The 56,488-nt window shown below is 60.6% G+C and carries 51 protein-coding genes and 4 tRNA genes (1 of these 55 only partly in view); 30 read left to right on the top strand and 25 right to left on the bottom strand.

From position 1 onward, the window contains the following. From pyrG to tpiA, 4 genes are all read right to left on the bottom strand, one after another. Positions 1-922, bottom strand: partial view of a CTP synthase gene (pyrG, locus tag ACODTY_RS03330; RefSeq protein WP_488992857.1) — the 5' portion only. It extends 707 nt beyond the left edge of the window; 922 of the gene's 1,629 nt are visible here — the first part of the coding sequence; it begins with the start codon at positions 920-922; its stop codon lies off the left edge, out of view. 137 nt (positions 923-1,059) lie between these two features. Beyond that, positions 1,060-2,172 (bottom strand): L,D-transpeptidase, encoded by a 1,113-nt coding sequence (locus ACODTY_RS03325; protein WP_488992856.1) that lies wholly within the window; start codon positions 2,170-2,172, stop codon positions 1,060-1,062. Between the two features lie 217 nt (positions 2,173-2,389). Then, positions 2,390-2,860, bottom strand: a complete 471-nt coding sequence (gene secG, locus ACODTY_RS03320) for a preprotein translocase subunit SecG (protein ID WP_488992855.1) — start codon at positions 2,858-2,860, stop codon at positions 2,390-2,392. Between the two features lie 184 nt (positions 2,861-3,044). Further along, entirely contained in the window at positions 3,045-3,809 is a 765-nt protein-coding gene (tpiA, locus tag ACODTY_RS03315) for a triose-phosphate isomerase (protein WP_488992854.1), read from the bottom strand. Positions 3,810-3,931: 122 nt separating this feature from the next. Between tpiA and ACODTY_RS03310 the strand changes: the two genes are divergently transcribed. The 6 genes from ACODTY_RS03310 (at position 3,932) to lexA (ending at position 10,182) form a co-directional block, all read left to right on the top strand. Further along, positions 3,932-5,824, top strand: a complete 1,893-nt coding sequence (locus ACODTY_RS03310; RefSeq protein WP_488992853.1) for a SurA N-terminal domain-containing protein — start codon at positions 3,932-3,934, stop codon at positions 5,822-5,824. Next, a complete protein-coding gene (trpD, locus tag ACODTY_RS03305) occupies positions 5,821-6,831 on the top strand; it encodes an anthranilate phosphoribosyltransferase (protein WP_488992852.1) in 1,011 nt (336 codons plus the stop codon). Before ACODTY_RS03310 ends, trpD begins: the two co-directional genes overlap by 4 nt. A 4-nt stretch (positions 6,832-6,835) precedes the next feature. Further along, the gene (gene trpC, locus ACODTY_RS03300; RefSeq protein ID WP_488992851.1) at positions 6,836-7,654 is read left to right on the top strand and encodes an indole-3-glycerol phosphate synthase TrpC; all 819 of its coding nucleotides are present in this window, start codon (positions 6,836-6,838) and stop codon (positions 7,652-7,654) included. Then, entirely contained in the window at positions 7,651-8,139 is a 489-nt protein-coding gene (gene moaC / locus ACODTY_RS03295; protein WP_488992850.1) for a cyclic pyranopterin monophosphate synthase MoaC, read from the top strand. Before trpC ends, moaC begins: the two co-directional genes overlap by 4 nt. Position 8,140: 1 nt before the next feature. Further along, entirely contained in the window at positions 8,141-9,346 is a 1,206-nt protein-coding gene (locus ACODTY_RS03290; RefSeq protein WP_488992849.1) for a molybdopterin molybdotransferase MoeA, read from the top strand. Between the two features lie 116 nt (positions 9,347-9,462). After that, complete coding sequence (gene lexA / locus ACODTY_RS03285; RefSeq protein WP_488992848.1) at positions 9,463-10,182, top strand: transcriptional repressor LexA; 720 nt, start codon at positions 9,463-9,465, stop codon at positions 10,180-10,182. 548 nt (positions 10,183-10,730) lie between these two features. Here the strand turns inward: lexA and ACODTY_RS03280 are convergent. Further along, a complete protein-coding gene (locus tag ACODTY_RS03280) occupies positions 10,731-13,196 on the bottom strand; it encodes a ComEC/Rec2 family competence protein (RefSeq protein WP_488992847.1) in 2,466 nt (821 codons plus the stop codon). A 96-nt stretch (positions 13,197-13,292) separates the two neighbouring features. Here ACODTY_RS03280 and gltX point away from each other — a divergent pair, with 96 nt between their 5' ends. The 3 genes from gltX to ACODTY_RS03265 all read left to right on the top strand — a co-directional run bounded on the left by gltX (position 13,293) and on the right by ACODTY_RS03265 (position 16,679). Then, on the top strand, positions 13,293-14,714 hold the full coding sequence (gene gltX / locus ACODTY_RS03275) for a glutamate--tRNA ligase (protein WP_488992846.1): 1,422 nt from the start codon (positions 13,293-13,295) through the stop codon (positions 14,712-14,714). A 179-nt stretch (positions 14,715-14,893) separates the two neighbouring features. After that, on the top strand, positions 14,894-16,183 hold the full coding sequence (gene gltA, locus ACODTY_RS03270; RefSeq protein WP_056242388.1) for a citrate synthase: 1,290 nt from the start codon (positions 14,894-14,896) through the stop codon (positions 16,181-16,183). Between the two features lie 307 nt (positions 16,184-16,490). Then, positions 16,491-16,679 (top strand): CsbD family protein, encoded by a 189-nt coding sequence (locus tag ACODTY_RS03265; RefSeq protein ID WP_488992927.1) that lies wholly within the window; start codon positions 16,491-16,493, stop codon positions 16,677-16,679. A 32-nt stretch (positions 16,680-16,711) separates the two neighbouring features. On the opposite strand, the gene ACODTY_RS03260 is transcribed toward ACODTY_RS03265, so the two are convergent. After that, the gene (locus ACODTY_RS03260) at positions 16,712-17,845 is read right to left on the bottom strand and encodes a metallophosphoesterase (RefSeq protein WP_488992845.1); all 1,134 of its coding nucleotides are present in this window, start codon (positions 17,843-17,845) and stop codon (positions 16,712-16,714) included. Positions 17,846-18,578: 733 nt separating this feature from the next. Between ACODTY_RS03260 and fumC the strand changes: the two genes are divergently transcribed. The 3 genes from fumC (at position 18,579) to ACODTY_RS03245 (ending at position 21,058) form a co-directional block, all read left to right on the top strand. After that, positions 18,579-19,976 (top strand): class II fumarate hydratase, encoded by a 1,398-nt coding sequence (gene fumC, locus ACODTY_RS03255; RefSeq protein WP_488992844.1) that lies wholly within the window; start codon positions 18,579-18,581, stop codon positions 19,974-19,976. 102 nt (positions 19,977-20,078) lie between these two features. Further along, entirely contained in the window at positions 20,079-20,501 is a 423-nt protein-coding gene (locus ACODTY_RS03250) for a DoxX family protein (protein ID WP_488992843.1), read from the top strand. Positions 20,502-20,644: 143 nt separating this feature from the next. Then, entirely contained in the window at positions 20,645-21,058 is a 414-nt protein-coding gene (locus tag ACODTY_RS03245) for a DoxX family protein (protein ID WP_488992842.1), read from the top strand. Here ACODTY_RS03245 and ppx read toward each other — a convergent pair. Both ppx and ACODTY_RS03235 read right to left on the bottom strand, forming a co-directional pair. Continuing rightward, the gene (gene ppx, locus ACODTY_RS03240) at positions 21,051-22,583 is read right to left on the bottom strand and encodes an exopolyphosphatase (RefSeq protein WP_488992841.1); all 1,533 of its coding nucleotides are present in this window, start codon (positions 22,581-22,583) and stop codon (positions 21,051-21,053) included. The genes ACODTY_RS03245 and ppx overlap by 8 nt on opposite strands. Next, the gene (locus ACODTY_RS03235) at positions 22,580-24,784 is read right to left on the bottom strand and encodes an RNA degradosome polyphosphate kinase (RefSeq protein ID WP_488992840.1); all 2,205 of its coding nucleotides are present in this window, start codon (positions 24,782-24,784) and stop codon (positions 22,580-22,582) included. Before ACODTY_RS03235 ends, ppx begins: the two co-directional genes overlap by 4 nt. A 145-nt stretch (positions 24,785-24,929) precedes the next feature. Between ACODTY_RS03235 and ACODTY_RS03230 the strand changes: the two genes are divergently transcribed. Together ACODTY_RS03230 and ACODTY_RS03225 are read left to right on the top strand one after the other, a co-directional pair. Continuing rightward, positions 24,930-25,175, top strand: a complete 246-nt coding sequence (locus tag ACODTY_RS03230) for a zinc-finger domain-containing protein (RefSeq protein ID WP_488992839.1) — start codon at positions 24,930-24,932, stop codon at positions 25,173-25,175. A gap of 11 nt (positions 25,176-25,186) precedes the next feature. Continuing rightward, positions 25,187-26,419 carry an FAD-dependent monooxygenase gene (locus tag ACODTY_RS03225; protein ID WP_488992838.1) on the top strand — a complete coding sequence of 411 codons (1,233 nt, stop codon included), beginning with the start codon at positions 25,187-25,189 and terminating at the stop codon, positions 26,417-26,419. A 72-nt stretch (positions 26,420-26,491) separates the two neighbouring features. Here ACODTY_RS03225 and ACODTY_RS03220 read toward each other — a convergent pair whose 3' ends face one another. The 4 genes from ACODTY_RS03220 to ACODTY_RS03205 form a co-directional block, all read right to left on the bottom strand. Further along, entirely contained in the window at positions 26,492-27,295 is an 804-nt protein-coding gene (locus tag ACODTY_RS03220; protein ID WP_488992837.1) for an amino acid ABC transporter ATP-binding protein, read from the bottom strand. Positions 27,296-27,312: 17 nt separating this feature from the next. Further along, entirely contained in the window at positions 27,313-28,473 is a 1,161-nt protein-coding gene (locus ACODTY_RS03215) for an amino acid ABC transporter permease (protein WP_488992836.1), read from the bottom strand. Between the two features lie 3 nt (positions 28,474-28,476). Continuing rightward, positions 28,477-29,661 (bottom strand): amino acid ABC transporter permease, encoded by a 1,185-nt coding sequence (locus tag ACODTY_RS03210; RefSeq protein WP_488992835.1) that lies wholly within the window; start codon positions 29,659-29,661, stop codon positions 28,477-28,479. 99 nt (positions 29,662-29,760) lie between these two features. After that, positions 29,761-30,789: an amino acid ABC transporter substrate-binding protein gene (locus ACODTY_RS03205; RefSeq protein WP_488992834.1), complete on the bottom strand. Its 1,029-nt coding sequence runs from the start codon at positions 30,787-30,789 to the stop codon at positions 29,761-29,763. A gap of 445 nt (positions 30,790-31,234) precedes the next feature. On the opposite strand from ACODTY_RS03205, the gene ACODTY_RS03200 reads away from it, so the two are divergent. Both ACODTY_RS03200 and ACODTY_RS03195 read left to right on the top strand, forming a co-directional pair. Continuing rightward, positions 31,235-32,404, top strand: coding sequence for a cystathionine beta-lyase (locus ACODTY_RS03200; RefSeq protein ID WP_488992833.1), 1,170 nt, complete (start codon positions 31,235-31,237; stop codon positions 32,402-32,404). Between the two features lie 118 nt (positions 32,405-32,522). Then, the gene (locus tag ACODTY_RS03195) at positions 32,523-32,672 is read left to right on the top strand and encodes a hypothetical protein (protein ID WP_164480444.1); all 150 of its coding nucleotides are present in this window, start codon (positions 32,523-32,525) and stop codon (positions 32,670-32,672) included. Positions 32,673-32,748: 76 nt separating this feature from the next. Here ACODTY_RS03195 and ACODTY_RS03190 read toward each other — a convergent pair. Next, positions 32,749-32,825, bottom strand: a tRNA-Pro gene (locus ACODTY_RS03190). Between the two features lie 129 nt (positions 32,826-32,954). Between ACODTY_RS03190 and ACODTY_RS03185 the strand changes: the two genes are divergently transcribed. From ACODTY_RS03185 to yghX, 5 genes are all read left to right on the top strand, one after another. After that, a complete protein-coding gene (locus tag ACODTY_RS03185; protein WP_488992832.1) occupies positions 32,955-33,260 on the top strand; it encodes an ETC complex I subunit in 306 nt (101 codons plus the stop codon). A 44-nt stretch (positions 33,261-33,304) separates the two neighbouring features. Then, positions 33,305-33,381 (top strand) — tRNA-Arg (locus ACODTY_RS03180). A gap of 1,540 nt (positions 33,382-34,921) precedes the next feature. Continuing rightward, positions 34,922-35,128 carry a hypothetical protein gene (locus ACODTY_RS03175; RefSeq protein ID WP_488992831.1) on the top strand — a complete coding sequence of 69 codons (207 nt, stop codon included), beginning with the start codon at positions 34,922-34,924 and terminating at the stop codon, positions 35,126-35,128. A 131-nt stretch (positions 35,129-35,259) separates the two neighbouring features. Beyond that, positions 35,260-35,351, top strand: a tRNA-Leu gene (locus ACODTY_RS03170). Positions 35,352-35,788: 437 nt separating this feature from the next. Next, a complete protein-coding gene (gene yghX / locus ACODTY_RS03165; protein WP_488992830.1) occupies positions 35,789-36,676 on the top strand; it encodes a YghX family hydrolase in 888 nt (295 codons plus the stop codon). 61 nt (positions 36,677-36,737) lie between these two features. Here the strand turns inward: yghX and hdaA are convergent, their stop codons facing one another. Genes hdaA through ACODTY_RS03150 form a run of 3 tightly spaced genes read right to left on the bottom strand, consistent with a single transcriptional unit; the run spans position 36,738 to position 39,150 of the window. Then, complete coding sequence (gene hdaA / locus ACODTY_RS03160; protein ID WP_488992829.1) at positions 36,738-37,439, bottom strand: DnaA regulatory inactivator HdaA; 702 nt, start codon at positions 37,437-37,439, stop codon at positions 36,738-36,740. Between the two features lie 6 nt (positions 37,440-37,445). Continuing rightward, entirely contained in the window at positions 37,446-38,621 is a 1,176-nt protein-coding gene (locus ACODTY_RS03155; RefSeq protein ID WP_488992828.1) for an AI-2E family transporter, read from the bottom strand. After that, positions 38,593-39,150, bottom strand: a complete 558-nt coding sequence (locus ACODTY_RS03150; protein WP_488992827.1) for a CDP-alcohol phosphatidyltransferase family protein — start codon at positions 39,148-39,150, stop codon at positions 38,593-38,595. Before ACODTY_RS03150 ends, ACODTY_RS03155 begins: the two co-directional genes overlap by 29 nt. Positions 39,151-39,328: 178 nt before the next feature. Here ACODTY_RS03150 and purM point away from each other — a divergent pair, with 178 nt between their 5' ends. The 3 genes from purM to ACODTY_RS03135 are packed head-to-tail and all read left to right on the top strand — an operon-like array spanning position 39,329 to position 41,633. After that, positions 39,329-40,393, top strand: a complete 1,065-nt coding sequence (gene purM, locus ACODTY_RS03145; RefSeq protein ID WP_488992826.1) for a phosphoribosylformylglycinamidine cyclo-ligase — start codon at positions 39,329-39,331, stop codon at positions 40,391-40,393. After that, on the top strand, positions 40,390-41,103 hold the full coding sequence (purN, locus tag ACODTY_RS03140) for a phosphoribosylglycinamide formyltransferase (RefSeq protein WP_488992825.1): 714 nt from the start codon (positions 40,390-40,392) through the stop codon (positions 41,101-41,103). The genes purM and purN overlap by 4 nt, the downstream gene beginning before the upstream one ends. An 11-nt stretch (positions 41,104-41,114) precedes the next feature. Then, positions 41,115-41,633, top strand: a complete 519-nt coding sequence (locus tag ACODTY_RS03135) for a SixA phosphatase family protein (RefSeq protein WP_488992824.1) — start codon at positions 41,115-41,117, stop codon at positions 41,631-41,633. 13 nt (positions 41,634-41,646) lie between these two features. Here ACODTY_RS03135 and ACODTY_RS03130 read toward each other — a convergent pair whose 3' ends face one another. From ACODTY_RS03130 to ACODTY_RS03115, 4 genes are all read right to left on the bottom strand, one after another. Beyond that, entirely contained in the window at positions 41,647-43,755 is a 2,109-nt protein-coding gene (locus tag ACODTY_RS03130; protein WP_488992823.1) for a molybdopterin-containing oxidoreductase family protein, read from the bottom strand. Positions 43,756-43,817: 62 nt separating this feature from the next. Beyond that, complete coding sequence (locus tag ACODTY_RS03125) at positions 43,818-44,102, bottom strand: hypothetical protein (RefSeq protein WP_488992822.1); 285 nt, start codon at positions 44,100-44,102, stop codon at positions 43,818-43,820. Positions 44,103-44,859: 757 nt separating this feature from the next. After that, positions 44,860-46,737, bottom strand: coding sequence for an ABC-F family ATP-binding cassette domain-containing protein (locus ACODTY_RS03120; RefSeq protein WP_488992821.1), 1,878 nt, complete (start codon positions 46,735-46,737; stop codon positions 44,860-44,862). Between the two features lie 71 nt (positions 46,738-46,808). Next, entirely contained in the window at positions 46,809-47,321 is a 513-nt protein-coding gene (locus ACODTY_RS03115; RefSeq protein ID WP_488992820.1) for a DinB family protein, read from the bottom strand. A 135-nt stretch (positions 47,322-47,456) separates the two neighbouring features. Between ACODTY_RS03115 and ndk the strand changes: the two genes are divergently transcribed. Next, complete coding sequence (gene ndk / locus ACODTY_RS03110; RefSeq protein ID WP_056242473.1) at positions 47,457-47,879, top strand: nucleoside-diphosphate kinase; 423 nt, start codon at positions 47,457-47,459, stop codon at positions 47,877-47,879. Positions 47,880-47,959: 80 nt separating this feature from the next. Here the strand turns inward: ndk and wrbA are convergent, their stop codons facing one another. After that, positions 47,960-48,592, bottom strand: a complete 633-nt coding sequence (wrbA, locus tag ACODTY_RS03105; protein ID WP_488992819.1) for an NAD(P)H:quinone oxidoreductase type IV — start codon at positions 48,590-48,592, stop codon at positions 47,960-47,962. 177 nt (positions 48,593-48,769) lie between these two features. On the opposite strand from wrbA, the gene ACODTY_RS03100 reads away from it, so the two are divergent. From ACODTY_RS03100 to ACODTY_RS03085, 4 genes are all read left to right on the top strand, one after another. Beyond that, positions 48,770-49,510, top strand: a complete 741-nt coding sequence (locus ACODTY_RS03100; RefSeq protein ID WP_488992818.1) for a competence/damage-inducible protein A — start codon at positions 48,770-48,772, stop codon at positions 49,508-49,510. Positions 49,511-49,596: 86 nt separating this feature from the next. After that, on the top strand, positions 49,597-50,430 hold the full coding sequence (locus tag ACODTY_RS03095; protein WP_488992817.1) for a universal stress protein: 834 nt from the start codon (positions 49,597-49,599) through the stop codon (positions 50,428-50,430). Between the two features lie 110 nt (positions 50,431-50,540). Next, positions 50,541-51,038 carry a xanthine phosphoribosyltransferase gene (gpt, locus tag ACODTY_RS03090; RefSeq protein WP_488992816.1) on the top strand — a complete coding sequence of 166 codons (498 nt, stop codon included), beginning with the start codon at positions 50,541-50,543 and terminating at the stop codon, positions 51,036-51,038. 207 nt (positions 51,039-51,245) lie between these two features. Continuing rightward, complete coding sequence (locus tag ACODTY_RS03085; protein ID WP_488992815.1) at positions 51,246-51,737, top strand: NUDIX hydrolase; 492 nt, start codon at positions 51,246-51,248, stop codon at positions 51,735-51,737. 16 nt (positions 51,738-51,753) lie between these two features. Here ACODTY_RS03085 and ACODTY_RS03080 read toward each other — a convergent pair whose 3' ends face one another. Continuing rightward, positions 51,754-52,272 (bottom strand): hypothetical protein, encoded by a 519-nt coding sequence (locus ACODTY_RS03080; RefSeq protein ID WP_488992814.1) that lies wholly within the window; start codon positions 52,270-52,272, stop codon positions 51,754-51,756. 129 nt (positions 52,273-52,401) lie between these two features. Continuing rightward, positions 52,402-53,868, bottom strand: a complete 1,467-nt coding sequence (gene tig / locus ACODTY_RS03075) for a trigger factor (protein ID WP_488992926.1) — start codon at positions 53,866-53,868, stop codon at positions 52,402-52,404. A 338-nt stretch (positions 53,869-54,206) separates the two neighbouring features. Between tig and ACODTY_RS03070 the strand changes: the two genes are divergently transcribed. Beyond that, positions 54,207-54,291: transfer RNA gene (locus ACODTY_RS03070), tRNA-Leu, on the top strand. Positions 54,292-54,645: 354 nt separating this feature from the next. Here ACODTY_RS03070 and ACODTY_RS03065 read toward each other — a convergent pair. Continuing rightward, complete coding sequence (locus tag ACODTY_RS03065) at positions 54,646-55,227, bottom strand: GDYXXLXY domain-containing protein (RefSeq protein ID WP_488992813.1); 582 nt, start codon at positions 55,225-55,227, stop codon at positions 54,646-54,648. Then, positions 55,224-56,339 carry a DUF2157 domain-containing protein gene (locus ACODTY_RS03060; protein ID WP_488992812.1) on the bottom strand — a complete coding sequence of 372 codons (1,116 nt, stop codon included), beginning with the start codon at positions 56,337-56,339 and terminating at the stop codon, positions 55,224-55,226. Before ACODTY_RS03060 ends, ACODTY_RS03065 begins: the two co-directional genes overlap by 4 nt. Positions 56,340-56,488 lie beyond the last annotated feature (149 nt).

The raw sequence follows: 56,488 nt of genomic DNA, 5'->3' as shown, positions 1-56,488 counted from the left end.
GCGACTTATAGGCATCCTTGAGGCCGGTATACTTGCCGACGATGGCAATGGTCACTTCGCCTTCCGGATTGTGGATGCGCTCCGAAACGCCCTGCCACGGCTCCATGCGCGGCTTCGGTGCCGGGTCGATGCCGAATGCCGCCAGCACTTCGGAATCGAGACCTTCCTTGTGATAGGCCATCGGCACATCATAGATATGGCCGACATCCAGCGCCTGGATCACCGCCGATTCCCGCACGTTGCAGAACAGCGAAAGCTTGCGGCGCTCTTCCTTCGGGATCGGCCGGTCGGCGCGCACGAGCAGGATATCCGGCGCGATGCCGATGCCGCGCAATTCCTTGACGGAATGCTGCGTCGGCTTGGTCTTCAGTTCACCAGCGGTCGGAATATACGGCATCAAGGTCAGATGCACATAGACCGCGTTGTTGCGCGGCAGGTCATTGCCGAGCTGACGGATCGCTTCGAGGAACGGCATCGCCTCGATGTCGCCGGCCGTGCCGCCGATTTCGCACAGCACGAAGTCGTAGTCCTCATTGCCGTCGGTAATGAAGTTCTTGATCTCGTCCGTCACGTGCGGAATCACCTGAACGGTCGCGCCGAGATAGTCGCCGCGGCGCTCCTTCTCGATGATGTTCTTGTAGATGCGACCCGTCGTGATGTTGTCGTGGCTGTTGGCGGACCGCCCCGTAAAGCGTTCGTAGTGGCCAAGATCGAGATCGGTCTCGGCCCCGTCGTCGGTCACGAACACTTCGCCGTGCTGGTACGGCGACATCGTGCCGGGGTCTACGTTGAGATACGGGTCGAGCTTCTTGAGCCGCACGCGGTAGCCGCGCGCCTGCAACAGCGCGCCGAGAGCTGCTGATGCAATGCCTTTTCCAAGGGAGGAGACCACGCCGCCGGTGATGAATACATATCGCGCCATGGGAACCATCGCTTAGCGCGGCCGGACTGATTCCGCCAGTGGAAAAACCGCCGCGCGTGGTTTTTCCCGGCCAAGACTGTTCTCAAAACAAAAGGGCCGGCTGGCCGCCGGCCCTTGAGCCTTGATCGATCAGGACGTCAGAGAATGACGACCTGGGTACCCATTTTCACGCGACGGTACAGATCCATCACGTGGTCGTTGATCATGCGGAAGCAGCCGTTCGAGGCGCTCGTTCCGATGCTCTGCGGCTGGTTGGTGCCGTGGATGCGCAGATGCGTGTCCTTCCTGCCCTCGTAAAGGTAGATGGCGCGGGCACCCAACGGGTTCTCCGGTCCGCCTGCCATGCCGTCCTTGTACTGGCCGTACTTCTTGGGCTCGCGCTCCTGCATCTCCTTGGTGGGGATCCAGCGTGGCCACTCCTGCTTGTCTCCGACGGTGGTCGAGCCCTTGAACTGCAAGCCCTCGCGGCCAACCGCAATCGCATAGCGACGGGCGGTAAAGGCCGACTCCACGAGGTAGAGACGGCGTTCGTTGGTATCGATGACGATCGTGCCAGCCTTGTAGCCGGTAAAGCTCACTTCCTGCGGCTCGAACTCGGACTTCACCTTGAACTGCTTCTTGGCCTGCTGCTGGCGCAACACCGAGTCCAGTGCGCGTGTCTCCGGCAACATGCTCATCGAGGACGTTGTCCCGCCAAAGAGGCCGGCAAACAGGCCGCCGCTGCTTCTCACCTGCTTTTCGCCCGGCTTCGGCTCGCTGCGCAGCTCACCATTGTTGCCGGTGAGCGCAACATTCATCGCCTCGGCGGGGATAGGCTCTTCAGCCTGCTGGATCGGCTCCACCGGCTCGACAACCTTGGCCGGCTTCGCCGGCTTGGCTTCCGCAACCTTGGCGGCGGGCTTCTGGCCCTTCTTGTCGAGGAAGGCTTGCCGCGAAGCATCTGCCTTGGCCTTGGCCGAGTCGCGCATGGCCTGCTTCTTGGCTTCAAGCATCTTCACCTTGGCGGCCGCCTGGTCTGCCTTGATCTTGGCCTCAAGTTCCTTGATTCGCGCCAGATCCTCGTCGGTCGGCTTCTTTTTCTTCTTCAGCGCGCGCAATTCAGCGGTCGGGCTCTTGGCCGCGACCGTGACGACATCCGTCGTCGCTACGGCAGGTGCTGCCGCGGTGGAAGCCGGCGACGCTGCATAGGCGGGAGCCCCCATGCAAAATGCGGCGCACAGGCCAGCTAAAATGAAGCTGCGAAGCTGCATGGCGAAAATCCGATCAAAGAAAAGCTTGTTGCCCACGGCCCTGCTCGGCACCCCGCAGGCACCGCATCCACCGCAGCCCTGCTATAATCGAATAGACGTGGTTTTCTCAAGCGGCACAAACCAGTCCAGCCCGGCGATCGCCTGCCCCCGAACGCATTTGCGGCAACTGTGTTCAAAGAACAACAGTTGCCGCAAACCTAAATAAGAAAGACGGCTATTAGTTATTCGGAACCTGCGGCGTTGTCGGCTGGGCAGGCTCTGCCGGAGCAGGCGTCGTTGCCGAATCAGTTGCCGGCGCAGCGCCGCTTGCCGGAGCTTCGGCAGGAGCCGGAGCCGCTGCACCGTTCGTCGACGAAGGTGCCGCCGGGGCAGCCGGAGCGGTCGTACCCGGAAGCTGGTCGAGAACGCCATTGCCCTGGGTTGTGCCTTGCGTAGCGGGCGCGCGATCGAGAATGTCGGTCGGCTTGTCGCCATAACGGGCGATGATCGAAAGCAGCAGCGAGGTCGCGAAGAACGCCGCGGCAAGGATCGCCGTCGCGCGCGTCAGAGCGTTGGCCGCACCGCGCGCCGTCATGAAACCCGAACCGCCGCCGATATCGAGGCCGCCACCTTCTGAGCGCTGCACCAGCACGACGCCGACAAGGGCGAGCACGATCATCAGGTGGACGACAATAAGTACGGTTTCCATAATCTACCTTGGCAATGCCTGTCAGCCTTACGATGCGGCTGCTCTTTGGAGGCGGCTCAATACAATGCTTTGATGGCATTTCCAAGCCCGCGCCCGGAATATGGTGCCCCGCCCCCGCTTTGCAAGCATTGGCGAGGGCATGGATATCGGAGCAGAGGTTGGCGTTACCCTGCGTAAATGCCGATCACATCTGGTTGTAGGCTTCGGCGATGCCGAGAAAATCAGCAGCCTTGAGGCTCGCACCGCCGACAAGTGCGCCGTCGACATTCTCCACGCCGAGAAGCTCGACCGCATTGGAAGGCTTGACCGAGCCGCCATAGAGAATGCGTACGCCGCCGGCAATCTCACCCAGCCTGTCGGCCAGCCTTGCGCGAATGTGGGCATGCGCCTTGGCGACATCGTCCACTGTTGGCGTCAGGCCGGTTCCGATCGCCCAGACGGGCTCGTAAGCGACAACGGTGTTAGCCGCGGTGGCACTGGCCGGCACCGATCCCTCGATCTGGCGTGACAGCACGTCGAGCGTGGCTCCGGCCTCGCGCTCGGCCCGCGTCTCGCCGATGCAGATGACGGCGACGAGACCGGCGCGCCAGGCGGCGACTGCCTTTGCCTCAACGGTGGCGTCGTCCTCGCCGTGATCGGTGCGCCGCTCGGAATGACCGACGATCACATGGCTGGCGCCGGCGTCCTTGATCATTTCGGCAGAGATGTCGCCGGTATGCGCGCCGCTCTCCTTGGCGTGGCAATCTTCCGCGCCTGTATGAACCGGCGTCCGCGACAGGATTTCGGCGGCGCGCGTCAACAGCGTTGCCGGCACGCAGATCAGCGCTTCGGTCTGCGCATCCAGTCCGCCCATGAAGCCGTTGCCGATCATCCTCAGCTCATTCAGCGAGGCGCTGGTGCCGTTCATTTTCCAGTTGCCGGCCACAAGCGGGCGAATTCCTGGCGTCATGGCGTTCATTCTCCGACGGATCCGTGATGCGCACACTCAGTACCAAAATCAAACCACAAAGCAATCGACACTGGCGGAGAAGGACGCTATTGCCCTTCCAACAGCTGAAACCGGACGTGATCATGCTCACTAGCTTAAGAAATGCAGCGAACACCTGGGTCTCCAAGGCTCTGCTTCTTGTCTTGGTGCTGAGCTTCGCCGTCTGGGGTATCTCGGGCCAGATTTCGGGCGTCATCGGCGGTCACGAGTCCGTCGTCACGGTCGGCGGCACCACGGTTTCCGTCAACGACTACCGCCTCGCCTACGACCGTCAGGTCAACCTCATGTCGCAGCAGTTCGGCCAGCGGTTGACGCAGGAACAGGCAAACGCCTTCGGTCTCGGCAACCAGGTCCTGTCGCAACTCGTCTCCGGTGCATTGCTTGACGAGCAGGCCCGCAAGATGGGCCTCGGCATCTCCAAGGATCGGCTTGCCCAGTTGACCCGTGAGGACCCGGCATTCCAGGGACCCGGCGGCCAGTTCGACCGCCAGACCTTCGACTACGTGCTGCGCCAGATCGGCATGCGTCCCGACGACTACCTCCTCAATCGCTCGCAGGTCGCCAAGCGCCAGCAGATCGTCGAGGCCGTCTCGGATGGCCTGAAAGCGCCGGATACCTTCCTCAAGGCCGTCGCGCTCTACCAGGGCGAGGATCGCACCGTCGATTATCTGGTGCTGCCGAAGTCGCTCGTCGAACCGATACCGGCACCGTCCGACACCGATCTTTCGACCTATTTCGAGGCAAACAAGAAGACCTACGCCGCGCCGGAATACCGCAAGTTCTCCTATATTCGCCTTGAGCCGGAAGACATCATGGACCTCACCTCCGTGACCGATCAGCAGGTCGAGGAGGACTACACCAAGAACAAGGAGCGTTATACGACGCCCGAGACGCGCAAGATCGAGCAGCTTGTCTTCAAGTCCGAGGATGCGGCCAAGGCGGCGCACGATTCCCTCAACACCGGCGCGACCTTCGACAAGATCGCGGCCTCCGAGGGCAAGACCGAGGCAGACATGCTGCTCGGCACGCTTTCCAAGGACAAGATCGGCGACCAGGCTGTCGCGGACGCCGCCTTTGCACTCGGCCTCAACCAGGTCAGCCAGGTCGTGAAGGGTGCTTTCGGCCCCGTCCTGCTGCGCGTCAGCGAGATCAAGCCTGAAGTGGTAAAGCCGCTGGCCGAGGTCTCCGAGCAGATCCGCAAGGACATCGCCATCGGCGAAGCCAGCCGCGTCCTTCTCGATGCCCACGACGCCTATGAAGACGCCCGCGCCGGCGGCGACAGCATGGAAGAAGCAGCATCGAAGCAGAAGCTCAAGGTCGTGACCGTGGAAGCGATCGACCGCGCCGGTCAGGCGCCGGATGGAACGGTCATCAAGGACCTGCCGGAGTCGGCGCAACTGATCAGGGCTGTCTTCGAAGCCGAAACCGGCGTCGAGAACGAAAGCCTGACCACGGCGGACAACGGCTACCTGTTCTACGAAGTCAACGGCATCACGCCGGCCCGAGACCGCACGCTGGACGAAGTTCGCCAAAAGGCCGTCGCCGACTGGACCGCGGCCGAAACCGCCAAGCGGCTTGGCGCGAAGGCAACCGAGCTGGAGCAGCGCCTCAAGGCCGGCACCGACCTCGATGCCATCGCAACCGAGATGTCGCTTGAAAAGCAGACCAAGCGCGGCCTTAAGCGCGCTGCCGACGACGCCGATTTCGGCAAGGAAGGCGCAGCCGCCATGTTCGGCGTTGCCGAGGGCGGCACCGGTGTCGTTCCCTCGCCCACCGACGACAGCCAGATCCTGTTCAAGGTCGTGCAGGTCTTCGAGCCGGCAGGCGCGGAGGCAAGCTCAATAGAGGAAGACGCCCGCAAGGCCTTTGCCTCGGGCATGAGCGATGACCTGCTCGACCAGCTCGTCGCCCAGCTACAGACGCAGTACAAGGTCGATGTCGACCAGGTCGCGATTTCGCAGGCGCTCGCCAGATGAACGGCCTGAAGCCTCATATCGCCAAGGTAGCAGCCGGCGGCGCGCTCACTTTCGAAGAAGCGCGCGAGGCCTTCGACATCATCATGTCGGGCGATGCAACGCCCGGCCAGATCGGCGGCTTCCTGATGGCGCTGCGCGTGCGCGGCGAGACGGTCAGCGAGATTTCCGGCGCGGTCGCCACCATGCGCGACAAGATGCTGCGCGTTGAGGCCCCGGCAAACGCCATCGACATCGTCGGCACCGGCGGCGACGGCTCGCACAGCGTCAACATCTCCAGCGCCTCCGCCTTCGTCATCGCAGCCTCCGGCGTTCCGGTTGCCAAGCATGGCAATCGCGGCCTGTCCTCACAGACAGGCGCGGCAGACGTTTTGATGGGCCTCGGCATCAAGATCGACGTGACGCCGGAAATCATCGCCCGCTGCATCGAGCAAAGCGGCGTCGGCTTCATGTTCGCGCCCGCCCACCATCCGGCGATGAAGCATGTCGGCCCGACGCGCGTCGAGCTTGGCACGCGCACCATCTTCAACCTGCTCGGGCCGCTGTCCAATCCGGCCGGTGTCAAGCGCCAGATGGTCGGCGTGTTCTCGCCTGAATGGGTCGTGCCCGTTGCCGAGGCGCTCAAGACGCTTGGCGCCGAACACGCATGGGTCGCGCATGGCGACGGCTACGACGAGATCACCACGACCGGCGAAACCGAGGTAGCGGAACTGGTCGGCGGCGAAATCCGCACCTTCACGCTCACGCCCGAAAGCGTCGGCCTGAAGCGGCACACCAAGGAAGCCCTGCGCGGCGGCGACGCCGCCTACAATGCCAAGGCGCTGCGCGACATGCTCTCCAGCGCTCCCGGGGCCTATCGCGACACCGTGCTGATGAACGCCGGGGCCGGACTGGTCGTTGCCGGCAAGGTCACGACGCTTGGCGACGGCGTTGCCAAGGCTGCCGAAGCCATCGACAGCGGCCGCGCGCTGCAGGTCCTGGACAAGCTCATCAAGGTTTCCAACGGATAGGGCGATGGCCGACATCCTGCGCAAGATCGAAGCCTACAAGCGCGACGAGATCGCCGCCGCCAAGGCGCGTATCCCGCTTGCCGAACTAAAGGCGCGCGCCCGCGACGAAGCCGCTCCGCGCGGCTTTCTAGCAACCCTCGAGGCAAAGACCGCCTCGGGCCAATACGCACTGATTGCGGAAATCAAGAAGGCCAGCCCGTCAAAGGGCCTGATCCGCGCGGATTTCGATCCTCCGGCGCTGGCGAAAGCCTATGCCGAAGGCGGCGCGGCCTGCCTGTCAGTGCTGACCGATGCGCCATCCTTCCAGGGCGCGCCTGAATATCTGGTCAACGCCCGCAAGGCGGTAGCCCTGCCAGCGCTGCGCAAGGATTTCCTGTTCGACCCCTATCAGGTCCACGAAGCTCGCGCCTGGGGTGCCGACGCCATCCTCATCATCATGGCAAGCGTTGACGACGCGATGGCGCGCGAACTGGAAGACACGGCATTCTCGCTCGGCATGGACGCGCTGGTCGAAGTTCACGACGAGCCTGAAATGGAGCGCGCGCTGAGGCTCTCCTCACGCCTCATCGGCATCAACAACCGCAATCTGCGCACTTTCGAGACGACGCTCGAAACCTCCGAGCGGCTTGCGCCCATGGTTCCCGCCGACCGGCTGCTGGTTGGCGAAAGCGGCATCTTCACCAATGCCGACTGCAGGCGGCTCGCCAATAGCGGCATCGGCACATTCCTCGTCGGCGAAAGCCTGATGCGGCAGGACGATGTTGCCAGCGCAACGCGCACGCTGCTCGGCCTATCTGTTCCAGCGGAAGCAGCGCGGCTATGAGCACTGGGCCCAAGCTCACCCATATCGGCGCATCCGGCGAAGCGCATATGGTCGATGTTGGTGACAAGGCCGAAACGGTGCGCACGGCGATTGCCGAAGGCTCCGTCGCCATGCAGGCCGACACGCTGGCAATGATCCTCGCAGGCAATGCCAAGAAGGGCGACGTGCTTGGCACCGCGCGCATCGCCGGCATCATGGCCGCGAAAAAGGCGCATGAACTGATTCCGCTCTGCCATCCGCTCCTGCTCACCAAGGTTTCGGTAGACATCGAGCCCGACCACGCTTTGCCCGGTCTGAAGGTCACGGCGCTCGCGCGCGTCACGGGCAAGACGGGCGTCGAGATGGAAGCGCTCACCGCCGCATCCGTCACCTGCCTGACCATCTACGATATGGCCAAGGCGGTGGACCGCGGCATGGTCATCTCCGGCATCCGGTTGGTGGAAAAGACCGGCGGCAAGTCAGGCGATTACAAATCGGAGGCGTGACATGGCCCTGCTGCCCGTCGACCAGGCTCTCAAGCGTTTGCTCGACGACGTCGAGACGCTGCCGTCCGAAAGCGTCGCACTGGCGGATGCCTATGACAGGGTGCTGGCCAAGCCGGTCATCGCCTTGCGCACCCAGCCGCCCTTCGCAGCTTCCGCCATGGACGGATACGCGGTGCGCGGCGTCGACGTGGCAAAAGCACCCGCCCGGCTCAAGGTTATCGGAGAAATAGCCGCCGGTCACAATTTCGCAGGCACGGTCGGAAACGGCGAAGCGGCCCGCATTTTCACCGGCGCGCCATTGCCTGACGGAACAGACACCGTCGTCATCCAGGAAAACGTCAGCGGTCTGGCGGACGGCCGTATCGAAATCGCCGAACCGACCCGCAGCGGTGCAAATGTCAGGCGTGCCGGGCTTGATTTTGTCGCAGGCGACACCTTGCTGGAACAGGGCCACCTGCTTGGCGCAAGAGCACTGTCGCTTGCCGCATCGGCAAATCGATCGCACCTCGATGTCGTGCGCCAACCTGTCGTCGCCATCATTGCCACGGGTGACGAACTGCTTGTCCCCGGCAGCGAACCGGGCCCCGGCCAGATCATTTCCTCGAACGCCTATGGCGTCATGGGGGCCGCCCTGTCGGTCGGCGCACGCGCGCTTGATCTCGGCATCGCGGCCGACCGCAAGGAAGCTATAGCCGCGTTGGTAAAACAGGCTGTTGCGGCCAAAGCCGATGTCATCGTTACGATGGGCGGCGCATCTGTCGGCGACCACGATCTCGTGCACGGCGTTCTCACCGGCGAAGGCATGAAACTCGATTTCTGGAAAATCGCCATGCGCCCCGGCAAGCCGTTGATGTTCGGGCGCTTGGGCAACATCCGTTGCATCGGCCTGCCCGGCAACCCAGTGGCCAGCCTGGTCTGCTCCCAGCTTTTCCTCAAACCTCTGCTCGCTCGCCTCGGCGGTCGCCCGTTCCGCCAGAACGTTCGCGAGGGACTCCTGGGCACACCGATGGCAGCAAACGATCTGCGTCAGGACTACGTCCGCGCCACTCTCAGCCGGCAAGGCAGCGCGCTGATTGCAACGCCGTTCAATGTTCAGGATTCCTCGATGCTGCGCACCATGGCGACAGCCGGTTGCCTCATCGTGCGCGAGCCCTTCGCGCCGGCAGCCGAGGCAGGTACACCCTGTCGCATCCTCTGCCTAAGCTGAACAAATCGTCAACGCATTCATTAAACTTTAAACGGTTGCGGAACACAACTGGAACAGATAGTGTTTGTTCCGGGTTTGTTTTCCGATTCTGGACTCTACCGCGACCGGGGGCCGCAATGCTGACGCGCAAGCAACATGAACTTCTTCTCTTCATCCACGAGAGACTGAAAGAGAGCGGAATCCCGCCGTCTTTTGACGAGATGAAGGAGGCGCTCGACCTTGCCTCCAAGTCCGGCATCCATCGGCTGATAACGGCACTTGAGGAGCGCGGTTTCATCCGCAGGCTTCCGAACAGGGCCCGCGCGCTTGAAGTGTTGCGCCTGCCGGATTCGATTGCGCCTGGCCTCAATGCGGCGAGGAAATTCTCGCCAAGCGTCATCCAGGGTAGTCTCGGACGACCGGTCAAGGAACCTTCCCGGCTGCAATCCGCCAGCAATGACGACGATGCGGCATCGGCGGTTTCCATTCCCGTCATGGGCCGCATCGCGGCCGGTGTTCCCATCGACGCCATCCAGCACAAGACCCATTCGATTTCCGTGCCGCCGGACATGATTTCGGGCGGGGAGCACTACGCGCTCGAGGTCAAGGGCGATTCGATGATCGAGGCCGGCATTTTCGACGGCGATACGGTCATCATCCGCAATGCCAATTCGGCGACGCCGGGCGAAATCATCGTTGCCCTGGTGGACGAAGAAGAGGCCACTTTGAAGCGCTTCCGCCGCAAGGGCGCATCGATTGCGCTCGAAGCAGCCAACCCAGCCTATGAAACCCGAATTTTTGGTCCTGACCGTGTCAAGGTACAGGGCAAGCTGGTCGGATTGATCCGGCGCTACTGAACCAACCATAGTTGCATCATATCGACCGGGCGTTGACGCGCCCGGTCGATTTTTTGATGGGATAAACAACTGATTTCTCCCGGCTTCGCCCCGGTCACCCCATATTTGGCAATGAGGCATTTTGTCTTTTGAGACAAAGGCCTAGCGCCACAATTTCGTGACATTCATTATGAATTTGGCAGATGGCTTCTACGCCATCCAATGTCACTGTTTAACGCACTCTGGGAAATGACCGGGGTGGAAGGAGTTTCCGATGCCTGCCCCTCGGTTCTGTCACTCATGCGCAGGACCCCGCCCACGCGCCGCCGTTCGATGCCCTTGGTGTCAGCGCAGCTACGATACGATGCACGGCCAGCCAGAGCATCTGTTCGGAGTTCTTCGCGGTGAGAGGAAGCCATCCAAAACCCATGTTGAAACGGACTAGTGCATGTCTCCCGAAGGTGGGCCCGGTTTCGGGCAAAGACATGCACAAAATCAAAGAGCCAAAGCGTGTTATGCGAATCTGAAAGATCGCGACGCGCTTTAGGCAGGGCTTTGGTTGAAATCCGCTAGTCTTCTGCAATCGGTTCCGGCTCGGGGTGATCTGGGGTTTTGCGTTCCTTTTTCTCGTAAGGAGCGAGCCCCCGCGCTTCGCGCGAAAACCGGCGCTGGACATGCCACGGCCGATAGTCGGCTTCAACGGCAAAACTGACTTGTGCACGCCCGCCCTCCGCCTGGTCCGGTAGGAAGACGGCGGCGCTGCCAAGCCTCGCGAGCTGCCGCTTGGTGATGATCGCCACCGACGGCAGGTCGCATGGATCGGAGGCGGTCGCATCGTCGATTACGATCACAGCCGCCAACTTGCAGGCAGGCCTTGCCGCGGCTTCGGACTTCGCCAGCGCAACCACTTTTCCTGACATGTGCCTCGCCACACAAAGATCGTTCGCGCAGTGGAACTCGCCAGCCCCCGGCGCATCAGCCACCGAAACAAGCGTCTGATCGCTACCCGTGTGCGGTTTGACAACCGTTTCCGCATCGAGCGCGCGCCGCCAATTGTCGATCGTGAACGCATTCGGACGCGAGCGGTTGACCGCCAGTTGTTCCTCGCCGATTGGCACGGCCACCAGCCGTGCATCCTCCGAGATCAGCAAATCGGGCGTGCGCACCTGCGCCACCATAAACAACCCCGCAATCGCCAGGGGAATTGCGGCAAGCCTCAGCCACGTTGTCGTGATCGTCGCGATCACCAGCGCAATCGTCACCAACACCACCGATGAAGCGGAAACCAGCCCGACGGCATCGAGTGGCGAAAGCGCCGCGATCCATTCCGACATGCCGATCATCGCTGACAGCCCCTTGCCCATCACGTACAGGAACGGGCCATCCAGACCGAACGGCATGAAAAGCGATGCGAATACCGCAAAGGGCATGACGATAACCGACACGATCGGCATCACGGCCAGATTGGCGAACAGGCTAAGCGGCGCAACCCGCTGGAAATGCCACATTGCGAACAGCGTCGTGGCGCTGCCGGCTATGATCGAAGTCGCCGCCAACGCCACCATCATCATGGCAAACCGGTTCATCAACGCACCCGGCAAGGATCGCTTTTGAGCCGAGGGCGCAACCGGACGTGAGGCACGGTAGTCGGCCCAGCCGGCATAGGCTCCAACCAGTGCCGCCGTCGCAGCGAATGAAAGCTGGAAGCTTGGCCCAACCACTTCGTGTGGCGACAGCGCGATGACCACGATTGCCGAGATGGCAAGGTTGCGCATGGTCAGCGCCGCGCGGTCGAACAAAACCGCTGTCAACATCACCGCAAGCATGATGAAGCTGCGCTCCGCCGCAACCACCATGCCTGAGATCAGCAGATAGGCGGCAATCGCAAACAGCGCAGCCGCCGCCGCGTATTTCTTTGTGGACCGCCGCGAGGCAAAGTCCGGAAAAAGCGCGAACGCGCCGCGCATCAGGCTCATCACCGTGCCCGCCACCAGCGCCATGTGCAGCCCGGAAATCGAAATAATGTGATAGATGCCGATCTTGCGCATCGCCTCGTTGATCGTCTCGGGAATGCCGGCCCGAACGCCCACGATCAGCGCCGCGGCGATCTCGCCTTCCGGTCCTCCGATGCTCCCGCGCACGTGGTCGGCGATGGCGTCGCGCGCCCTCTCTATCGCCGTAGCTATCCGGGTTCCCAGCGGCATCGGCGCGTCGGTACTCACCTCGATATCCGAAAGGAAAAAACCGCTGCCGCCGATGCCGTCGAAATAGCTTTCGAACGAGTAGTCGTAGCTGCCCGGTCGCACCGGCCCCGTCGGCGGCAAAAGCCGCACCAGACCCGTAACCGCCGACCCCGCCGCCAGCCCTTGCGGCACCTTGCGCGCGGTCAGGCGCACCCGCTCCGGCTGGTATCTAAGCGCAGGCCGCTCCGTCGAAACGACATCGACCGTCAGCCGCGTGCGCCCATTGGCCATGTCGTCGATGGACACCACCCTGCCCATCAGCCGCGTCGTGACCTCCGAACCCAGCATATGCGTGTCCGCCCGCCAGGTTTCGAGCTTCCCGGCAAGCATGCCTGCGCTGCAAAGCAAAAGCGCCAAAGCACCGAGCAGAGCCGTATGCCGGGCGCGCACGCTCCACGACAAGACCGCAAGCGCACCCGCCGCCGCTAGCAGCGGCAACCAGTCCGGTTCCGCCTCCAGCGTGAAGTAGAAGATCACGCCAACCGCGAGAAACACCGGCACCAGCAGGAAGGCCATGCCGCGATCCAGCTCGGTGGCCATTGCCTTGACCGTTTCCGCTCGCAGCCCAGCCAGCGAGAGCCTGCGCATCCCCCGAAACCACCAGCCGGCAGTGGACCTCGCACCCAGCTCGACCGCCACTCGAGATGGAACACCCGACTCAGCCACGCCAGGCAGGTGTTCAACGGAAATTGAGGGAAGCTGGGCAGGCGCGTGCGAGGCAAAAAACGAGCGCTCACTGACCTCACTCAATGCACTTGCAACGTCTTTCTCGCCCCGAGCTGATCCAGCCATCGGGTCTGCCCCTTGCACCCAAGGCTCCTATGGTACATGAACGCGCCAACCATAAAAGCCTGCGCCGCAGCGGGCCGTCTGTTCCTTGAGAGTTTCATGTCCGAAAAGGTCGTCACTCGCTTCGCCCCCTCGCCCACCGGCTTCCTGCACATCGGTGGCGCGCGCACGGCGCTGTTCAACTGGCTCTATTCGCAGCACACCGGCGGAACGATGCTTTTGCGCATCGAAGACACCGACCGCGAGCGCTCCACCGAGGCCGCCACCGCCGCCATCATCGAAGGTCTCACCTGGCTCGGCATGACCTGGCAGGGCGAGCCGGTCTCGCAGTTCGAGCGCGCGCCGCGCCATCGCGAAGTCGCGGAAGAACTGGTCCGTCTCGGCAAGGCCTACTACTGCTACGCCACCCCTGCCGAGCTTGAAGAAATGCGCGAGAAGGCCCGCGCCGAAGGCCGTCCGCCGCGCTATGACGGCCGCTGGCGCGATCGCGATCCGTCCGAAGCGCCGAAAGGCGTTGCCGGCGCCATCCGCATCAAGGCTCCTTCCGAGGGCGAAACCATCGTTCACGATCTCGTGCAGGGCGAAGTGCGCTTCCCCAACAAGGATCTCGACGATTTCATCATCCTGCGCTCCGACGGCAATCCCACCTACATGCATGCCGTGGTGGTGGACGATCACGACATGGGCGTCACCAACATCATCCGCGGCGACGACCACCTCACCAACGCCGCGCGCCAGACCGTCATCTACAACGCCATGGGCTGGGCCGTGCCGAAAATGGCGCATATCCCCCTCATCCATGGTGCCGATGGTGCAAAACTCTCCAAGCGCCATGGCGCGCTCGGCGTCGAGGCCTACCGCGCCATGGGCTACCTGCCCGAGGCCCTGCTCAACTACCTTGCCCGTCTCGGCTGGAGCCATGGCGACGACGAGGTGATGTCGATTGCCGACATGATTTCCTGGTTCGACATCAAGGACGTCAACAAGGGTGCGGCCCGCTTCGATTTCGCCAAGCTGGAGGCCCTGAACGGCACCCACATGCGCGCCATGGACGATGCCAGGCTGACCGAAATCTTCCTCGCCACCCTGCCGCATCTGCCGGATGGCGAAGCACTTGCAGGCCGTTTCGACGATGCCGCCAAGTCAAGGCTGCTCGCCGCTATGTCCGGCCTGAAAGAGCGGGCCAAGACCTTGATTGAACTTGCCGACAGCACCTATTTCTTGATAGCGGATCGTCCGCTGCAATTCGATGAAAAGGCTGCGTCCATTCTCGACGCCGGCGCCAAGAAGGTCCTTGGAGACATCCTTCCCCTGTTCAAGGCGCTGACGGAGTGGAGCGCGTCCTCGACCGAGGGTGCGGTTCGCATCTACGCGGAGGAGCAAGGGTTGAAATTGGGCAAGGTTGCACAACCGCTGCGCGCTGCTTTGACCGGCAGAAGCACCTCTCCGGGCGTCTTCGACGTGCTGGCCGTGCTCGGACGCGACGAGAGCCTGGCGCGCATCGCCGATCAAATCGATTAGGATTTCTGGACCAAGAAGAATGGCATTGAAAGCGTCGTTTTGCGGTGCAACATTAGCAACTGGACTAATTGGCCTGACCCCGCGTCAAGGCTGCAATTTCGAACACCCCCCTGTTTTCGGATATTGCGTCGCAGGATGATTTTTGCCGTACGGGCACGAGGAATAATAAGGAGTTTGCAATGACCGGATCGACCGCAAAACTGGAGCTTGGTGGCAAAACTCACGAACTCAAGGTGCGAAGTGGCTCGGTCGGTCCAGACGTCGTGGATATAGGTGCGCTTTATGCCACCACCGGCGCCTTCACCTACGACCCGGGCTTCACTTCTACCGCATCTTGCGAATCCGGCATTACCTTCATTGACGGCGATGCCGGCGTCCTGCTCCATCGCGGCTACCCGATCGACCAGCTTGCCGAACACGGCGACTTCCTCGAAGTCTGCTACCTTCTTCTCTACGGCGAGCTGCCCACCAAGGCCCAGAAGGACGATTTCGACTACCGCATCACGCGCCACACCATGGTGCACGAGCAGATGTCGAAATTCTTCTCCGGTTTCCGCCGCGACGCCCACCCGATGGCCGTCATGTGCGGCGTCGTCGGCGCGATGTCGGCATTCTACCACGACTCCACCGACATCTCGGACCCGTACCAGCGCATGGTCGCCTCCATGCGCCTCATCGCCAAGATGCCGACCCTCGCCGCCATGGCCTTCAAGTACCACATCGGCCAGCCGTTCATTTACCCGAAGAACGACCTCAACTTCGCGGCCAACTTCCTGCACATGTGCTTTGCGGTGCCGTGCGAGGAATATAAGGTCAACCCGGTTCTGGCGCGCGCCATGGAACGCATCTTCATCCTGCATGCCGACCATGAGCAGAACGCCTCGACCTCGACCGTGCGCCTTGCCGGTTCGTCGGGCGCCAACCCGTTCGCCTGCATCGCGGCCGGCATTGCCTGCCTCTGGGGCCCGGCGCATGGCGGCGCCAACGAGGCCGCGCTCAACATGTTGAGCGAAATCGGCCATGTCGATCACATTCCCGAATTCATCGCCCGCGCCAAGGACAAGAACGATCCGTTCCGCCTCATGGGCTTCGGCCACCGCGTCTACAAGAACTACGATCCGCGCGCCAAGATCATGCAGAAGACGGCGCACGAGGTTCTCGGCGAACTCGGCATCAAGGACGATCCGCTGCTCGACATCGCGATGGAACTTGAGAAGATCGCGCTGACCGACGAATATTTCATCGAAAAGAAGCTTTACCCGAACGTCGATTTCTATTCGGGCATCACGCTCAAGGCCCTCGGCTTCCCCACCACCATGTTCACCGTTCTGTTCGCCGTTGCGCGCACGGTCGGCTGGATCGCACAGTGGAAGGAAATGATCGAGGATCCGCACCAGAAGATCGGCCGCCCGCGCCAGCTCTATACCGGCGCAACCGATCGCGATTACGTTCCGATCGCCAAGCGCTGATTGGTTCTAATCACGGACAAGGGCGCCTGAGGCGCCCTTTTTCTTGGCAGCGAAGCGGCCGAAAAAAAAGTTCATTTTTCTGCGGAACCATTCCTTCCTTGCCGCATTATCCCGGTGTCGAAGCATTTCGACGGAGCAATCCGAAGAAGAGCTGACGACAACAAGGACGCCTCCCACACATTAAGCGGTGCGGGAGGCGTTCTTTTTTGACGCTTTGTCCAGTGTCCGTGCTTCGTCTCCAGGTTTTGAAAATCGGCGGAACCGAAGCCGCCCCGCCCCGTTTGTCTTGGCACGTTCAACCCAGGAGATGCGCGACATGGTGAACAAGGATCAGGTGGCCGGCGTGGCCAAGCAGGTGAAGGGTTCGGTCAAGGAAGCCGCCGGGAAGGCAACCGGCAACAAGCGCACGCAGGCGGAAGGCACGGCGGAAAAGGTCGCCGGCAAGGTTCAGAAGGCCTATGGCGACGTGAAGGAAAAAGTGAAGAAGGCGCTTTAGCCTGATCAAAAAGGCGGCTCAGGCCGCCTTTTTCATGCCAGCGGCTTGCTGAAGGCGGTGGTGAAGTTAACCCCGCCCTTGTCGTCAGCCGCCTCGCCCAGCACCACGTCCATCGCTTCGTTGGTTATCCGCACCATTGCGAAGCCACCCATGTAGGCGGCCTTGGGCTTGAACAGGTCGAGTTTGCCCCGGCGGTAGATCATCGGTGTTTCATGCTGGTGGCCGTGGAATATCCCAACCACATTGTAGCCGCTCAGCGTGTCGATGAGCGCCTCCCGCTCGGCTTCGCGCCACCAATGCGGCGCGCCGCTGCCCTCATCGTCAAAGGTCTTCTTGGCCGGGTCCCAATTCTCGATTGAAAACGTGTCCCAGCCATAGTGCTGGAACAGAACCACCGGCTTGCCGTCGCCGGCGCAGGTCGCCAGATCCTGCTTCAGCCACGGCAGCCCGCTGACCGCGCCATGCCCGATGTCGCCGGCAAAACGATGCGTCTGCACGAGGTGAAGGCCACCCCAATCCCATGAATAGCAATCTGAATCGGCATCATAGTTCGTTGCCGGCACCGCCGGCTTGAAGAACACGCCGGGGCGGTGGTTGACCTCGATATAATCGCGCAGCTCGCGTCGATACCAATCGACATGCGGCGGCGGCCCGTTCTGGTCGAGATCGTGATTGCCGAGCCCCGCATAGACCGGAACATGCACGCGGTCCGGCCCCATGCCTTGCTGGTAGCGCTGGCTGAATTGCAGCAGTTGCGTGCCTTCGCTGGGCTGCGTCACCTGCCCGCCGCCGTCGTCGGTCATGTCGCCGCCGACCACAAGCCCGAGCGGCGTTCCGACACGCTTGCCGGCGGAGCGAAGCGCGGTCGCGACGCCACCGATCTCGGCCGGCCAGTCCTTGTCGCCCAGGCCGTTCAGCGCTGCGATATTGCGTAGCAGGGCAGCGTCAGTCTTGCCCTCCTGCTGGCAGTTGGGACTTAGCCCGCTCGCCATCCGGCAAGCGTGAACGTCGCAGACGAACAGAAACGTCGCATCTATCGGCGCAACCGCCACTGTTGCCTGCTGCGCTCTTGCGTAGCGGCCAAGCCCACCGACCGCGCCAAGGCTTGCCATTCCGGCAAGTACCCGCCGCCGCGTCGCCCATGCTCTGGTCTTCGGGTCCATCATGACCGGCAGTTCAACACACCCGCAGCCAACTCGTCCAGAACGGTTCAAGCACCGTCTCAACTTCGTCATTCACCACTTGTGCAAGGCACTTCGCCGTCCGCTCAACCAACACGCAACCTCTCCGCTTCGTCATCCCGGAATTCTCTTTCGAGCAAAGCGAGAAAGGAATGTCCGGGATCCATTCCGTGACATCGGGGCAGTGCAAAAACGCCTCAGAATGTGGATTGGTTTGGAACCGATATTAACCCAACCCCTTGTTCCCACTCACCTTCGCAAAAAACTCGCACTCCACTTTTCCCCACCCTCCCCACCTCCCCCATACTCAGCCCCATCGCCCTTGCGGGAGACCTGGTGCGCACCGGGTATCAGGGAGGGGCGACGGTGCCGGATTGGTCGCATAACGGTGTGCGGCTGGGTGATGAACCCCTAAGTTCGGCCCTCGAACCGGGCATCGTGTTGCCGGCGGTTACTCGCCGCATGGCCGTTGCACCGGTTGAGGGAAGCCACCGGACGGGCGGCCGCAAGGCCGCACTAATCTACTAAACGAGCGACCGAACGGCCGCCCGTCCTCCCGACCTCTCAACAGCCAGGGCCGACAGGCAGCGTGGCAAGAAAAGCCGTGTCCGGCCTTCAACCGATTTGGTTGGCTTTGCCCCTCAATCTTCGCTTGAAGCGCGTGGGGCAACACGATACGCCCCTCGCAACTGTTGGACACATGCAGGAGACCGGCACAGTGAGCGCTGAAAAGACCAGAACCGAAACCGATACATTCGGCCCGATCGAAGTGGCCTCGGACCGCTATTGGGGCGCGCAGGCGCAGCGTTCGCTCGGCAACTTCAGGATCGGCTGGGAAAAGCAGCCTGCCTCCATCGTCCGCGCGCTTGGCATCGTCAAGCGTGCCGCCGCCGAAGCCAACATGGCGCTCAATCGCCTCGACCCCAAGCTCGGTGAAACCATCGTCACCGCCGCCCAGGAAGTCATCGACGGCAAGCTCGACGACCACTTTCCGCTGGTGGTCTGGCAGACCGGTTCCGGCACCCAGTCCAACATGAACGCCAACGAGGTGATCTCCAACCGCGCCATCGAACTGCTCGGCGGCGTCATGGGCTCCAAGAAGCCCGTGCATCCCAACGATCACGTCAATATGAGCCAGTCGTCCAACGATACCTATCCAACGGCCATGCACGTCGCCGCCGCGGAGCGCATCGTTCATGACCTGCTGCCCGCGCTGAAGCATCTGCACGCCGCGCTCGATGCCAAGGCCAAGGCCTTCGACCACATCGTCAAGATCGGCCGCACCCACACGCAGGATGCGACCCCACTTACCCTCGGCCAGGAATTCTCGGGCTACGCCGCGCAGGTCGCCTCCTCGATCAAGCGCATCGAGCTCACCCTGCCCGGCCTGTGCGAACTGGCGCAGGGCGGCACCGCCGTCGGCACCGGCCTCAACGCACCTGTCGGCTTTGCTGAGAAGGTGGCCGACCGCATCGCGGCCATCACCGGCATCGACTTCAAGACCGCGCCCAACAAGTTCGAAGCGCTGGCCGCACACGATTCCATGGTGTTCTCGCACGGCGCCATCAACGCCACCGCCGCCGCGCTGTTCAAGATCGCCAATGACATCCGCTTCCTCGGCTCCGGCCCCCGCTCCGGCCTTGGCGAGCTGTCCCTGCCCGAGAACGAGCCCGGCTCGTCGATCATGCCGGGCAAGGTCAACCCGACCCAGTGCGAAGCGCTCACTCAGGTCTGCGTGCAGGTGTTCGGCAACAATGCCGCGCTCACCTTTGCCGGCAGCCAAGGCCATTTCGAACTCAACGTCTACAATCCGCTGATGGCCTACAACTTCCTCCAGTCGGTCAAGCTGCTCGCCGACGCCGCCATCTCGTTTACCGACAACTGCGTCGTCGGCATCGAGGCTCGCGAAGACAACATCAAGGCAGCACTCGAACGTTCGCTGATGCTCGTAACCGCCCTTGCCCCCACCATCGGCTACGACAACGCGGCCAAGATCGCCAAGACCGCCCACAAGAAAGGCACCACTTTGCGCGAGGAAGCCGTTGGCGGCGGTTACGTCAGCGAGGCCGATTTCGACCGTCTCGTTAGGCCGGAGGACATGACGCATCCCGGCTGACAATTCTCATCGGTGAACAATGTGTCGCCGGATAGGCATCTTTGGTGAACGATCGATTCCGTCTATGTAGGCGGCATCGATCATCCCCCCGGAGACTTTGCCATGTCCATCAACACTTCCACCGCCGGCGCTCCCGCCGCTTCCAATTCCTCGGTCGCGATCCTCGTCGGTCGCATCCTGCTTTCCATCCTCTTCATCCTGTCCGGCTTTGCCAAGCTGACCGCGATTTCCGGCACCGCCGGATGGTTCGGTTCCATCGGCCTGCCGCTGCCGACCGTCACCGCAGTCGTCGTCGGCCTTGTTGAACTCCTGGGTGGCCTCGCCATCCTCGTCGGCTTCAAGACCCGCATCGCTGCCATCCTGCTCGCCGTCTTCACGCTTGCGGCCACTGCAATCGCCCACCTCGACTTCGCCGATCAGATGCAGGTCCTGATGCTGCAGAAGAACCTCGGCCTCGTCGGCGGCTTCCTGCTGCTCGCTGCAGTCGGTGCCGGCTCCATCTCGATCGATGGACGTCGCAGCTAAAAATTCCTACCGATCCCAACCTGGAGAGGGGCACGGAAGTTTCCGTGCCCCTTTTTCGTTGTGAATTTGTCCACACCAGTTGGACTGCTGATAGCATGAGCTGAAGGTCGTCACGCTGTCCGCGTGATCATGGAGGCAGCAACATGTCACGAAACCTTACGCTTCTTCTGGCACGTCTCCTCTTCGCCGCCCTGTTCATCCCCGCCGGTTTTCAAACGCTGGGTAACATCAGTGGCTCGACCGGCTACTTTGCCGGCCTAGGCTTGCCAGCGCCATCAATCATGGCGTGGGGCGTGGGTCTTTTCGAATTGATTTCCGGCTTGCTCATCCTGATCGGGTTTCAAACCCGTATCGCTTCCCTCGCCTTGGCCCTGTTTTGCCTGAGCGCCGCATTTATGGGTCACTACGGTCAGGGCGCCGGCGACCCCGTACTGATGTTCATGCACAAGCAGATGTTGATGAAGGACATAGCCATCGCCGGCGGGTTCCTAGCCCTTGCAATGGCTGGGGCCGGAGCCTTTTCGGTGGATTCTTGGCGCGGGTTGCGTGCTACTTGACCGCAACGCTCGGACCATCCTCGACGGCCAGGATCAGCTTGCGATTGAGAGTTTTCGCCAGTTGCGCCAACCGTCCGATGGGACGCTCGCCATAAAGGTCACCCAGCGAAGCCGGAATGACCAACGCCAGAACCCCGTTGCCACGGTTTTCCCATTTGAGCCTCGGGATGGCGCCGGGCATAGCCGCCGAAAGCAGGTAAACAACCCGCATCGTCGCCGCCAAAATACGTGCCCGCTCCAAAAGGCGGGGCGTCGCCAGCGAGCGGATTTCAGGCGACGATTCCTTGAACAGCCCTTCATGGCGAAACAGGCTGGTCAGCGCCAGATAGGCTCGTCCCGGATGGTCCACGCCGATGAACGACGCATGCGCAATGATGTTGAGCGATTGCGTGCCGCGATATTCAGGATGCGCCCGCCAGCCGATATCGGCCAGAAGGCAGGCGGCCTTTCGATACCGCACCTCGTCCTCGGTCTCATCGACCCCATAGGCAGCGAAGGCCTTGTCTGTCCATTCGGCCAGTTCCTGCGCGTGAGTGAACGAACGCGAACGCAACCTGGCCAATTCTTCGCAAGCCGAAAGCAGCGGATCGGCTTTCTGGTCGGCTCCTTTCAGCAGCGAATAAAGAAAGCCTTCGCGCACACCAACCGCAGAGATCACAATCTTTGCCGGTTTCATCGCTGCAAGGATTTCCTGTTGCACGATTGCGCCATAGGGCAACAAGGCGCGTCGAGCCTTCGACACGCCTTCGATCCCCTTGAACTTGTCGATGTCGCCTTTGGCGACCTGTTTGAGAAATGCAGCGGCACTATCTGCGCTGATCTCGTAATGGTGCATGACGCCGAGCGGATAGTTCGTCGTCTCCATATGCAGGCGGGCCAGGTTTCGCCAGGTCCCGCCCACGGCATAGAAGACGCGCCCCTGCCCGGCCTTGAGCAGCTTTGCTCGCGCCACTTCCAGCCGCGCGATCTTCACCGCCTGTGTCAGCGAATTTTTCGCCATGTCCTGCAAACGCAGGCCACCCAGCGGCAAGGTGATGCCATCGCCGATCACCTCGCTGTTGACGTCGATAAGTTCAAGGCTGCCGCCGCCAAGGTCACCGGCAATGCCATTTGCCGGATGGAAACCCGAAATCACGCCGAGAGCGGAGTAATAGGCCTCTTGCCTCCCGCTCAGCACCCGAACTTCGGTCTTGAGAACGTCCTCCGCGCGGCGGATAAAGTCCGGGCCGTTTCCGGCTTCTCGCGCGGCCGCAGTCGCCAGCACATAGATTTCCTCGGCACCCGCCTGATCGGAAAGGCCACGAAATCGCCTGAACTCTTCCATCGAGCGGGTGACCGCCTCCGGATCGAGCTTACCTGTCGAAACGATGCCGCGCCCAAGCCCGGCCAGCATCTTTTCGTTGAACAGGATAGTCGGCGAACGCGCCAGGCCTTCATAAACGACAAGTCGGATCGAATTCGATCCAATGTCGATGATCGAAACCGGCTTGCGGTCCTGAAGGCGCCCCTGGGATGCTGAAATCATCCGCCCGTCGCTACGTCGAGTTTTTTGCGGCGCTTGAACTGTGCAATGCGCTTGGGCGCGTGCGATTTCAGTGCGTCGCCCCGTCCCGACAGGCTCGGATTCGTCATGAAATATTCCTGCGCGTTGAACGGCTCCTCGCCCTCTTCCAGCGACACGCGCCTGGAGGTTCCATCTGCCAATACTTCGAAACTTTGCTGATTGTCCACAAGGTTGCCCAGCATGATCTGGCCAAGCACCTGTTCATGCACAGTCGGGTTCGTGATCGGCACCATGCACTCGACGCGGCGGTCGAGATTGCGCGGCATCAGGTCTGCCGAGCTGATGTAGATGATCGCTTCGTCGGATGGCAGGCCATGCCCGTTGCCGAAGCAGTAAATTCGGCTGTGCTCCAGGAAACGGCCGACGATCGACTTGACGCGGATATTTTCCGAAAGGCCGGGAACCTGAGGTCGCAGGCAACATATGCCGCGTACAACAAGGTCGATTTCCACTCCCGCACGACTGGCCTCATAGAGCGCATCGATAACGGAGGGATCTACGAGGGAGTTCATTTTCATCCAGATGCGCGCCGGCCGTCCATTGCGTGCATGCTCGACCTCGGTGGCGATATGGCCAAGGATGCGGCTGCGCAACGTGTAGGGCGACAATGCGATGGTCATCTCCTCCGCCGGTTCCGCATAGCCGGTGATGAAATTGAATATCTGAGCCACGTCGCGCGCAATCTGCGGATCGGTCGTAAAGAACGACAGATCGGTATAGATGCGCGCCGTAATCGGGTGATAGTTGCCCGTTCCAAGGTGCACGTAGTTGCGCAAGCGTCCGTCCTCGCGCCGCACCACGAGCGACATCTTCGCGTGGGTCTTCAGTTCCAGAAAGCCGAACACGACCTGCACGCCAGCGCGCTCAAGGTCGCGCGCCCAGCGGATATTCGCCTCCTCGTCAAAGCGCGCCTTGAGTTCCACCAGCGCAGTGACCGACTTCCCCGCCTCGGCGGCATCTATCAATGCGCGCACGATCGGGCTGTCATTGGAGGTGCGATAAAGCGTTTGCTTGATAGCTACGACTTCAGGGTCCGCGGCTGCTTGCCTCAGGAACTGAACGACCACATCGAACGATTCGTAGGGGTGGTGGACGACGATATCTTTTTCACGGATAGCCGCGAAACAGTCTCCGCCATGCTCGCGAATCCGCTCTGGAAAGCGCGGGTTGTAAGGGGTGAACTTGAGATCGTCGCGGGCAACCGCAACGATCTCCGCAATCTGGCTGAGTGCCAGCGGACCGTTGAGCACGCTGATTCGGTTGGCAGCAACACCCAGTTCGCCAGCCACGAAATCGCGCAGCTCTTCCGGCATCTTGCTGTCGAACTCGATACGGATCACCGACCCACGCCGCCGGCGCTTCAGAGCCGTCTCAAACAGGCGGACCAGATCTTCCGATTCCTCCTCGACCTCGATATCGCTGTCGCGAATGATCTGGAAAGTGCCCGATCCCTTGACCTCATAGCCTGGGAACAGCTTGCCGATGTAAATCGCAACCACCTCTTCCAGTGGAATGAAGCGAACATGGTTCTTGCGATCGGGCAAGCGAACATAGCGCTTCAGCGCGGGCGGAAGCCTCAAAAGAGCACTCATTTCCTCGCCTTCCTTGCGGTGGCGAAGCTGCAAGGCCATCGAGAAGCCGAGATTGGGAATGAAGGGAAATGGATGTGCCGGATCAATCGAAAGAGGCGTCAAGACCGGAAACACCTGCTCACGGAAATGCTCCTCGAGCCAAACGCGTTCTTCCTTGGTCAACGCATCGCTGGTGATGGTCTCGATACCTTCCTCGTTCAGCAGTTCCATCAATGCCGAAAGGCTTTTCTGCTGATCTTCCTGAAGGCGCTCGACCTCCCGCAGGATTTGTTCGAGCTGCTGTTCCGGAGTACGACCGTCGGGGCTTTTCAGTGCAATCTTCTCGCGCACCTGACCGGCCAGGCCGGCAACACGCACCATGAAGAACTCATCCAGGTTCGCCGCGGAAATCGACAAAAAGCGGATCCGCTCAAGCAATGGATGTCTCGGATTTTGCGACTCCTCGAGCACCCGACGATTGAACTGCAACCAGGAAAACTCGCGGTTGACGAACCGGTCCGGGTTACCGCTTTCCATCGGCGGGGCTTCGGTGGTGACGAATTCGGCTTGAACCGGCTTCAACTCGCTCATGTCCCTGTTTTCTCCAGCCCTGAACGCCGGTTATCCGGCTCAATTTATCCTCTGACAGGGTTTTGCGACAGTTTCATTTCATCGATCTTGCAAAGAGCCGGGTTATGCTCCAAACGCAAGTGGCACGAGCCCGAAGGAGACGATCATGGCCGGCGGTTCCATTCCCCATTTCCAGAACGATCAAGGCCATGCGGCAATCGAGATCGGCGTGAAAGAATTCATGTGCGTCGGCGCCAACCCGCCTTTCGACCATCCGCACGTCTTTCTCGACCTGGGTGCAGACAACGAAAAGGTCTGCCCCTATTGCTCGACGCTGTATCGCTACAACGCAGGATTAAAGGCTGGCGAGACGTTGCCGCCGAACTGCGCCTATGTCGATCGCGCTGCCTGAAAGCCGGCATCTTGATCGATGAACGATCCCGGTCGGTCATCATTGCGGGCGCTGGAATAGCCGGCCTTACGGCGTCCATCGCTTTCGCAAGACGAGGTTTTTCAGTCAGGATTTGTGAACAGGCATCGCAACTGGAAGCTTTCGGCGCAGGCCTGCAGCTTTCACCCAATGCCACACACATCTTGCGTGAACTGGGCGTTCTTCCGGAATTGCTGCCTTATGCCGTGCAACCTCGCGCAGTCGAACTAAGGGACGCAGGCACCCTCAAGACACTCACGGCCATACTACTCGGTGGCGCGGCCGAGAGGCGCTGGAAGGCCCCTTACCTCGTTGTCCATCGGGCGGATCTCCAAACCGCCTTGTTGGCTACAGCCAGCCGAAGCAACCGGATCGAACTCACGACAGGCGCACGAGTAACCGACGTGCAGCAACACGCGAACCGTGTTGAAGCTTCGCTGAATTGCGCTGGCGAAGTTTCGAAAGTCGGCGCAGGACTGCTTGTTGGAGCCGACGGTGTCTGGTCGGTGGTTCGCAGCGCGGTAAGAACGACTGCCCCCAGCCAGTTCACCGGAGAATTGGCATGGCGCACCACGATCGCGCTCGACGGGCCCGCCGGAAAGGCATTTGCAGGTATCGCAAATGCTGACGCCGTGACGGCTTTCCTCCACAGCCGTTTCCACCTGATCGCCTATCCAATTAGTGCCGGCACGAAGATCAATCTCGTTGCTTTCACCAAAGGTGAGCGAATTGCCGACAGCTGGTTCGGCAACGCAGATATCAAAATCCTCGCGCAAGCCATGCGCAACACTTCGCCGAAACTCCGAGAGCTTGTGCATTTGTCAAAAGGCTGGGCGGCCTGGCCGCTGCACAGCGTTGATCCGAACGGGGCATGGACTGCAAAAGCCACCGCGCTCATCGGCGATGCTGCTCACGCCATGACACCATTCGCCGCCCAGGGAGCCGCGATGGCAATCGAGGATGCCGCCCTGTTGGCCGACTGCATCGCCATTGACGATGAACTCGCAACGGCACTTTCTGCATGGGAACAGCAGCGCAAGGATCGCGTCAACAAAGTTGTTCGGCGCGGTGCGCTCAATCATCTCGCGTGGCATGCGGCGGGGCCAGTCGCGCTCGCCCGTAATCTCGTCTTGAAATTGCGTTCGCCCGAGCAGCTCGCCGCTGATCTCGACTGGCTTTATGGTTGGCGACTACCGGACTCCAGTTCCGTCAACGACACCGCATAAACCACTGCATTAACTGATAAAAAAGCCCGGCCATAAAATGACCGGGCCGTTTTCATAGAGGCTACAGAACGATCAGTGGAGAATCTGCGACAGGAACAGCTTTGTGCGCTCATGCCGAGGGTGATCGAAGAACTCCGCAGGCGTGTTCTGTTCCACGATCTGGCCGGCATCCATGAAGATGACCCGGTTCGCGACCTTGCGCGCAAACCCCATTTCATGCGTTACGCACAGCATGGTCATGCCTTCTTCCGCAAGGCCGACCATGGTTTCCAGAACCTCTTTGATCATTTCCGGATCGAGCGCCGAAGTCGGCTCATCGAACAGCATGATGCGCGGGTTCATGCAAAGCGAACGCGCGATTGCGACGCGCTGCTGCTGTCCGCCCGAGAGCTGGCCGGGATACTTGTGCGCCTGTTCCGGAATCTTGACCCGCGCCAAGAAATGCATGGCCGTTTCCTCAGCCTGCTTCTTCGGAATCTTGCGAACCCAGATTGGAGCAAGCGTGCAATTCTCGAGGATGGTCAGATGCGGAAATAGGTTGAAGTGCTGGAACACCATGCCGACCTCACGGCGAACCTCATCGATCTTCTTGAGATCGTTGGTCAGTTCCTTGCCATCAACAATGATCTTGCCCTTCTGGTGTTCTTCCAACCGATTGATGCACCTGATCATGGTCGACTTGCCTGAGCCGGACGGGCCGCAAATGACGATGCGCTCGCCGCGCATGACCTTCAGGTTAATGTCCTTCAGCACATGGAATTCGCCGTACCATTTATGCATGCCAATGATTTCGATCGCTACATCGGTAGCTGAAACCTGCATTTTGTTGGTGTTGACCTTGATCTCTTCCGCGCTGACTGCGTTTTCGGTGGCCATAAGCCATTCCCCTTTGTCTAGCGTTTATGGCCGGTATCGAGCCGGCGTTCCATATATTGGGAGTAGCGAGACATACCGAAACAGAACACCCAGAAAATAGCTGCCGCGAAGATGTAGCCTGTCTTGGCAGTCTGGGGTGTTGCCCAGGTCGGGTCGCCAGAAATATTCTGCTTCACCACCCCAAGCAGATCGAACATCGAGATGATGAGGACCAGAGTGGTGTCCTTGAACATACCGATGAAAGTATTGACGATGCCGGGTATGACGAGCTTCAACGCCTGGGGCATGATGATAAAACCCATCTTCTGCCAGTAACCGAGCCCCAGTGAATCGGCGCCTTCGTATTGCCCCTTCGGAATGGCCTGCAATCCGCCGCGCACGACCTCCGCCATATACGCCGACGCAAACAGCGCCACGCCGATAAGCGCACGCAAAAGCTTGTCGAAAGTCATGCCGGGAGGCACGAACAGGGGAAGCATGAAGCTTGCCATAAAGAGAACGGTGACGAGAGGGACACCGCGCACAGCTTCGATGAAGATCACCGAAAGAAGCTTGACGATCGGCATTTTTGAGCGCCGCCCCAGGGCGAGCAATACGCCAAGCGGCAATGATACGACGATGCCGACGTAAGAAATCACCAAGGTAACCATGAGGCCGCCCCAGAGGGGCGTTTCCACATATCGGAGACCGAAGGCGCCGCCGACTAGCAGGAAGAATGCCACGAACGGGAAAACGCCGAAAAACAAGATGGCGTTCAACCCCTTGTAGGGCACTTTCGGAATAAGGAGAGGCGCCAAAAGAGCAATGAACAGAATACCGGTCAGGATAACCCGCCAGCGCTCTTCAAGCGGATATCGGCCGAACATGAATTGACCGAAGCGGCCGCTGACAAATGGCCAGCAGGCCCCGCTCCATCCGGCAGGAAGTTGCCCCCCCTGTTCGGTAGTCAAGCAAGCTGTCCTGTCCGCACCTGTCCAGACTGCATCGAAAAAGAGCCAGTTCAGGATATGCGGAACAGACCAGGCAAGCGCAAGAATCGCAAGCAGCGACAGTGCAGCATCAAATGGGGTCGAAAACAGGTTCTTGCGAATCCATGCCCCAAACCCGACCTGAGAGCCAGGTGCTGCCTGAGCCAAAGCCATTTCGGTGCGAACCCATGACATATCATGCTCTTGCATGGGTCACCTCTCCTTCAACGCCATTTTGGTATTGAACCAATTCATGAGAATTGAAGTGAGGATACTGATGCTCAGGTAGACCACCATGAAGATGACCACCACCTCAATCGCCTGTCCTGTCTGATTGAGGATCGTGCCACCAACCGCATAGAGATCAGGATAGCCAATCGCAACGGCAAGCGAGGAATTCTTTGTAAGATTAAGATACTGGCTTGTCAGCGGCGGAATGATGATGCGCATTGCTTGCGGAATGACCACAAGCCTCAGGCCGAGGTTCGAGCGAAGGCCCAAAGCCGAGTACGCTTCCGTTTGACCGCGCGGCACCCCCATGATGCCGGCGCGCACGATTTCTGCGATAAACGCAGCAGTATAGAATGACAGCGCCAGATAGAGCGACAAGAACTCCGGCTTGACGTTCATTCCGCCCGTCAGATTAAACGTACCCTTTTGCGGAAAATCGATCGATACTGGCAAGCCCACTACCAAGAAACCCAGCAACGGAAGACCAACTATCAGCGCAATGCTGATAAGAAGTACCGGAAACTGCTTGCCAGTCGCCATCTGACGCATCCTGGCACGTCGGGCTACGAACCAGCTTAGCGCAATGCCGGTTACCAACCCTGCGAAGACAAGCCACGCTCCTTGCTCCCACACGAAACGTGGGAAGTAAAAACCACGATTGTTGAGATAAGACCCTAAGGGAAGCGAAACGCTGTCGCGAACGCTGGGTAGAAGCGCCAAAACGCCTTGGTACCAGAACAAGATGACCAGCAGTGGCGGAATGTTTCGGAAAAGCTCGACATAGGCAGTGGCCAGCTTGCGGATCAGCCAGTTGTTCGACAACCGCCCAACACCAACAAGGAACCCAAGGATCGTAGCCGTTACAATACCAGCCGCCGCGACGGCAGCGGTATTGAGCACACCGACAATGAGCGCGCGACCGTAGGATGAGTCTGAACTGTATTCGATCAACCGATCGGAAATGTCAAAACCCGCCCTCCCTCGCAGGAATGCAAAGCCGGTTGTAATGTTGGAGCGACGCAGATTTTCGATCGTATTGTCTACGATCCACCAAATGCCCGCTGCCAGCAGCGCGACCAGAACTATCTGGAAGACTATGCCGCGGACCCTCGGGTCATAGATCAAAGACGCCCTTGCGGGCGCTTCGTGAATTGCCTCTTGTGCCACATGGCTCCCCTTACCGCGACTTCAACCCTCCAGCCTGTTTTTGTTGTGGCTTGAAGGGCAATCAGGGCCGGAGGACGTATCCTCCGGCCCAGCTTGAGATCAGCGAATTGGCATTCCGTACTGCAAGCCGCCCTTGGTCCACAAGGCATTGATGCCACGGGAAATCTTGAGCGGGCTACCCGTGCCAACGTTGCGCTCGAAGATTTCACCGTAGTTGCCGGTGGCCTTCACGATGTTGACGACCCAGTCGTTGCTCAAGCCGAGGTCGGTGCCGATCTTGGTTTCAGCTTCCGTGCCCAGCAGCCGCTTGATATCCGGATTGTCGCTGTTCTTCATTTCATCGACGTTGGCCTGCGTCACGCCTGCCTCTTCTGTGTTCAAAAGCGCGTAGTAGGTCCACTTGACGATATCGAACCACTTGTCGTCGCCCTGGCGAACAGAAGGTCCAAGCGGCTCTTTCGAGATGATCTCGGGAAGAACCACGTGATCATCCGGCGCCGACATCTGCAGGCGCACGGCGTAGAGACCTGACTGGTCGGTCGTGTATGCGTCGCAACGACCGGCGTCATAGGCAGCGTTGGCTTCTTCGAACTTCTCGAAGACGACCGGGTTGTACTCCATCTTGTTGGCCTTGAAGTAGTCGGCAAGATTGAGTTCCGTGGTCGTGCCGGCCTGGACGCAGACCGCAGCACCCGAAAGCTGCAGCGCCGAATTCACGCCGGGCAGCTTCTTGGCGTTGATCATGAAGCCTTGGCCGTCATAGTAGGTGACACCGGCAAAGTTGAGACCGAGCGCCGTATCGCGGTTGACCGTCCAGGTCGTGTTACGGGACAGGATGTCGACCTCGCCCGACTGAAGCGCAGTGAAGCGATCCTTCGCGCTCAGGCCGGTGAACTTCACCTTGGTGCCGTCTCCAAACACCGCTGCGGCAACCGCGCGGCAGAAATCGACGTCGAGGCCGGTCCACTCACCCTTGTCGTTTGGCGCAGAAAAACCTGCGAGACCCGTATTGACGCCGCACTGCAGAAAACCCTTCGCCTTAACGTCTTCCAGTGTGCCGGCGGACGCCGCCGTGGCAACGATGCCAAAGGCCGCCGCGCTCAAGATACCCAATGCCAATTGCTTCATAACCCAAAACCCTTTTCTGTTATTCGGGGCTTAACCCGACCTTTTTCTTGCGAACGCGGCTCACTGTACCGGCCCACTTCCGGAACATGGCATCGAGATCGACGCGCAGCCTTTCTCCCATTCACGAACTGCATCGAAGGCGATTATTTCTGTGAGGTCAAGAAAAATGACAGAAAGGTGGCGTGTTTCGAAAAGCATTGTAGCAAGTCATTGAAATGCAATGATATCTGGAAGGGGAATAAAGTTTTCCCCGGCTGCAAGATGCCGTCTTCTGCATGCCAAATTCAAACCGCTGACAGCCTTCCGCAGCGGAATACAATTCGAGCACTACGCATCGTCGCACCGATTTGGCCTACCAAATCCATGCACCTGTCACGCGGGTGGCAGTTGCACCTCCGATGCTGCGCCTCTATGCGTTGGGCTTTCCCGTCAGGTGATTGAGATAATGGCGAAAAACGACAAAACACTGGGTATCAATACGCGGCTCGCGCATTCCGGCCACAACCCACGGGACTATCACGGCTTCGTAAATCCGCCTGTAGTACATGCCTCAACCGTCCTATTTCCTGACGCAGCTACACTGGCGACCCGGGCACAGAAGTACACCTATGGCACCCGCGGGACCCCGACTACAGACGCACTCGCCTCTGCTATTGACGAGCTCGAAGGTTCGGCGGGCACCATCCTGGTGCCGTCAGGCCTTGCGGCGGTTACCGTGCCGTTGCTCGCCTTCGCCGAGGCGGGCAAGCATATCTTGATCGTCGATTCGGTTTACCATCCGACGCGCCACTTCGCCGACACCATGCTCAAACGGCTCGGAATGGAGGTCGACTACTACGACCCGCGGATCAGCGCCGGGATCGCAGCGCTCATCAAGCCGAATACCAGCATTGTGTTCACCGAATCGCCCGCATCGAACACCTTTGAAATCCAGGACATTTCTGCGATCGCGAAAGCTGTGCATGCTGCTGGCGCGCTTGTGATGATGGACAACACATGGGCAACGCCACTCTATTTCAAACCGCTGGATCACGGTGTGGATATCTCGATCCACGCAGCCACGAAATATCCTGGGGGCCATTCCGACGTGCTGCTCGGAACAGTTTCGGCCAACGAAGCTCATTGGCAACGCCTGCATGATGCGTTCATCACACTTGGCTGCTGCGCCGGGCCAGACGACGTCTATCAGGTGCTGCGCGGCTTGCGCACAATGGGCGTACGGTTGGAACACCATCAGCGCAGTGCCCTTGCCATCGCCCAATGGCTGGAAACGCAAAGTGGGGTTGCGCGCGTTCTGCACCCCGCGCTGCCAAGCCATCCTGACCATGCCTTGTGGAAGCGGGATTTCGGCGGCTCCAGCGGCATCTTTTCGGTGGTGCTTGCAGGCGGTGGCCAAAGCCATGCGCATGCATTTCTCGATGCTCTCGAGATTTTTGGACTGGGCTACTCCTGGGGCGGCTATGAAAGCCTTGCCGTGCCTGTTTTCCTGGGAGACCGTGTCGTAGCCAAGGGGCCTTACGAGGGGCCAGTGATCCGTTTGCAGATCGGTCTGGAAGATATCGAGGACCTGAAGGCAGACATCCTGCGAGGTCTCAAGGCCGCGGCCGCTATCTGACCACTATCCGTGCTTCGGGCACAGCGGCCCCTAAGTTTGCTCCAGCGCAAAGAACAAGCCTCCAAGGAGGATATCAGGAAATCCGAGATACGAATTCCCTGTGCTGGAGGAGAAGAACATGGCTACCCCCGAGGGCAAGAGGCTGGCGGTAACAACCACTTCAGAGGCCGCCAGTGGAGCCGAATCCGGGAACACGCTTCTGCCGATGCTGATCGGTGGCCTTGTTCTCATCGTCATCGGGGCAATCGTTCTGATGGTGTTCGTCTGATATCGGCCAGGTTTGGCACTGGCACAGGCAGCAAAACGATCGTCGTTGCGCGCAAACATCCACTGGGAAAGATTGGTGGTCGGAGTGGCAGGATTCGAACCTGCGACCCCCTGATCCCAAATCAGGTGCGCTACCAGGCTGCGCTACACTCCGAGGCCGTGTGTTGCCTATTGATTTAGATGTGGCATGGCAAGTGCAAAAGCGTGTCCTCTTGCCGGAACCCACATTGCACAGTAAGCAAATCGCGAGAACGGCAAGCGCCGAAGCAGCAACGAGGTTTTTATGTCCGCGCGCATTTTCAGCCCAGCAAAGACCGCGATGCAATCGGGCAAAGGCAAAACTGGTTATTGGCTGCTGGAATTCGATCCCGAGCAGCCTCGCAAGATCGACCCTCTGATGGGCTACACGACTTCCGGTGATATGAAGAGCCAGATCAGGCTGTCATTCGAAACACGGGAAGAAGCCATTGCCTACGCTGAAAGCCAAGGTCTTGCATATCGGGTTGAAGAACCGAAGGAATCGAAGCGTCGGCAGATTTCATATTCCGACAATTTCCGCTATGACCGCCGCACGCCTTGGACCCATTGAGGTGTCCTTGGCAAACGCCGGCCGCCACTAGGCAGCTGGTTAGCGGTCCCGTAGCTCAGCTGGATAGAGCACCGGCCTTCTAAGCCGATGGTCGCAGGTTCGAATCCTGCCGGGATCGCCATAATTTCAATATGTTACACCTGTATGCTGCAGCGAGTTCCAACTTCCGCGATCGGCACGTTCATTCTCCCGTCCCGAAATGGAAGCTGAAAGCGGATCAATGTACTGAACTATTCGTCCTTCCAGACCGTCATGTTTGACCTCGATCGACGCCAGACTACAGATCTTCACCCCACAGTTTCCGACGCCGATGGAATGAGAGGAAAACTCTGCGGATGGCGAAGGCTATATGGCGCGCAGGCTATCATGAGCTCGCTGTCGCCACCGGCTTTGGATGGGACACCCAATTTCACCTGTCGATCTCCGCGCGCTGACCATCGGTATGGTCGTAGGCGAAGGTCCGGTCCGTCATTTCCCGATGAACCACACCAAGACCGGACGTGCCAGCATAGTCCCCCGGCCGGCTCTCGCTTACGCTGCTGTAAGCCTACCTGGAAAAGCAACCTCCGAGGTTGGTGCGATCCTGCGCAACCGATAGGGCGCACCATATTCGCGCTTCGCCATGCCTGATTACTTCGCGGCGGTGCGCGAGCTTTGCTTCCCTAACGACTAGCGCACTCTGGCAGACATGCGTCGGTCTGGCGCGATCGAGTTGCAGGCCGGCGGTGCCGAACCAGCGATGATTAGGCCAAGATGGCGAATTCGATTGGCTCCGCCAACGCCATTCATCGCACCTATCAGCCCGCAGACCTCACCACCGTCCGGCAGACCGACGAAGCGAGGCGAACCGACCGGCGCAGGATACGCGAAACACGGGAAAAATGAGTTCCAGCCTTCTCTGTTGGCTCACCCATTCGCGATGGCTCAAAACTTGGAACGATCGTTCATACCAAATCTTTGCCATCGCGTAAGACTGACAGGCATCGCGCTCGCTTCCGTTGCCGACGGGACCTGCTACATTGACAGTCGGATTGGGGATGAGCGATGCGTGTTTGGTTACTGATTTCAATTGTCCTGCTGGTATCGTCGGCGCAAGCTCAGCAGGCCACCAACAAACTCCCAAAGGACGAAGTTCAAGGTCGAACGTTGCTGGCCTTCTTTTCGAGTTGTTCCAACATTCGCGGCAACATCGAAATGTCTTGAAAAATCAAGCACGACGCCATCTCTCTGCTGACCCGCTCCGGGATGAAAGAGTCGAGGGTCCGCAAGATGACCACGGATGCCCTCGATCCTGACAACTGGATTGATCTAGGTGAAAGCCCGGTCCTTTGCGACAACGTCTACGCCAAATACCAGGCCAATGGAGGTCTAGATTAGGTCGCGCACCATGCGGGCAGTTCCCGCGCCAGCTCCGCATTTGACTTCCGGCGACCAATGGCCGACAAGCCGCTCATGACCCCTGTGGCCAATGCTCGATATACGATCTGCAAAGGCGGCCTTCAAATAGGCTGATCGCCTGGTGCTCCTACCTGCGATGGCAAGAGCGGCACCAGGATCGAACTTCTATTCACCGAATTGATTTCCAACGACCACCAAGTGGCACGCAGCGGTTTGTCTGCGCGGCGGCTGCTTGGCTCGGCGCATAACTGTGGATTGAACCCATGTCCTTCAAGTACAGTTTCACCTTCCCCATCAGTGGCCCGAACAAGTTGCCTCGTTTCAAACGATGGGCCGCTGAACATGCACCCGATGTGGAAGTAAGCCTTCCGCCGCAAGTCCCTGTAAAGAGCGAGGCCATGACCATTCGCCTGAAGTCCGTGGAAGACCGGCAGACACTTTTGACAAAACTGGCCGCTGCCACACTTTAGCGCCTAGAGGCGGTGGTGGGATATTCTCACCACCGTCAACCAAGCTGACAATGCTTGGTGAGTTAGCCAGCACAGGATGCGAAATTAGGGAGAAATGAGTTCCAACTTTCGCCGTTTGTTCACCCGTTCGCGGTGGATCAAAATTTGGAACAACCGTTGATACCAAAAAACTTCTGATGGCCTTCCAAGCCGATGGTCGCAGGTTCAAATCCTGCAAGGATCGCGAATAAATCAAAGGCTTGCAGCAAATTCCTGATGAAGGCTGAAACTCGAATTCACGTCGAGCGTTTCATTAAGACATAAACGTTCAGACGAACCCATCATTATTGTGGAGAAAATCTTTTTCCTGTCATGGCCTAGTGCCGCGGGCGTTCAACTTCGCTAGTTTTTCGGCGCTGTCTCGACCTAGCGGTTGAACAGTTGAAGGCTTGGCCGTTCCCGGCTCCCCAAGCTCGTTGGTCAATTCTTCAGACTCTCATCTTTGCCCCGCTTCGGCGGGGCTTTTTTGTCGCGGATCGCGGCAAATGCCTCCAAAGTCATACCGTCTCGAGACTCCGGCGCCTGTTCTTCGACAAAACCAGCTTTCGAAATCGTGAACGTGACATGCGATCACTCTGGCATATCCTGTTTTCTTGGGCACGTCAGGAAACGGAGGAAGCGATGTCACGGCTGACTGCAAAGGATTTTCCGCAGGAATTGCTGGAGCTCTATGATTATTACGCTCACGGCAAGATCACGAAGCGCGAATTTCTCGATCGCGCAGGGAAATTTGCCGTAGGAGGCGTCACCGCGGCAATGATTCTTGGTACGTTGAGCCCCGACTACGCGTTGGCGCAACAAGTCGAATTCACCGATCCTTACATCATCGCGGAGTACATCACTTTCGATTCACCCAAAGGCAACGGGAAGGTCCGCGCGTATTTGGTGAAACCTGCAGCCGCAAGCAGCCCCGTACCGGGTGTCGTCGTCGTGCACGAAAATAGAGGTCTTAATCCATACACCGAAGATGTTGCGCGCCGCGTTGCAAAGGCTGGCTTTGTTGCCCTTGCTCCCGACGGCCTGAGTTCAGTTGGCGGTTATCCGGGAAACGACGACAAAGGACGTGAACTACAACAACAGGTCGACCCTGAAAAACTGATGAATGATTTCTTCGCGGCTATTGAGTTCCTGATGAAGAGCAAATCGACCACCGGCAAAGTCGGCATCACCGGCTTCTGTTACGGCGGAGGCGTCGCCAATGCCGCAGCCGTGGCCTATCCCGAATTGGGTGCTGCCGTTCCATTCTACGGCCGCCAACCGAGATCCGAAGATGTGTCGCGCATCCATGCACCGCTTCTGATCCACTATGCGGAACTCGACACCCGCATCAATGAGGGGTGGCCGGCATACGAAACGGCACTCAAGGCGGCTGGCAAGGAATACGAAGCCTACATCTATCCCGGCGTGAACCACGGATTTCACAACGATTCAACGCCCCGCTACGACGAGGCAGCCGCCAAGCTTGCGTGGGATCGAACAATTGAGTGGTTCAAGCGTCATCTCGCATGATGTTCGCCCGGATTTATGTATTTCGAAGAAGGTAGCCACCAAGCATAGAAATGCGGCTTCGTTAAAGATCGAACTCGCGCTGGCCTTCGTCCATAGCGCTAATGGCTTCCGCTGCAAGGGCGCGGGTGATGCGGCTTTGTTGTTCCAGCGCCACGCGATCAAGTCTGTCAACAACACGCATTGCAGTTGCAAGCGAGCGCTCTATGCGGCGGACTAGATACTGCACGACATGCGGCTCCACCTCGACCTGGCGATCTGCAAAGAGCTTGCTGATGACGCCCGTCAGGAGCGGGTCATCCGGCTCGTGTATCTCGACTGTTGCTGCAGCTTTCAGCCGCGAAACGAGGTCTGGTAGGCTCACGCTCCAGGCAGACGGAAACCGGCGCGCAGTCAACAGGAGATGCGAACCAGCGGCCCGCACCTCGTTTATGAGATGGAACATGCCATTCTCATCCATCGAAACGCTGTCGGCGTTATCGATCAGTGCCGGTCGACCATCAAGCTTCGAGATAGAGTCACCGATGCACGTCGCATCGATCGGCATCGCGTTTGCCACACCTCGCCAGATTTCCGCCAGATGCGTCTTTCCGGAACCGGCAGGCCCAGCGAGGACAACTACGGCCGAAGGCCAGTCCGGCCAGCAATCAACCAGCGCAACCGCTTGCTCGTTTGAGGGAGAGACCACGAGGTCGTCGCGCGAATAGCCAGTCCCATGGCCGAGATCGAGCGGCAACTGACGGGGTTTCTCCAAAGAGGTAGCCATGCCGCCTCAGGCGTTCACGTCGGGTGTTCGGCGGCTGCGGGCCGGCTTCGGGGCAGCAGGGTCCACTCTGTGCCCCTTGTACAAGGGCGAGTCGAGGTAGCGGGAGATTACAAAGCGAACGATCACGGCGATGGCAGCAGAGGCTGGCACGGCGATCAGCAAACCAACGAAACCAAATAGCGCACCAAAGGCAAACAGCGAAAACATCAGCCACACTGGATGCAGGCCGACGCTTTTGCCGACCAATTTCGGTTGCAGGATATTACCTTCGATGAATTGGCCGACGAAGAAGACACCAACCACGGCAACGATCATCAGCCAGTCCGGCCAGAATTGGACAAACGCCACGCCAACGGCAAGCACCAGACCGGTCAGCGACCCAACGTAGGGGATGAAGCTGATGAGACCGGCAAAAAGGCCGATCAGAATGCCAAAATTCAGACCCGTAATTGTCAGGCCGACGGCATAGATCGCTCCTAGAACCAGACACAGTGTGCCTTGGCCGCGCACGAATCCGGCAGTCGCCGTGTTGATATCGGCGAAGATTGCGCGAACCGTTTCAACATGGTCGCGGGGCACCCAACTATCGACCTTCGCGACCATCCGGTCCCAGTCAAGCAACATGTAGAACGCGACCACTGGCGTGACGACAAACAAGCTGACGACAGATACGAGTGCTACGCCGGAACTCCAGATCGATTGGAATACCGTGGTCAGCAGTCCGAACCCAGATGTCAGCAATGAATTCAGCCCGTCCTTGAGGCCGGCCGCATCAACGCCGAACCGCCGCTCCAGCCATTGCGGATCGAAGCTGGTGACCAGCGACTGCAGTCGCGTCATGTATTCCGGCAGCTTGCCGGCGAAATCCGCCATTTGCGACGCCAGTATCGGGATAAGCAGGACCAGCGCGAGGACCAGTACGACAATGAAGGCGAACAGAATGACGACCGTTGCCATGACACGCGTCAGGCCAAGCCTCTGAAGCCTGTCAGCTACAGGGTCGAGGAAGTAAGCAAGCACCATACCGGCGACGAACGGCAACAGGATGCTGCTGAAAACATAAAGAAAAATGGCAAGTACGATTGCGGCCACGAGCCAGAAGCGCAATTGCCGCCGGAACGCGGCCGACGCGGCGGCTTCGGCAGCCCCATTGTCAGTTGTCTGATGTACTGCTTTTGCCATAGCCGCTCATGTGCCTCAGCCAAGCCACGAGATAGGCCGCGGCGGAAGCCACGGTCAAGAGGCCGGACAGGAATATAAGGGACGTACGAAGCGGTCCAAAAATCATTGAAAACGTCAATTCCGCCAGAACGACCGCTGCCAGTACAATCTGAATCGCAGTGTTCGCCTTTGAAACCATCAATGGTTTCATTTCGACCGGATTGCCGATTACCGTGGACAAAAGTACCGCACAGATAATCAGCCCATCACGCGTCACCGCGGCAATGACCAGCCAGAGTGGCAACTCACCGATGAAACCAAGCACGACAAAGACGCTTACAAGCAGGATCTTGTCGGCCATCGGATCAAGGTAGGCCCCAAGCTCCGAGCGCTGGTTGAACTGCCGTGCAATGAAGCCGTCGACGCCGTCCGAAACGCCGGCAACAACGAAGCCTGCAAAAGCCCAGTCCCAGCGTTCCAGCAGCATTGCCCATACGACTGCCGGAACGAGCAGGAAGCGCAGGATCGTGATCAGGTTCGGGATCGTCAAGTCGCTCTCATCGGTTCATCACGACGATAGATGGTCGAGGTGTTGCTGAACTGCAAGACGGGTAAGCACTTGGACCAACCACTCAACCTTTTCCCATGCTGGTGATAGTGTGAAAGCCCACTTGCCTTGCAGGACGAACCCGTTCATGCGATGAGCCCGCATTGTTAAGGGAAAAGCGATGGCCGAGCACAAAACTGGGCTGACCTACGCCGAGGCAGGCGTCGATATCGACGCCGGCAATCTCATGGTCGAAAAGATCAAGCCGCTCGTGCGCGCCACGCGCCGCCCGGGCGCGGATGGCGAGATCGGCGGTTTTGGCGGCCTGTTCGACCTCAAGGCTGCAGGCTTCTCCGATCCGGTCCTGGTCGCGGCCAACGACGGCGTTGGCACCAAGCTCAAGATTGCCATCGACGCCGGCAAGCACGACACGATTGGCATCGATCTCGTCGCCATGTGCGTCAACGATCTCGTCGTCCAGGGCGCGGAGCCTCTGTTCTTCCTCGACTATTTTGCCACTGGCAAGCTCGATCCCGAACAGGGTGCGGCAATTGTCGGCGGCATCGCACGCGGCTGCCGGCAGGCGGGATGCGCTCTCATCGGTGGCGAAACCGCCGAGATGCCGGGCATGTATCATGGCAACGACTACGACCTCGCCGGATTCGCCGTCGGCGCCGCCGAGCGCGACCAGCTTCTTCCGACAGACGATATCATCGAGGGTGACCTGCTGCTCGGTCTCGCCTCGTCCGGGGTCCACTCCAACGGTTTCTCCCTCGTGCGCAGGATCGTGGAGAAAAGCGGCCTGTCATGGTCCGACAAAGCACCGTTTGCACACGGCGAGACGCTAGGCGAAGCGTTGCTGGAGCCCACCCGCATATATGTAAAGTCGATCCTGAAAGCGATCCGCGGCACACACGGCATCAAGGCGCTCGCCCATATCACCGGCGGCGGCTTTCCCGACAATATCCCGCGCGTTCTGCCGAAAGATTTCTCGGCCGAACTCGATCTGGACGCAATTGACGTGCCGCCGGTCTTCACATGGCTGGCAAAGACCGGCGGTGTCGCGCCGGACGAAATGATGCGGACCTTCAACTGCGGCATCGGAATGGTGATCGTGGTTGCTTCCGGCCAAGCGGCGCAAGTCGCTGCCGTGCTGCAAGAGGCGGGAGAAACGGTGACCTCGATCGGACGCATCGTGCCGCGCCGTGACACCGGCGTAATATATCGCGGATCCCTTGACCTATGAGCCTGCTGCGCAAACGCACCGTTGTTCTGATCTCCGGACGTGGCTCCAACATGGCTGCGCTGATCGAAGCCGCTTCCGACCCGGCCTATCCAGCCGAGATCGTCGGCGTGATCTCCGACAAGCCTGATGTGGCCGGTCTTGGTATCGCGGCTTCGCGTGGCATTCCCACACGCACGATCACGCGCGCCGAACACGCTAGCAAGGAGGCGCATGACGGCGCTATCGACGAGGCTTTGTCCTCGTTCGGAGCAGAGATCGTTGCACTTGCGGGATACATGCGGCTGTTGACGACCCCGTTTGTGGAGAAATGGGCTGGCCGGATGATCAACATCCACCCTGCCCTTTTGCCCGCGTTCAAGGGATTGGACACCCATAGCCGCGCGTTGGATGCGGGGATGCGCATACATGGCTGCACGGTGCACTTCGTGACGCCCGACATGGACGACGGGCCGATCATTGCACAGGCGGCGGTTCCAGTGCTTACTGGCGACGATGAGACATCGCTTGCGGCTCGTGTGTTGAAGGCTGAGCATGGCCTCTATGCACTCGCGCTGAAGCTGGTGGCGGAAGGCAAGGTCAGCATGGTCGACGGAAAGTCCGTATTTTCGGCCACCAGCAGAATGGTCGAGAATGGCGACCAGGCCATCATGTCGCCTGCGGCACTGCGCGACGATGTCGATCTTGAAGCATTGGCTCGTTTCACTCCCTGAGCGGTCACCAGATGAGGCAATTGTTCCTGCTCCGCCACGGCAAGTCGAGTTGGGACAATCCGGCGCTCCCTGACTTCTCGCGGCCACTGGCCATGCGCGGGAGGAAGGCCGCGCGACGCATCGGCAAGGAAATGGCGAGCCGGGGCTGGGTGCCGGACCTGGCGATCGTCTCGGCGGCGATACGCACCCGCCAGACCTGGGAATGCGTCGTTTCGCAATGGCCGAAGAATTCTTGCGTTTTCGAGTTCTCCGATTCAATTTACGAGGCGCAGCCTGAGCGGATACTGGCCGAGATCCGCAAGACCGGAAGCGCTACCCAGTCGCTTCTGGTGATCGGCCACAACCCCGGACTGGAGATGCTGGCCATGCAACTGGCGTCGGCAACTTCGGAAGCGACGGCGCTGCGGACGATGTCGCGAAAATTTCCGACCGCGGCGCTGGCTCGTTTCCAGACGGCGGAGAGGTGGGCAAACCTGAACGCCGGCTCAGCCGAACTGACGCATTTCCTGCGCCCCAAGGATTTCGAGTGATCTTGCCTGTGCGCTAGGCCGCCGCCCTCACCCATACCTTGTTGTCATGAACCGGCGCGCCGCCATAGGGAGCTGGCGCATCCGACCCGGTGAGCACGTTGATGCCCTCGCCGCGTTCATGCGCGCCGTTCGGCCAGATGCCTTCGGCGATGACGACGCCCCGCCTGACGCCGTCGAACAGCTTGGCGTGAAGGACGACTTCGCCGCGCCTGTTGCCGATCTCGACGCGATCGCCGTCCGACAGACCGAACAGTGCGGCGTCCTCGGAGTGGATGAGCAGTTGCGGCCGCCCCTCCTTGGCCTTCGACACCGGCGTTTCGGTGAAGCTCGAATTTAGGAAGTTGCGCGCCGGCGAGGTGGCCAGCCGAAACGGATGCTCCTCGTCCGCGACCTCGATCAGATCGACATGGTCGGGAAATTCAGGCAGGCGCTCATGCGGACCGAACACGCCCATTGAACGTGGCGGCCTGTTGGGAGCGGACTGCCCCGTCCAATTCGGCTTGAACCGAAACTTCTTGTCCGCGTGGCCGAAGCCGTTGAGGAAATGCGCATCCTCGAAGGCCGGTTGCAGATCGGTCCACTTCTCTTCCCGAAAGGTGGCGAAAGTGCCCAATCCCCGCTTGGAAAGGATAACGTCGATATGCTCGCGCTCGGTCATACCGAAGCCGGGCCGGTCCGCAACGCCGAGGCGCTTGGCCAATTCCTCGATGACGAAGTGATTGGTGCGTGGGCCGGGCGGCGGATCGACAAGCTTGGGACCAAGCGTGAGGTGCTGGTTGCCGCCGCCCTTGTAGATGTCGTCATGCTCGAGGAACATGGTGGCGGGCAGGACGACATCGGCAAGCTGGGCCGTGTCGGTCATGAACTGCTCATGCACGCACATGAAAAGGTCGTCGCGCAGCATGCCTCGCCTGACCAGCCGCTGCTCCGGCGCGACATTGGCCGGATTGGTGTTCTGGATCAGCATGGCCGTGACCGGGGGCCCGCCATAGAGCGCGTCGGCGGCACCGGTCAGAACCGGGCCGATGCGCGAATGGTCGAGGTGGCGGATGCCGGGGTCGCGCATGCGCGTTCCTTCCAGCAATTCCGTGTTGAGCTTGTAGATGCCGGAATTGGCGTGGAACGCACCACCGCCCTCATACTTCCAACAACCTGTAACGGCGGCGATGCAGGATGCGGCGTGCATGTTGACCGAGCCGTTGCGCTGCCGCGAAAACCCGTAGCCGAGGCGGAAAAAGGTGCGCTTGGTCGTGCCGACCAGCCGTGCGAAGGAGACGATCTCCTCAACCGACAGACCGGTAATCGCCGATGCCCATTCCGGCGTGCGGGTGGCAAGATGCGCCTCGAGCCCCTTGGGGTCGTCGGTGTATTGCTCCAGATATGGCCGGTCGGCCATGCCTTCCCTGAACAGGACATGCATGACCGCGCAGGCAAGCGCGGCATCGGTGCCGGGCTTGACGATGAGGCCGACATCGGCCTGCTTCATGGTCGCGTTTTCGTAGACGTCGATGACCACGATCTTCGCGCCGCGTTCCTTGCGGGCCTTGATGGCGTGGGTCATCACGTTGACCTGCGTGACCACGGCGTTGGTGCCCCAGATGACGACGCAATCGGATTTGGCCATTTCACGCGGGTCGGGACCACGCAATGCGCCGGCACCCATCATCCAGCCGGTCCACGCCAGATTGGTGCAGATGGAACCGAAGAAACCGGAATACTTCTTGGCATGACGAAGCCGGTCGATCCCGTCACGCTGCACCAACCCCATGGTGCCGGCATAGAAATAGGGCCACACCGTTTCCGAGCCGTGCTTTGCTTCCGCCGCGTCGAACTTCTCGGCGACGAGGTCGAGAGCTGCTTCCCAGCTTGCTTCCTTCCAGCTTCCGTCGCCCTTGGCACCAGCGCGCACCAGCGGCTTCAAAAGACGGTCGGGATGATGGATGCGGTCGGCATAGCGCGCCACCTTGGCGCAGACGACGCCAGCGGTGTAGCTGTTGTCCTTCGATCCATGAATGCGCCCGATACGGTCAGGGCCAAGCAATTCAACGTCGAGTGCGCAAGTGGACGGACAGTCATGCGGGCAGGCCGAATGGCCCAACCGAAGTTTGATATGCTGGTTCATGCGCCACCGTATAGCGCCGTTCGGGGCAGCCTTGTAGGGGCAATAAGTTCAAGGCCTTGATCCTAAGCCCCCGCCGCGTGCTGCTGGAAGCCTTCGATTTCGCCACGCAGGAGATCGTGGAATGCCATCATTCCTGCGAACAGCAAGGCCTGCCGGCTGTCCATCTCGGCCGGGCAGAACCCACCTTGCGCATAGGCCTGGCAGCAACCGCCGGAACGGCATTCGCGACGCAGGCAGGTTTCGTGCTGGTCGAAAATGTCGGCGACCAGCTTGCGCGCCATGAAGGCGATGGCGCAGCGATAGGCGCTGTCGCGGGGTTGCCGCGCGGCTTTACTGGGAGCGACCATAGGTTTCTTGTTTCTCGATTTGCTGCCCATCGCGTTTCCTCTGGATACGGTTGCTTGTTCCCGCGACGCAAAACGCCCGGGTGGATGAAAGTCGGGAGGACGGGCGGCCGTTCGGTCGCTCGTTTAGTAAGTTAGTGCGGCCTTGCGGCCGCCCGTCCGGTGGCTTCCCTCAACCGATGCACCGGCCATGCCGCAGCTCCAGCCTCGATGGCCGACAACTGCGGGCAACACTGCGCCCGGTTCGAGGGCCGAACTTAGGGGTTCATCACCCAGCCGCCTACCGACGACGACCAGCCCGGCACCGCCGCCCTCTCCTGATCCCCGGTCCGGACCAGGTCTCCCGCGTAGGCGGTGAGCAGATTATGGGAGAGGTGCGAAGGGCGTGGATAAGTGAGGTGAAAGATTTTTACGGAAGTGAGTGGGAACAAGGGGTTGGACGAGGTGCGTGGATGGATTGATCCACAGTTCTGGGTCGCCGACGCACTGCCGCAATGTCACGGAATGGATCCCGGACATTCCTTTCTCGCTTCGCTCGAAAGCGAATTCCGGGATGACGAAGCGGAGAGGGTGTACCCCAACGCGCTTTTGGATCACGTCTGACTAGCCGGTCTTGCCCCCAATGAGACGAGACTTACACACCACGTCATCCCGGAAGCGAGGCGAACGAAGTGAAGACGATGCTGTCCGGGATCCATTCCGTGACATCGGACTAGAACCACAAATGGGTCGATCAACTTATCCAAGAGCTGCCGCAGGCCTACTCGGCGATGCCTTCTTCGTATTCAGCAGACATTTCCAGCCACTTTTCCTCATGGCGGCCAAGCTGGCCGGTGAGGTCTGACCGTTCCTTGGCAAGCCGTGTCGCGCCAACCGGGTCTTTCTCGTAAAGCGCCGGATCGGCAAGCTGGTCCTCTATCGCATCGACGCGCTTGCGCAGGCGGTCCATCAGCGCCTCGGTGGCGCGGATTTCCTTGGCCAGCGGCTCGAACGCGGCGCGGCGGGCGGCAGCTTCGCGACGCCTGTCGGCCTTGGACGCCTTTTCGGCTTCGCGCCGTTCGCGGCTGTTGGCGGAAACGCCGGTGACCAGCGTCTTGTAGTCGTCAAGATCGCCGTCATAGGGATTGACGGTGCCTTCCTTGACCAGCCAGAGGCGGTCGACGGTCGCTTCCAGCAAGTGACGGTCGTGCGAGATGACGATGACCGCGCCCGGAAACTCGTTCAGCGCATGGACCAGCGCCTCACGCGAATCAATGTCGAGGTGGTTGGTCGGCTCGTCGAGGATGAACAGGTTTGGCCCGTCGAAGGCGGCAAGGCCCATGAGAAGCCGCGCCTTTTCGCCGCCGGACAGGTCCTTCGCCACCGTGTTCATCTTTTCGGTGGCGAGGCCGAATTGGGCGACACGCGCCCTCACCTTCGATTCCGGCGCTTCCGGCATCAGCCGGCGCACATGCTCGTAGGCATTCTCATCCGGACGTAGATCGTCCAACTGATGCTGGGCAAAGATCGCGACCTTGAGGCCGGGTGCAACGGTCACGGTGCCGGCTTCAGCCTTCAGGCGGCCCGAAAGCAGCTTGGCGAAAGTGGACTTGCCGTTGCCGTTGGCACCAAGCAGGGCGATGCGGTCATCGGCATCGATGCGCAGCGTCATCTTCTTCAAAATCGGCGTACCCGGCTGGTAGCCGACATTGACGCCAGACAGCGCGACGATGGGCGACGCAACCGTCTTGACCGGTTCGGGGAACGAGAACGGGCGCACGCTGTCATCGACCAGCGCCGCAATCGGCTTCATCTTTTCCAGCGCCTTGATGCGCGACTGCGCCTGACGCGCCTTCGAAGCCTTGGCGCGGAAACGGTCGACGAAGGATTGCAGGTGCTTGCGGGCGGCTTCCTGTTTGACGCGGCCCTTTTCCTGAAGCTCGCGCTGCTCGGTCCACTGCCGTTCGAACTGGTCGTAGCCGCCGCGCCAGAAGGTGAGCTTCTTCTGGTCGAGATGGACGATGGAGTTGACGGCGCGGTTCAACAGGTCGCGGTCGTGCGAGATGAGCAGAACCGTGTGCGGATATTTCGCGACATAGTTCTCAAGCCACAGCGTGCCTTCGAGATCGAGATAGTTGGTCGGCTCGTCGAGCAGCAGGAGATCGGGCTCGGAAAACAGCACCGCCGCAAGTGCGACGCGCATGCGCCAGCCGCCGGAGAACGACGAAGCCGGACGCCGCTGGGCCTCATCGTCAAAGCCGAGGCCGGCGAGGATTGTGGCGGCGCGCGACTCCGCCGAATGCGCATCGATGTCGGCCAGACGGATATGGATCTCGGCGATGCGATTGGGATCGGTCGCTGTCTTTTCTTCTTCCAGAAGTGCTGCGCGCTCCTTGTCGGCCTTCAGCACGATCTCGATCAGCGGTTCTTCAGTGCCGGGTGCTTCCTGCGCGACCTGGCCGATGCGGGTGTTGCGCGGCAGGTCGATGGAGCCGGTCTCGGACGGGAAGTCGCCGGTGATGGCCTTGAACAGGGTTGTCTTGCCGGTGCCGTTGCGGCCGACGAGCCCCGCCTTCGCGCCGGCCGGCAGGGCCAGCGAGGCGTGGTCGAGAAGCAGGCGCCCGGCAATACGCAGCGAAAGATCGTTGATGGTCAGCATGGCCGCGCTTTTGGCCGAGCCTGAGCCGAAGTGCAAGCCCTGCCGGCATCAAAGCCTTTCGAGGCGGCGGATCAGGCGAACGCCCTGCCCTCTTCCGTGCGCTGGAAATAGATGAGGTCGAGCGACACCGAGGGGCGGCCAAGCACGGTCAGGATCATGTGCGCCTGCCCGCGATGATGGGTCTGGTGGTTGAACAGATGGCCGAGCGCCGGCGAAAGGCGCTGCGAGATGGTGCGCATGTCGGTGACGGTCATGTAGGAAAAGCGACCGGCCAGCGCCTTGTCCGACAGACCACCTACCCAATCGACGATGCGCTTGTCTTCCGTCTCGCGCGCGGCGCGCAGCGCCGGGAGCGCCTTGTGGATGATCGTGTCCAGCTTGGCAGGGGCATCGCCCTCACCGGTGAAGCGCTTCATCCAGATGCGGTCGGCAACGAGGATATGGTTGAGAGTGCCCATGAGCGAGCCGAAGAAAGCGCCGGTGTCGCGGCTGAACTCGTCTTCGCTGAGATCGGCGGCAGCATCATAGATGCGGCTGTTGGCCCACTGGTTGTAGGCCGCAAACATCATGAAGTGTCGTTTCATCTATCTTCCCGCCGCATATGCCCGCCGCGATGACGGTATCCAGCAACCCGTAGGCATCGCGGCTCCCCTTGGCAAGGGTGCGGGCGGCCTGTATAGAGCCGCCACCAATCAATCCAAAATCACAAGGACGACCAAATGGCGCTCGAACGCACCTTTTCGATGATCAAGCCGGATGCTACCCGGCGCAACCTGACCGGCGCCATCACCAAGATGCTGGAAGATGCCGGCCTGCGCGTCGTCGCATCGCGTCGCGTGTGGATGAGCCGCCGCGAGGCCGAAGGCTTCTACGCCGTGCACAAGGATCGCCCCTTCTTCGGCGAACTGGTGGAGTTCATGTCGTCTGCCCCGACCATCGTCCAGGTTCTGGAAGGCGAGAACGCCATTGCCAAGAACCGCGAAGTGATGGGCGCGACCAACCCGGCGCAGGCCGCGGAAGGCACCATCCGCAAGGTTCACGCGCTGTCGATCGGCGAAAACTCGGTGCACGGCTCGGATGCGCCCGAAACCGCCGCACAGGAAATCCGCTACTGGTTCTCCGACACCGAAGTCGTCGGCTGAATTTTTAAAAAGTCGCTAAATGCAAAAAACCCCCGGTCTCGACCGGGGGTTTTTCTTTGTCCTGGCAAAAGTGCCGGGCCTTACTCGGCAGCTTCCTTGATCTGGTTGCTGGACGCGCCGTGCAGCCTCTCGGCGATTTCGGCCACGCGCTTGCCCTGGAAGTGCGCGCCTTCGAGCTCCTGCGCCGAAGGCTGGCGCGAGCCGTCACCGTCACTGGTGGTGGTCATGCCGTAAGGCGCGCCGCCGCGCACAACGTCGTTGCCCATCTGGCCCTGGTAGGCATAGGACAGCGGCACGATGACCATGCCGTGGTGCTGGAGCGCGGCCTGCGTGGTGAGGAGCGCGAGCTCGGCGCCGCCGTGCTGGGTGGCGGTCGAAACCATGACCGAGCCGACCTTGTTGAGCAGCGCGCCGCGTGCCCAAAGCGGGCCGGTCTGGTCGAGGAAGTTCTTCATCTGGGCAGCGACCGCGCCGTAGCGGGTGGCCGAGCCGATGATGATGGCGTCGTAGTTCTCGAGTTCGGCAGGGGTAGCGATTTCCGCTTCCTGGTCGAGCTTGTAGTAGGCGGCCTTGGCGACATCCAGCGGCACCAGTTCGGGAACGCGCTTGATGGTCACGTCCGCACCGGCTTCGCGAGCGCCCTCGGCAGCGGCCTTGGCCATCTGCTCCATGTGGCCCCAGCTCGAATAATAAAGAACAAGTACCTTAGCCATTTCGATCTCCAAAGAATTCCGCGTTTCGGGCCATGCCCGTCATCGCTTATCTAGGCGAATGGCTGTTCATCGAAAGATACCCAGATGCAGACAGATCGTTCACTAATATAATATCTTTGCGATCAGCCGGGGCTCGCGCTATGTGACAGGCGTCCCGCCTTCTGCCCGGAGCCCGCCATGTCAGAAATCGTTACCGCCGCGATGCTGGTCATCGGCGATGAAATCCTCTCGGGCCGCACCAAGGACAAGAACATCGGCCACCTCGCCGACATCATGACGGCGGTCGGCATCGACCTGAAGGAAGTGCGCATCGTTCCAGACGAGGAAGACGAGATCGTCGCGGCGGTGAATGCCGTGCGCGCCCGCTACACCTATGTCTTCACCACGGGCGGGATCGGCCCGACGCATGACGACATCACCGCCGATTCAATCTCCAAGGCGTTCGGCGTGCCGTGCGAATACGACGCCAAGGCCTATGCGATGATGGAGGACAACTACCAGAAGCGCGGCGTCGAGTTCACCGAGGCACGCAAGCGCATGGCGCGCATGCCGCGCGGCGCGAGCCACATCGACAATCCCGTTTCGATGGCGCCCGGTTTCCGCATCGGTAACGTGCATGTGATGGCTGGCGTGCCGGCGATTTTCCAGGCGATGCTCGACAATGTTATGCCGACGCTGAAGACCGGGACGAAAATGCTGTCGGCAACGGTGCAGTGCCCGCATGGCGAGGGTCTGATCGGCGGGCCGCTGGGCGATATCCAGAAGCGGCATCCCGAGACCATCATCGGGTCTTATCCGAAATTCGGCGAAGGCAAGTTCTGGACTGAGCTGGTCGTGCGCGCGCGTTCGCAAGAAGCACTGGACGCGGCGCGCGTGGAGGTCGAAAATATGGTCGCAGGTTTTTCCAAGGCCGGCTGACGGCAGCCTGCGAGCTGGAACCTGGCTCGCGCTTGCCGCGTTTCCTGTCAGCCGTGTCGGCAACGACGCCAAGAGGAGGCCCGGACATGCGTTTCAAGACAATCGTCGCCGTTCTTCAAAGCGAACACGACGCGGAGCGCGTGCTTGATTGCGCCATTCCGCTGGCAAGCCGCTTCCAGGGACATCTGGTCGGCATCCATGCCGAAGCGATGCCCGTTCCCTATACGTCGGCAACCGGATTTCCCGATACGGAGTTCATCCAGGTATCGGCCGAGATGAACCGGGAGCGCACCCGCAAGCTGCACGACGCTTTCATCAAGCGCACCGAAGAGGCGGAGCTTTCTTACGAATGGCGCAGCCTCGAAAGCTTTTCCGGCGACAGCGCGCTGACCGGCATCGCAAGCGTCCGCTCGGCGGACCTGGTGATTGCCGCCCAGCGCGACATCGACGGCGACGAGGGCGCCGATGTCGACACGCTTGTCTATGAAGCCGGACGCCCGGTTCTGGTGGTGCCGCATTCCGGCGCGCTCGTAACCAGCTTCAAGCACATCTTGCTGGCATGGAACGGCTCGAAGGAGGCGGCGCGCGCTGCGTTCGATGCCATCCCGTTCATGGCCGAAGCCGAGAGAACGGACGTGCTGGTGATCGACCCACCCGACGTGCCCGAACATGACGCCCATGCGGCGGGCGCGGAAATAGCGGCGGCGTTGTCGCGGCACGATGTTTCCGTTCGCGTCTCGATCCAGAAATCCAACGGTACAGCCGTCGAGGAGATCATACAGGAGCGTCTGGCAGCGAGCGGAGCAGACTTGCTCGTGCTCGGCGCATACAGCCATTCATGGCTGCGCGAGCTGCTTTTCGGCGGCGTAACGCGCAGCGTATTGCGCTCGATCCCGGTGGCGGCGTTCCTGTCACGCTGACTGACGCCTCTCAATCCTTTTGCGACCTTGCCAAGCCTATCGATTTCCGGCTAATTCCGCCCGCATCCCAATGAACTGCGCGCCGAGGCGCGCTGCGGAGTGCGCCATCAATGTCCCTGCCCGAAAAAGCCTTCCCGGTCTCCTGGGATCAGTTCCACCGAGACGCGCGCGCGCTTGCCTGGCGGCTGTCCGGGGTGAACGCGCAGTGGAAGGCGATCGTCTGCATCACGCGCGGCGGCCTGGTGCCGGCGGCAATCATTTCGCGCGAACTTGGTATCCGCATCATCGAGACGGTGTGCGTCGCCTCCTACCACGACTACACCTCGCAGGGGCAATTGCAGGTCTTGAAGGAGGTCAGCCCGCCGCTGCTTGAGAACGATGGCGAGAACATCCTCATCATCGACGATCTGACCGATACCGGCAAAACAGCAGGCGTGGTGCGCGCAATGCTGCCCAAGGCGCATTTCGCGACCGTCTACGCCAAGCCGAAAGGCCGGCCGCTTGTCGATACCTTCGTGACCGAGGTGAGCCAGGACACCTGGATCTATTTCCCATGGGATATGGGCTTCACCTACCAGAAGCCGATAGCGGACGATCACGCCGGTTAGAGCATTCCCAGCCAACCCTGGAACGCTCTAATCCGAACTTCACCGCGCAACAATCGCGCATACTTCGAAAGGCGGCGAAGGCCGCCTTTTTGCTGTTGCGTGGCGGGCTTTTCCAGAAGCCACAAAATTTTTACTTTTATTACACGCAATTAGCCGTAGTCTTTATGAGACGGCAAACGATTCCTGAGCTTTTGGCGCTGTTTTCGCATGTTGATGGGGCCTCAAACACACGAACATCTGGCTGAACGAGTCCGCAAGCTCTTCGGCACCGTTCCCTTGCGGTTGCAGGTTGCCGCGCTGCCGTGGCGCGAGCAGGACGGTACCCTCGAAATCATGCTCATCACCAGCCGCGACACCGGCCGCTGGGTTCTGCCGAAGGGTTGGCCCGAGGCGCGCGAACCGCTGTGCAATGCTGCCGCGCGCGAGGCCGGAGAAGAGGCCGGGTTGACCGGCAGTATCTCGCCTATGGAAGCCGGCCGCTATTTCTACGCAAAAGCCCTGCCGTCCGGCGAGGAAGTGCCGTGCGAGGTGCTGGTGTTCCCGCTCAAGGTCGGCAGTGTCGCCGAGCGCTGGAAGGAAAAGCGGGCCCGCACGCGCCGCTGGGTCGCCTGCGCGGAAGCCGAACGCATGGTGGCGGAACCCGATCTTTCCCAGATCATCGCGTATTTCTGCGCGAACCGGGCCCAGTTCGCCGCCTAGCGCTTTTACGGCTCCATTACGGCTGGGTAGTCTGGCAAGCTTCGGCGAGTTGACCGACCACCTCGCCAATGCCTTCAAGATCGAAGTCGGCTTCACCGCGCCCGGACAACAGGCCAAACCGCCACGACAAGGCAAGCCTGTCCGCAGGAACGAGGCGGCCCACCGCCTGCGGGCCGCTTTTGATAAGCACCTTGCCACGGCGCGAAATCACCCAGCGCTCATCAATCGCCTGACTGTCGCCAATGGCAACGGATACGGTGACCGTCGAACCGGACGCCGTATCGTTGAGGCGCAGCCACTCGCTCCATTGTGGGTCGCCGCCGGTGCGGCAGGCAATGGTCAGCACCGGGCTATAGCTCAATGTGCCGCTGTTGTTGGTCAGCTTGTTGACGGCAGCGAGCGAGGCCGTGACCAGCCCGTCATCCATGTTGGAAAACCGCCAGCGATCCTGGCCGGCTTGCGCATATGCGCCGCCACCGCCTGCAAGAAGCAAAACGGCGGCGAAGGTCCCCCACTTGACCACAGCCCTACCCAACCCAGCTCTCCCCAGCGAGATATCGCACTTCGCGATAGGTATGCCCCAGCTTCTATCAGAACAATATTGACGGCCTGACAACGAAAAAGGCCGCCCTGAGGCGGCCTTCTTAACGATTTGGAAATCCGATTACTCGGCGTCCTTGGCGGCTTTCTTCTTCGGAGCCGCCTTTTTCTTCGGCTCTTCGGCTTCGCCGGCAGCCTCGTCCTTGGCCTTCTTGGAAGCAGCCTTCTTGGCCGGCTTGGCCTTGGCGTCGTCCTCGTCGTCCTCGGCCATCAGCTCATCCTTGCTCACCTTCTTGTCGGTGACGGAAATCTGGCCAAGCAGGTGGTCAACCACCTTTTCCTCGAACATCGGCGCGCGGAGCGTGTTCAGCGCTTCCGGATTGCTGCGGTAGAATTCGAAAACTTCCTGCTGCTGGTTTGCCGGGAAGCGGCGCACCTGCTCGAACAGGCCGCGCTGCAACTCATCGTCGGAAACGACCACGCCGGCCTTCTCGCCGATCTCGGCCAGCACGAGGCCAAGGCGCACGCGACGCTCGGCAAGGCGCCTGTATTCGGCGGTGGCCTCTTCTTCCGTGGTCTCTTCGTCGGCAAAAGTGCGGCCGGCAGCCTGGAGATCGCGGTTGACCTGGTTCCAGATGTTGGTGAACTCGGCCTCGACGAGCTTCGAGGGAGATTCAAAGGTGTAGGACGAATCGAGCTGGTCGAGAAGCTGACGCTTGACCTTCTGGCGCGTCATCGAGCCGAACTGGCTCTCAATCTGGCCACGCACGATTTCCTTCAGGCGCTCAAGCGATTCAAGGCCGAGAGCCTTGGCGGTCTCGTCATTGACTTCGAGGTCGCCGGGCTTGGCCACTTCCTTGACGATGACGTCGAAGGTGGCTTCCTTGCCGGCCAGATGAGCGGCCTGGTAGTTCTCGGGGAACGTGACGACGACCTGCTTCTCGTCGCCAGCCTTGGAGCCGATGAGCTGGTCTTCGAAGCCGGGAATGAACTCCTTGGAGCCCAGCACCAGCGGTTGGTCGTTGCCTGCACCGCCGCCAAAAGCCTCGCCGTCGATCTTGCCGACATAGTCGATGGTGACGCGGTCGCCTTCGGCGGCCTTGCCGGTCTTGGGTTCGAAGGTGCGCGCCGATTCCGCGACCCGCTTGACCTGTTCATCGATCTCGGCTTCCGGCACGTCGTAAACGGGGCGCGTAACCTTGATGTCGGTGAAGTCCTTGATCTCGATCGCCGGGATGACTTCATAGTTGAGGCGGAATTCGAAATCCGCGCCGCCGGCGAGGATCTTTTCGGCTTCCTTCTCGTCTTCGGTCATGATGACTTCAGGCTGCATCGCTGCCTTTTCGCCACGGCCGGTGATGATGGTGCGCGACTCGTTCAGGATCTCGTTGACGACTTCGGCCATGAAGGACTTGCCGTAGACCTTGCGCAGGTGCTGGACCGGAACCTTGCCGGGGCGGAAGCCGTTGATGCGGACCTTGCCCCTGGCGTCTGACAACCGGGCAGCCAACTTGGCTTCCATGTCTGTTGCCGGCACGACGACCTTGATTTCGCGCTTGAGGCCGGAGTTGAGCGTTTCGGTGACCTGCATCATCAAACCTTTGTTTTCACCAATAAGGCTGCCAACGGGCTTCTGCCGTTTACAGCCTGCCGGTATATTTGTGCCGGGGATGGCTACGGTGCGGGACTCGGACAAATTGACCGCAAGGCGGTCCAATCAGCCAAATACGCTCCAAAAATGTGAATAAGTCTTTGTTTTTCCTACTTCTTATCACATTCCACAGAAGCGGATCGTCGCGTCCCGTCACATTCGACCCGCCTTTTGTCACAGGCGAGCCCAATTTTCAACCATCTTCGCGCGCTATCGGCGGGCCATCTTGGCCTCGACATTGACAGAATGATGACTACATGGGATTTGCGCTTCGTCGTGCGGATGTGGCGGAATTGGTAGACGCCCTGGATTTAGGTTCCAGTGCCGAAAGGCGTGGGGGTTCGAGTCCCTTCATCCGCACCAATTTTCTGTCTCACGGCAGTTCGCTGCGCTCACACCTCCGACAGGGCGGCCTGACGGCCGACGGGCAGTCGCCCTTGCGAACCCTGCGGGTTCGGGGATGCTTCTCTCCAAGCGCGGCATCTCTGTCTCACGGCAGTTCGCTGCGCTCACGCCTCCGACGGGGCGGCCTGATGGCCGACGGGCAGTCGCCCTTGCGAACCCTGCAGGTTCGAGGATGCTTTTCTCCAAGCGCGGCATTTCTGTCTCACGGCAGTTCGCTGCGCTCACGCCTCCGACGGGGCGGCCTGACGGCCGACGGGCGGTCGCCCTTGCGAACCCTGTGGGTTCGGGGATGTTTCGCCTGATCGGCGCGAACTAGTATAGCGGCTCTTCGAACAGCATCTGGTCGCCGTCCATCAGGGCCTTGATCTGCGGCACGCCATCTTTAGAGACAGCAGCGCGGATGCCGAACGGCCTCACCCGCATGTCGCGTTCGATGGCAAGGCCCTCGCCTTCCGGCAGATAGAACCGCTCGATGCCATAGTCTGGCGCGATGGTGGTGTCGCCGCTCAACGTCCAGCCGGCGGCGATGTGGCCAATGATATCGACCTCGTCGGCACCGGCGGGAGATGTCGGCTTGGCCAGCCAGGCCGAGGCGGCGCGCCAATAGCCATCGGCGTCCTTCTTCAGCCGAACGGTGATCTGCCCTTCGTCATTGGTCTGCTTGCCCGCAGGAATGTCTGCGATGAGCTTCACCGGAATGCGGGAAATGTCATAGCTGAGATAGATATAGTCGCCGCGCAAGAGGTCGCGCGGATCGACCGGCTCGACCTTGAGCAGGACTTCCTGCCCGTCGCGCAGCACGGCGGCGCGGCCCGCAATCATCCAGCTCAGGAAGCCGATCTGTACCAGCGCAAGCGCCAGTGCGGAGAAGATGAGTGCTCTCCCGTTCTTCACGACGCGGCCTCCCCGTCCACAGGATGGGACATGCGCTTTTCAATGCGGATGATGGCAAAGGCGAGGACGCCGAGGACGAGTGCGGCGAGCAGGAAGAAGCCCGCCGTGCCCAGCATCGTTTCCATCGTCACCGCATAGATGAGGCAAAGCTCGAAGGCGAAACCGAGATAGGCCATCCACCTGAGACCCCGGCTTTGCCTGCCGGCCAAAACGATTGCCGCGGCGATGCCGGCCAAGGTGACGGCCGCGGCGATGGCGAAACCGCCCGTGTCCGCAAGCTGGAACTGGACAAGCGCCATGCCGGTGAGGAACCCGATCAGGCCGTGCAAGGGAAGCCGCCCGCCAAGCTTGACGATGGCATCGGCGGCGGCGGGCGCAATGACGGCAGCGGCAAAGGCCGCCGCGGACACCAGCGCGAGCAGGACGGCAACGACGAGGAGATTGTCGTCTATGGCCAGTCCGACGACGTAGAAGATGAGCGACAGCACGAGCAAATGGCGCGCCGCATAGCTGCGGGTCCAGTAGGAGACGGCGAACAGGCCGGCGGCGATGACGACGAAGAGATGGGGAATCTCGCCGCTGCTGAACAGCCGGAAGCCGCCGACAAGCTTCATGGCGAGCCATGCATCGGCAATGCCGACGGCTGCCACTGTGAGCGGCCCCGAACGCAAGGCAAGCGCCGCGAGCGCCGTGCCGGCACACCAGGTCAGCATTGCCGAGGATTCGTCGCCGGAGAAGTGGTACATCTGGCCGATCAGCGCAATCGATCCGCCGAAGGCTGCGGCAGCAACGATCCACAGCGCCTCGCCGATGGCGCTGTAGCCGCGCGCCCTGACCAGTGCGCCGCCGACATAACCGCCCAGGATGATGGCAAACAGCGCGCCGACCCTGGCAAGGCGCGGGATGGCCTCCCAGTTGGCCGCGACGAAGATCAGGATGGCCGCCCCGAGCAGCAGCGCCGCCATCATAGCGAGGATGGAGCCGAAGCTCAGCGAACGGCGCTCATTGGCCTCGACGTCGCGGGCGAGCGCATCGGCGGTCATGCCGTCGATGAGGCCAGCCTCGAGCCACCTTGCAATGTCCTGCTTTACCTTCGTCGAATGGCTCGCCATGCGCCTTTTTCCACAAAATCAGTCGTATTGTTAAGTGGGTGGTTCAAACCATTGACGTTAAGAACTTTTTTGATTCCGGCAGTTTTGTGTCAGAGGCATGATTGCGGCGAAATGTTGCAATGCACAATTTGCAATGCTGCCATGCACAG

This window comes from Mesorhizobium sp. FG116, from assembly GCF_057809835.1.
Note: the sequence above shows the minus strand (reverse complement) of the source record. Positions and strands in the feature narration are given on the sequence as shown.

Excerpts from the sequence above, each read along its gene's own strand:
- ACODTY_RS03325 (WP_488992856.1), bottom strand. The coding sequence starts at position 2,172 with ATGCAGCTTCGCAGCTTCATTTTAGCTGGCCTGTGCGCCGCATTTTGC.
- secG (WP_488992855.1), bottom strand. The coding sequence starts at position 2,860 with ATGGAAACCGTACTTATTGTCGTCCACCTGATGATCGTGCTCGCCCTT.
- tpiA (WP_488992854.1), bottom strand. The coding sequence starts at position 3,809 with ATGACGCCAGGAATTCGCCCGCTTGTGGCCGGCAACTGGAAAATGAAC.
- ACODTY_RS03310 (WP_488992853.1), top strand. The coding sequence starts at position 3,932 with ATGCTCACTAGCTTAAGAAATGCAGCGAACACCTGGGTCTCCAAGGCT.
- trpD (WP_488992852.1), top strand. The coding sequence starts at position 5,821 with ATGAACGGCCTGAAGCCTCATATCGCCAAGGTAGCAGCCGGCGGCGCG.
- trpC (WP_488992851.1), top strand. The coding sequence starts at position 6,836 with ATGGCCGACATCCTGCGCAAGATCGAAGCCTACAAGCGCGACGAGATC.
- moaC (WP_488992850.1), top strand. The coding sequence starts at position 7,651 with ATGAGCACTGGGCCCAAGCTCACCCATATCGGCGCATCCGGCGAAGCG.
- ACODTY_RS03290 (WP_488992849.1), top strand. The coding sequence starts at position 8,141 with ATGGCCCTGCTGCCCGTCGACCAGGCTCTCAAGCGTTTGCTCGACGAC.
- lexA (WP_488992848.1), top strand. The coding sequence starts at position 9,463 with ATGCTGACGCGCAAGCAACATGAACTTCTTCTCTTCATCCACGAGAGA.
- ACODTY_RS03280 (WP_488992847.1), bottom strand. The coding sequence starts at position 13,196 with ATGGCTGGATCAGCTCGGGGCGAGAAAGACGTTGCAAGTGCATTGAGT.
- gltX (WP_488992846.1), top strand. The coding sequence starts at position 13,293 with ATGTCCGAAAAGGTCGTCACTCGCTTCGCCCCCTCGCCCACCGGCTTC.
- gltA (WP_056242388.1), top strand. The coding sequence starts at position 14,894 with ATGACCGGATCGACCGCAAAACTGGAGCTTGGTGGCAAAACTCACGAA.
- ACODTY_RS03265 (WP_488992927.1), top strand. The coding sequence starts at position 16,491 with ATGCGCGACATGGTGAACAAGGATCAGGTGGCCGGCGTGGCCAAGCAG.
- ACODTY_RS03260 (WP_488992845.1), bottom strand. The coding sequence starts at position 17,845 with ATGATGGACCCGAAGACCAGAGCATGGGCGACGCGGCGGCGGGTACTT.
- ACODTY_RS03250 (WP_488992843.1), top strand. The coding sequence starts at position 20,079 with ATGTCCATCAACACTTCCACCGCCGGCGCTCCCGCCGCTTCCAATTCC.
- ACODTY_RS03245 (WP_488992842.1), top strand. The coding sequence starts at position 20,645 with ATGTCACGAAACCTTACGCTTCTTCTGGCACGTCTCCTCTTCGCCGCC.
- ppx (WP_488992841.1), bottom strand. The coding sequence starts at position 22,583 with ATGATTTCAGCATCCCAGGGGCGCCTTCAGGACCGCAAGCCGGTTTCG.
- ACODTY_RS03235 (WP_488992840.1), bottom strand. The coding sequence starts at position 24,784 with ATGAGCGAGTTGAAGCCGGTTCAAGCCGAATTCGTCACCACCGAAGCC.
- ACODTY_RS03230 (WP_488992839.1), top strand. The coding sequence starts at position 24,930 with ATGGCCGGCGGTTCCATTCCCCATTTCCAGAACGATCAAGGCCATGCG.
- ACODTY_RS03220 (WP_488992837.1), bottom strand. The coding sequence starts at position 27,295 with ATGGCCACCGAAAACGCAGTCAGCGCGGAAGAGATCAAGGTCAACACC.
- ACODTY_RS03215 (WP_488992836.1), bottom strand. The coding sequence starts at position 28,473 with ATGCAAGAGCATGATATGTCATGGGTTCGCACCGAAATGGCTTTGGCT.
- ACODTY_RS03205 (WP_488992834.1), bottom strand. The coding sequence starts at position 30,789 with ATGAAGCAATTGGCATTGGGTATCTTGAGCGCGGCGGCCTTTGGCATC.
- ACODTY_RS03200 (WP_488992833.1), top strand. The coding sequence starts at position 31,235 with ATGGCGAAAAACGACAAAACACTGGGTATCAATACGCGGCTCGCGCAT.
- ACODTY_RS03195 (WP_164480444.1), top strand. The coding sequence starts at position 32,523 with ATGGCTACCCCCGAGGGCAAGAGGCTGGCGGTAACAACCACTTCAGAG.
- ACODTY_RS03185 (WP_488992832.1), top strand. The coding sequence starts at position 32,955 with ATGTCCGCGCGCATTTTCAGCCCAGCAAAGACCGCGATGCAATCGGGC.
- ACODTY_RS03175 (WP_488992831.1), top strand. The coding sequence starts at position 34,922 with ATGTCCTTCAAGTACAGTTTCACCTTCCCCATCAGTGGCCCGAACAAG.
- yghX (WP_488992830.1), top strand. The coding sequence starts at position 35,789 with ATGTCACGGCTGACTGCAAAGGATTTTCCGCAGGAATTGCTGGAGCTC.
- hdaA (WP_488992829.1), bottom strand. The coding sequence starts at position 37,439 with ATGGCTACCTCTTTGGAGAAACCCCGTCAGTTGCCGCTCGATCTCGGC.
- ACODTY_RS03155 (WP_488992828.1), bottom strand. The coding sequence starts at position 38,621 with ATGGCAAAAGCAGTACATCAGACAACTGACAATGGGGCTGCCGAAGCC.
- purM (WP_488992826.1), top strand. The coding sequence starts at position 39,329 with ATGGCCGAGCACAAAACTGGGCTGACCTACGCCGAGGCAGGCGTCGAT.
- purN (WP_488992825.1), top strand. The coding sequence starts at position 40,390 with ATGAGCCTGCTGCGCAAACGCACCGTTGTTCTGATCTCCGGACGTGGC.
- ACODTY_RS03135 (WP_488992824.1), top strand. The coding sequence starts at position 41,115 with ATGAGGCAATTGTTCCTGCTCCGCCACGGCAAGTCGAGTTGGGACAAT.
- ACODTY_RS03130 (WP_488992823.1), bottom strand. The coding sequence starts at position 43,755 with ATGAACCAGCATATCAAACTTCGGTTGGGCCATTCGGCCTGCCCGCAT.
- ACODTY_RS03125 (WP_488992822.1), bottom strand. The coding sequence starts at position 44,102 with ATGGTCGCTCCCAGTAAAGCCGCGCGGCAACCCCGCGACAGCGCCTAT.
- ACODTY_RS03120 (WP_488992821.1), bottom strand. The coding sequence starts at position 46,737 with ATGCTGACCATCAACGATCTTTCGCTGCGTATTGCCGGGCGCCTGCTT.
- ACODTY_RS03115 (WP_488992820.1), bottom strand. The coding sequence starts at position 47,321 with ATGAAACGACACTTCATGATGTTTGCGGCCTACAACCAGTGGGCCAAC.
- ndk (WP_056242473.1), top strand. The coding sequence starts at position 47,457 with ATGGCGCTCGAACGCACCTTTTCGATGATCAAGCCGGATGCTACCCGG.
- wrbA (WP_488992819.1), bottom strand. The coding sequence starts at position 48,592 with ATGGCTAAGGTACTTGTTCTTTATTATTCGAGCTGGGGCCACATGGAG.
- ACODTY_RS03100 (WP_488992818.1), top strand. The coding sequence starts at position 48,770 with ATGTCAGAAATCGTTACCGCCGCGATGCTGGTCATCGGCGATGAAATC.
- ACODTY_RS03095 (WP_488992817.1), top strand. The coding sequence starts at position 49,597 with ATGCGTTTCAAGACAATCGTCGCCGTTCTTCAAAGCGAACACGACGCG.
- gpt (WP_488992816.1), top strand. The coding sequence starts at position 50,541 with ATGTCCCTGCCCGAAAAAGCCTTCCCGGTCTCCTGGGATCAGTTCCAC.
- ACODTY_RS03085 (WP_488992815.1), top strand. The coding sequence starts at position 51,246 with ATGTTGATGGGGCCTCAAACACACGAACATCTGGCTGAACGAGTCCGC.
- tig (WP_488992926.1), bottom strand. The coding sequence starts at position 53,868 with ATGCAGGTCACCGAAACGCTCAACTCCGGCCTCAAGCGCGAAATCAAG.
- ACODTY_RS03060 (WP_488992812.1), bottom strand. The coding sequence starts at position 56,339 with ATGGCGAGCCATTCGACGAAGGTAAAGCAGGACATTGCAAGGTGGCTC.